The 57,671-nt window shown below is 72.7% G+C and carries 48 protein-coding genes and 1 pseudogene (2 of these 49 only partly in view); 17 read left to right on the top strand and 32 right to left on the bottom strand.

Going from position 1 to position 57,671, the window contains the following annotated elements:
• From AC060K_RS02250 to galK, 3 genes are all read left to right on the top strand, one after another.
• On the top strand, window positions 1–1,462 hold the 3' portion of the coding sequence (locus AC060K_RS02250) for a beta-galactosidase (protein ID WP_483763822.1). Its footprint begins 611 nt before the window's first position; 1,462 of the gene's 2,073 nt are visible here — the last part of the coding sequence; its start codon lies beyond the left edge, outside the window; its stop codon occupies window positions 1,460–1,462.
• Between the two features lie 59 nt (window positions 1,463–1,521).
• Complete coding sequence (locus tag AC060K_RS02245; RefSeq protein WP_483763821.1) at window positions 1,522–3,147, top strand: glycoside hydrolase family 53 protein; 1,626 nt, start codon at window positions 1,522–1,524, stop codon at window positions 3,145–3,147.
• Window positions 3,148–3,264: 117 nt separating this feature from the next.
• Complete coding sequence (gene galK / locus AC060K_RS02240; protein WP_483763820.1) at window positions 3,265–4,482, top strand: galactokinase; 1,218 nt, start codon at window positions 3,265–3,267, stop codon at window positions 4,480–4,482.
• A 66-nt stretch (window positions 4,483–4,548) separates the two neighbouring features.
• Here the strand turns inward: galK and AC060K_RS02235 are convergent, their stop codons facing one another.
• The 11 genes from AC060K_RS02235 to AC060K_RS02185 form a co-directional block, all read right to left on the bottom strand.
• Window positions 4,549–5,739, bottom strand: a complete 1,191-nt coding sequence (locus AC060K_RS02235) for an ABC transporter permease (RefSeq protein ID WP_483763819.1) — start codon at window positions 5,737–5,739, stop codon at window positions 4,549–4,551.
• Entirely contained in the window at window positions 5,736–6,623 is an 888-nt protein-coding gene (locus AC060K_RS02230) for an ABC transporter ATP-binding protein (RefSeq protein ID WP_483763818.1), read from the bottom strand. Before AC060K_RS02230 ends, AC060K_RS02235 begins: the two co-directional genes overlap by 4 nt.
• Complete coding sequence (locus AC060K_RS02225) at window positions 6,620–7,693, bottom strand: permuted SH3 domain-containing protein (RefSeq protein WP_483763817.1); 1,074 nt, start codon at window positions 7,691–7,693, stop codon at window positions 6,620–6,622. Before AC060K_RS02225 ends, AC060K_RS02230 begins: the two co-directional genes overlap by 4 nt.
• Before the next feature lie 250 nt (window positions 7,694–7,943).
• A complete protein-coding gene (locus AC060K_RS02220; RefSeq protein WP_483763816.1) occupies window positions 7,944–8,753 on the bottom strand; it encodes an exodeoxyribonuclease III in 810 nt (269 codons plus the stop codon).
• 54 nt (window positions 8,754–8,807) lie between these two features.
• Window positions 8,808–9,302 carry a VOC family protein gene (locus AC060K_RS02215; protein ID WP_483763815.1) on the bottom strand — a complete coding sequence of 165 codons (495 nt, stop codon included), beginning with the start codon at window positions 9,300–9,302 and terminating at the stop codon, window positions 8,808–8,810.
• Between the two features lie 174 nt (window positions 9,303–9,476).
• Window positions 9,477–10,214 (bottom strand): DUF3800 domain-containing protein, encoded by a 738-nt coding sequence (locus AC060K_RS02210; protein WP_483763814.1) that lies wholly within the window; start codon window positions 10,212–10,214, stop codon window positions 9,477–9,479.
• A gap of 261 nt (window positions 10,215–10,475) precedes the next feature.
• The gene (locus tag AC060K_RS02205) at window positions 10,476–12,266 is read right to left on the bottom strand and encodes a glycoside hydrolase family 35 protein (protein WP_483763813.1); all 1,791 of its coding nucleotides are present in this window, start codon (window positions 12,264–12,266) and stop codon (window positions 10,476–10,478) included.
• 54 nt (window positions 12,267–12,320) lie between these two features.
• Window positions 12,321–13,316: a hydroxyacid dehydrogenase gene (locus AC060K_RS02200; protein ID WP_483763812.1), complete on the bottom strand. Its 996-nt coding sequence runs from the start codon at window positions 13,314–13,316 to the stop codon at window positions 12,321–12,323.
• Complete coding sequence (locus AC060K_RS02195) at window positions 13,313–14,272, bottom strand: carbohydrate ABC transporter permease (RefSeq protein WP_483763811.1); 960 nt, start codon at window positions 14,270–14,272, stop codon at window positions 13,313–13,315. Before AC060K_RS02195 ends, AC060K_RS02200 begins: the two co-directional genes overlap by 4 nt.
• The gene (locus AC060K_RS02190) at window positions 14,269–15,201 is read right to left on the bottom strand and encodes a carbohydrate ABC transporter permease (protein WP_483763810.1); all 933 of its coding nucleotides are present in this window, start codon (window positions 15,199–15,201) and stop codon (window positions 14,269–14,271) included. The genes AC060K_RS02195 and AC060K_RS02190 overlap by 4 nt, the downstream gene beginning before the upstream one ends.
• Window positions 15,202–15,285: 84 nt before the next feature.
• The gene (locus AC060K_RS02185; RefSeq protein WP_483763809.1) at window positions 15,286–16,602 is read right to left on the bottom strand and encodes an ABC transporter substrate-binding protein; all 1,317 of its coding nucleotides are present in this window, start codon (window positions 16,600–16,602) and stop codon (window positions 15,286–15,288) included.
• Window positions 16,603–16,891: 289 nt separating this feature from the next.
• On the opposite strand from AC060K_RS02185, the gene AC060K_RS02180 reads away from it, so the two are divergent.
• The gene (locus tag AC060K_RS02180) at window positions 16,892–17,962 is read left to right on the top strand and encodes a LacI family DNA-binding transcriptional regulator (protein WP_483763808.1); all 1,071 of its coding nucleotides are present in this window, start codon (window positions 16,892–16,894) and stop codon (window positions 17,960–17,962) included.
• Between the two features lie 46 nt (window positions 17,963–18,008).
• Here the strand turns inward: AC060K_RS02180 and AC060K_RS02175 are convergent, their stop codons facing one another.
• On the bottom strand, window positions 18,009–19,643 hold the full coding sequence (locus AC060K_RS02175; protein ID WP_483763807.1) for a PP2C family protein-serine/threonine phosphatase: 1,635 nt from the start codon (window positions 19,641–19,643) through the stop codon (window positions 18,009–18,011).
• Between the two features lie 76 nt (window positions 19,644–19,719).
• Complete coding sequence (leuS, locus tag AC060K_RS02170; RefSeq protein WP_483763806.1) at window positions 19,720–22,677, bottom strand: leucine--tRNA ligase; 2,958 nt, start codon at window positions 22,675–22,677, stop codon at window positions 19,720–19,722.
• A gap of 138 nt (window positions 22,678–22,815) precedes the next feature.
• Between leuS and AC060K_RS02165 the strand changes: the two genes are divergently transcribed.
• Complete coding sequence (locus tag AC060K_RS02165; RefSeq protein ID WP_483763805.1) at window positions 22,816–24,147, top strand: alkaline phosphatase family protein; 1,332 nt, start codon at window positions 22,816–22,818, stop codon at window positions 24,145–24,147.
• Between the two features lie 109 nt (window positions 24,148–24,256).
• Here the strand turns inward: AC060K_RS02165 and AC060K_RS02160 are convergent, their stop codons facing one another.
• From AC060K_RS02160 to ku, 5 genes are all read right to left on the bottom strand, one after another.
• A complete protein-coding gene (locus AC060K_RS02160) occupies window positions 24,257–24,919 on the bottom strand; it encodes a vitamin K epoxide reductase family protein (protein ID WP_483763804.1) in 663 nt (220 codons plus the stop codon).
• Between the two features lie 129 nt (window positions 24,920–25,048).
• Window positions 25,049–26,260 carry an MFS transporter gene (locus tag AC060K_RS02155; RefSeq protein ID WP_483763803.1) on the bottom strand — a complete coding sequence of 404 codons (1,212 nt, stop codon included), beginning with the start codon at window positions 26,258–26,260 and terminating at the stop codon, window positions 25,049–25,051.
• 79 nt (window positions 26,261–26,339) lie between these two features.
• Entirely contained in the window at window positions 26,340–27,059 is a 720-nt protein-coding gene (locus AC060K_RS02150) for a metal-dependent transcriptional regulator (protein WP_483763802.1), read from the bottom strand.
• 10 nt (window positions 27,060–27,069) lie between these two features.
• On the bottom strand, window positions 27,070–28,851 hold the full coding sequence (locus tag AC060K_RS02145) for a metallophosphoesterase family protein (protein WP_483763801.1): 1,782 nt from the start codon (window positions 28,849–28,851) through the stop codon (window positions 27,070–27,072).
• A gap of 88 nt (window positions 28,852–28,939) precedes the next feature.
• Window positions 28,940–29,752, bottom strand: a complete 813-nt coding sequence (gene ku, locus AC060K_RS02140) for a non-homologous end joining protein Ku (protein WP_483763800.1) — start codon at window positions 29,750–29,752, stop codon at window positions 28,940–28,942.
• A gap of 74 nt (window positions 29,753–29,826) precedes the next feature.
• Here ku and AC060K_RS02135 point away from each other — a divergent pair, with 74 nt between their 5' ends.
• Window positions 29,827–30,048: an SCO4848 family membrane protein gene (locus AC060K_RS02135; protein WP_483763799.1), complete on the top strand. Its 222-nt coding sequence runs from the start codon at window positions 29,827–29,829 to the stop codon at window positions 30,046–30,048.
• A 24-nt stretch (window positions 30,049–30,072) separates the two neighbouring features.
• On the opposite strand, the gene AC060K_RS02130 is transcribed toward AC060K_RS02135, so the two are convergent.
• Window positions 30,073–30,369, bottom strand: a complete 297-nt coding sequence (locus AC060K_RS02130; RefSeq protein ID WP_483764044.1) for a glutaredoxin family protein — start codon at window positions 30,367–30,369, stop codon at window positions 30,073–30,075.
• Between the two features lie 178 nt (window positions 30,370–30,547).
• Here AC060K_RS02130 and AC060K_RS02125 point away from each other — a divergent pair, with 178 nt between their 5' ends.
• From AC060K_RS02125 to AC060K_RS02115, 3 genes are all read left to right on the top strand, one after another.
• On the top strand, window positions 30,548–33,109 hold the full coding sequence (locus AC060K_RS02125) for an ATP-dependent DNA ligase (RefSeq protein ID WP_483763798.1): 2,562 nt from the start codon (window positions 30,548–30,550) through the stop codon (window positions 33,107–33,109).
• A gap of 67 nt (window positions 33,110–33,176) precedes the next feature.
• Window positions 33,177–33,602 carry a VOC family protein gene (locus AC060K_RS02120; RefSeq protein WP_483763797.1) on the top strand — a complete coding sequence of 142 codons (426 nt, stop codon included), beginning with the start codon at window positions 33,177–33,179 and terminating at the stop codon, window positions 33,600–33,602.
• A gap of 27 nt (window positions 33,603–33,629) precedes the next feature.
• Window positions 33,630–34,781, top strand: coding sequence for an aminopeptidase P family protein (locus tag AC060K_RS02115; protein ID WP_483763796.1), 1,152 nt, complete (start codon window positions 33,630–33,632; stop codon window positions 34,779–34,781).
• 102 nt (window positions 34,782–34,883) lie between these two features.
• On the opposite strand, the gene AC060K_RS02110 is transcribed toward AC060K_RS02115, so the two are convergent.
• The 9 genes from AC060K_RS02110 to AC060K_RS02070 form a co-directional block, all read right to left on the bottom strand.
• Window positions 34,884–35,867 carry a hypothetical protein gene (locus AC060K_RS02110; protein WP_483763795.1) on the bottom strand — a complete coding sequence of 328 codons (984 nt, stop codon included), beginning with the start codon at window positions 35,865–35,867 and terminating at the stop codon, window positions 34,884–34,886.
• 328 nt (window positions 35,868–36,195) lie between these two features.
• Entirely contained in the window at window positions 36,196–37,221 is a 1,026-nt protein-coding gene (locus AC060K_RS02105) for a siderophore-interacting protein (protein WP_483763794.1), read from the bottom strand.
• Between the two features lie 99 nt (window positions 37,222–37,320).
• Window positions 37,321–38,325 (bottom strand): LacI family DNA-binding transcriptional regulator, encoded by a 1,005-nt coding sequence (locus tag AC060K_RS02100; protein WP_483763793.1) that lies wholly within the window; start codon window positions 38,323–38,325, stop codon window positions 37,321–37,323.
• A gap of 61 nt (window positions 38,326–38,386) precedes the next feature.
• Window positions 38,387–38,932 (bottom strand): DUF624 domain-containing protein, encoded by a 546-nt coding sequence (locus AC060K_RS02095; protein ID WP_483763792.1) that lies wholly within the window; start codon window positions 38,930–38,932, stop codon window positions 38,387–38,389.
• A gap of 154 nt (window positions 38,933–39,086) precedes the next feature.
• Window positions 39,087–40,046, bottom strand: a complete 960-nt coding sequence (locus tag AC060K_RS02090) for a carbohydrate ABC transporter permease (RefSeq protein ID WP_483763791.1) — start codon at window positions 40,044–40,046, stop codon at window positions 39,087–39,089.
• A 9-nt stretch (window positions 40,047–40,055) separates the two neighbouring features.
• Window positions 40,056–41,108, bottom strand: coding sequence for an ABC transporter permease (locus AC060K_RS02085; protein WP_483763790.1), 1,053 nt, complete (start codon window positions 41,106–41,108; stop codon window positions 40,056–40,058).
• Between the two features lie 94 nt (window positions 41,109–41,202).
• The gene (locus AC060K_RS02080) at window positions 41,203–42,864 is read right to left on the bottom strand and encodes an extracellular solute-binding protein (protein ID WP_483763789.1); all 1,662 of its coding nucleotides are present in this window, start codon (window positions 42,862–42,864) and stop codon (window positions 41,203–41,205) included.
• Between the two features lie 225 nt (window positions 42,865–43,089).
• On the bottom strand, window positions 43,090–43,614 hold the full coding sequence (locus AC060K_RS02075) for a GNAT family N-acetyltransferase (protein ID WP_483763788.1): 525 nt from the start codon (window positions 43,612–43,614) through the stop codon (window positions 43,090–43,092).
• Window positions 43,611–44,033, bottom strand: a complete 423-nt coding sequence (locus tag AC060K_RS02070) for a VOC family protein (RefSeq protein ID WP_483763787.1) — start codon at window positions 44,031–44,033, stop codon at window positions 43,611–43,613. Before AC060K_RS02070 ends, AC060K_RS02075 begins: the two co-directional genes overlap by 4 nt.
• 115 nt (window positions 44,034–44,148) lie before the next feature.
• Here AC060K_RS02070 and AC060K_RS02065 point away from each other — a divergent pair, with 115 nt between their 5' ends.
• Entirely contained in the window at window positions 44,149–46,809 is a 2,661-nt protein-coding gene (locus AC060K_RS02065; RefSeq protein ID WP_483763786.1) for a tetratricopeptide repeat protein, read from the top strand.
• On the opposite strand, the pseudogene AC060K_RS02060 reads toward AC060K_RS02065, so the two are convergent.
• Window positions 46,772–48,156 (bottom strand): annotated as a pseudogene (locus AC060K_RS02060) (MFS transporter). The gene AC060K_RS02065 and the pseudogene AC060K_RS02060 sit on opposite strands and share 38 nt — an antisense overlap.
• Window positions 48,157–48,202: 46 nt before the next feature.
• Between AC060K_RS02060 and AC060K_RS02055 the strand changes: the two are divergent.
• Window positions 48,203–48,823, top strand: coding sequence for an N-acetyltransferase family protein (locus AC060K_RS02055; RefSeq protein WP_483763785.1), 621 nt, complete (start codon window positions 48,203–48,205; stop codon window positions 48,821–48,823).
• A gap of 149 nt (window positions 48,824–48,972) precedes the next feature.
• On the opposite strand, the gene AC060K_RS02050 is transcribed toward AC060K_RS02055, so the two are convergent.
• On the bottom strand, window positions 48,973–50,205 hold the full coding sequence (locus AC060K_RS02050; protein ID WP_483763784.1) for a GNAT family N-acetyltransferase: 1,233 nt from the start codon (window positions 50,203–50,205) through the stop codon (window positions 48,973–48,975).
• A gap of 79 nt (window positions 50,206–50,284) precedes the next feature.
• Between AC060K_RS02050 and AC060K_RS02045 the strand changes: the two genes are divergently transcribed.
• The 4 genes from AC060K_RS02045 (at window position 50,285) to mqo (ending at window position 53,928) form a co-directional block, all read left to right on the top strand.
• Entirely contained in the window at window positions 50,285–50,851 is a 567-nt protein-coding gene (locus AC060K_RS02045; RefSeq protein WP_483763783.1) for a TetR/AcrR family transcriptional regulator, read from the top strand.
• A 30-nt stretch (window positions 50,852–50,881) separates the two neighbouring features.
• Window positions 50,882–51,562, top strand: a complete 681-nt coding sequence (locus AC060K_RS02040) for a pyridoxine/pyridoxamine 5'-phosphate oxidase (protein WP_483763782.1) — start codon at window positions 50,882–50,884, stop codon at window positions 51,560–51,562.
• Window positions 51,559–52,344, top strand: coding sequence for a maleylpyruvate isomerase family mycothiol-dependent enzyme (locus tag AC060K_RS02035; RefSeq protein ID WP_483763781.1), 786 nt, complete (start codon window positions 51,559–51,561; stop codon window positions 52,342–52,344). The genes AC060K_RS02040 and AC060K_RS02035 overlap by 4 nt, the downstream gene beginning before the upstream one ends.
• A 168-nt stretch (window positions 52,345–52,512) precedes the next feature.
• Window positions 52,513–53,928, top strand: a complete 1,416-nt coding sequence (gene mqo / locus AC060K_RS02030; protein ID WP_483764043.1) for a malate dehydrogenase (quinone) — start codon at window positions 52,513–52,515, stop codon at window positions 53,926–53,928.
• Between the two features lie 100 nt (window positions 53,929–54,028).
• Here mqo and AC060K_RS02025 read toward each other — a convergent pair whose 3' ends face one another.
• Both AC060K_RS02025 and AC060K_RS02020 read right to left on the bottom strand, forming a co-directional pair.
• A complete protein-coding gene (locus tag AC060K_RS02025; RefSeq protein WP_483764042.1) occupies window positions 54,029–54,739 on the bottom strand; it encodes a cupin domain-containing protein in 711 nt (236 codons plus the stop codon).
• Between the two features lie 70 nt (window positions 54,740–54,809).
• Window positions 54,810–55,448: a DUF6891 domain-containing protein gene (locus tag AC060K_RS02020; RefSeq protein WP_483763780.1), complete on the bottom strand. Its 639-nt coding sequence runs from the start codon at window positions 55,446–55,448 to the stop codon at window positions 54,810–54,812.
• Between the two features lie 127 nt (window positions 55,449–55,575).
• Between AC060K_RS02020 and AC060K_RS02015 the strand changes: the two genes are divergently transcribed.
• Window positions 55,576–56,607, top strand: a complete 1,032-nt coding sequence (locus AC060K_RS02015; protein WP_483763779.1) for an LLM class flavin-dependent oxidoreductase — start codon at window positions 55,576–55,578, stop codon at window positions 56,605–56,607.
• Between the two features lie 103 nt (window positions 56,608–56,710).
• A protein-coding gene (locus AC060K_RS02010; protein WP_483763778.1) for a LacI family DNA-binding transcriptional regulator crosses the window boundary here: on the top strand, window positions 56,711–57,671 show its 5' portion. It continues 155 nt past the right edge of the window; 961 of the gene's 1,116 nt are visible here — the first part of the coding sequence; the start codon lies at window positions 56,711–56,713; its stop codon lies off the right edge, out of view.

The raw sequence follows: 57,671 nt of genomic DNA, 5'->3' as shown, positions 1-57,671 counted from the left end.
ATGGGGCACCGCGTTCTGGGGGCAGGTCTACCGCGACTGGGAGCACGTCCAGGTCCCCGCCGCGACGCCCACCACCGCCAACCCCGCACAGCGCCTCGACTTCGCGCGCTTCACGGACGCCATGCTCCTGGAGTGCTTCACGGCCGAGCGGGACGCCATCCGTGCCCACTCCGGCGTCCCGGTGACCACCAACTTCATGGCGGCTGCGTGCCCCGCCACGGACCTCTTCCGCTGGGCCCGCGAGGTCGACGTGGTCTCGAACGACCACTACCTCACCGCCGCCGACCCCCGGAACCACGTGGGCCTGGCCCTCGCCGCCGACCTCACGCGCTCCGTGGCGGGCGGCAAGCCCTGGATGCTCCTCGAGCACTCCACGTCGGCGGTGAACTGGCAGCCCCGCAACGTGGCCAAGCGGCCCGGGGAGATGGCCCGGAACGCCCTGAGCCACCTGGCCCGCGGCGCCGACGCGATCATGTTCTTCCAGTGGCGCGCCTCCCGCTCCGGCGCGGAGAAGTTCCACTCGGCGATGCTCCCGCACGCCGGGACCAGGTCCCGCGTGTGGCGCGAGGTGGTCCGGCTCGGCGCCGACCTGGGCCGGCTGTCGGAGCTCCGCGGCTCACGGGTGCGCGCCGACGTCGCGATCCTCTGGGACCAGGAGTCGTTCTGGGCGCAGGACCTGGAGTGGCGCCCCAGCGAGGACGCGTCGCACCGCGAGCGCGTGGACGCCTTCTACGACCGGCTCTGGCGCGACGGCCTCACCGTGGACTTCGCCCAGCCGGGCCAGGACCTGTCCGGCTACCGGCTGGTGGTCGCCCCGGCGTCGTACCTGCTCCGGGCCGACGACGCCGCGAACCTCACCGCGTACGTCGCCGCCGGCGGCACCCTGCTCGTGTCGTACTTCAGCGGCATCGTCGACGAGCACGACGCCGTCCACGCGGGCGGCTTCCTCGCGCCGCTGCGCGAGGCGCTCGGCCTCACCGTCGAGGAGTTCCTCCCGCTGCGCGCGGGCGAGGAGGTGGGCCTGGCCTACGGCGCCGAGGGCACGGAGCTCACAGGCACCGTGTGGGCCGACGACGTCGCGCTCGTCGGCGCGCAGGTCGTCGCCTCGTACGTGGGCGGGCCCAAGCCGGGCGGTGCCGCGATCACACGCCACCGGCACGGCGCCGGCACCGGCTGGTACGTGTCGACCCGGCTCGGCGTCGACGCCCTGGCCCTTCTCCTGGGCGACGTCTACGCGGACGCGGGCCTGGCGCCGTCGGGCCTCGACGAGGACCTGGAGGTGGTGCGCCGCCACGGCGAGGCCGCCGACTACCTGGTGGCGGTCAACCACTCCGCCACGGACCTGAAGCTCCCGGAGCAGGTGGTGTCCGCGCAGGCCACGGACCTGCTCACGGGTGAGCCGGTGACCGGTGCCACGCCGGTCCCGGCCGGGGGTGCCCGCGTCCTGCGGCTGCCCCGCTGAACCGCTCGCCGGCGGCCGCACCACCGCGGCCGCCGGCGGCACCACGTCAAGGAGGACGTATGAAGCACGGAGCACGTCTCGCTGCCGCGGCCCTCGCCGCCGCGGCCCTGGCGGTGTCGGCCGCCGTCCCCGCCCACGCCAAGCCGAAGGTGACCGCCGCGCCGGCGTCGTTCGCCAACCCGGGCTTCGAGTCCGGCCTCACCGGGTGGGACGTCCGGTCCACCACCGGCGACAAGGCCGCCGCGAAGGTCGAGGCCGGGGGCGCCGTCCCGTGGGCCCCCTCGGGCGCGGGCAACCACCTCACGCACTGGGCGGACCACGCGTACCAGGTCACCACGTCGGACGGCGTGTCCGGCCTGAGCACCGGCTGGTGGACCGCCAGCGCCTGGGTGAAGTCGGGCGCGGGTCTCACCAGCACGCGCCTCACCCTCACGGGCTGCGGCGGCGGCCGGGACGGGTCCGTCGTCGTGCCGTCGACGGAGCAGGACGACGCGTGGCTCAAGGTCTCCGTGTCGGCGTACGTGGCCGACGGGTCGTGCACCGTCGGGATCGCGACGGCGGGCGCGGCGGGCGCCTGGGTGAACGTCGACGACCTGACGCTCGAGCCGGGCCGCGCCCAGCGCGACGTCCGGGGCGGGGACCTGTCGGGCGTCGCGAAGAACGAGGACTTCGGGGCCAGGTACGCCGCCGCGAACGGCGCGTCCGGCGACCCCATGGAGATCCTGGCCGACGCGGGCATGAACCTGGGCCGGCTGAAGGTCTGGGTGAACCCTGCCGACGGCTACAACGAGGTGACGCACGTGGTCGAGTCGGCCAAGCGCATCGAGGCGGCCGGGATGGACGTCATGATCGACTTCCACTACTCCGACCGCTGGACCGACCCGGGCGCCCAGGGCGTCCCGGCCGCGTGGGCGGGCTCGACGGTGCCGCAGCTCGCGCAGCACGTGCACGACCACACCGCCCAGGTGATGCGCGCGCTCGTGGCCGCGGGCGTGAGCGTCGAGTACGTGCAGGTGGGCAACGAGATCAACCCGGGCATGCTCTGGCCGTACGGGCAGACGTGGGACGTCACGCCGGGCGACGGCGTCGAGGGCGCCCAGTGGGACAGCCTGGCGCTGTTCCTGGAGGCCGGGCACGACGCCGTCAAGGAGGTCTCCCCGGGGACGCGGACGATCCTTCACCTGACGAACATCAACAACGGGATCGGCTCGCTGACCTGGTGGTTCGACGAGGTGACCAAGCGGGGCGTGCCGTTCGACCTGATCGGCCTGAGCTACTACGGCTACTGGCACGGCTCGCTCGCCGACCTGCAGGAGGCGGTGGCGACCCTGTCGTCGCGGTACTCGCGTGACGTCATGGTGGTCGAGACGGCGTACCCGTTCACGCTCACGGACGACACCCCCGCGTGGGAGAACGTGATCGACCTGCCGTCCGAGCTGGTGCCGGGGTACCCGGCCACGCCCGCCGGGCAGGCGGCGGCGTTCCGCGCCGTGCAGGACGTCGTGGCCTCCGCGCCGGGTGGCCGCGGCCTCGGCGCCGTCTACTGGGAGCCCGCGTGGACCTCGGTGGCGGGCAACGGCTGGGACCCGGCCGACCCGTCGTCGGGCAACGCGTGGGAGAACCAGGCCATGTTCGACTTCTCCGGACGCCTGCTGGCATCGGCAGCGGCCACGCTGGCGCCGTAACCGCTCCACCTCACCCCGCCGAGGCAGTACCTCCGTCCGACGGAGGCACTGCCTCGGCGGGCTGGTGCGGCGATGAGCCATGATTGTGCGCAGTCCACAGTGAAGGAGCTATTCGTCATGACCACGCCGCAGTGGGTCGAGTCCTGGGCGCCCGAGGACGGCGCGGCCCGCGTGCACGCCCTGTTCGCCGCCGCCTTCGAGCCGGGCGCCGCGCCGGGGGTGTGGTCCGCCCCGGGCCGCGTCAACCTCATCGGGGAGCACACCGACTACAACGCGGGCCTCTGCCTGCCCACCGCTCTCCCCCACCGCACGTACGTGGCGCTGCGCCCGCGCGAGGACGACCTGGTACGGCTCACGTCCGCGCAGGCGGAGGGCGTCTGGGAGACCCGGCTGTCCGACGTCGGCCCGGGCACCACGAGCGGCTGGGGCGCCTACGTCGCCGGGGTCGCGTGGGCGCTGGCCGAGGCGGGGTACAAGGTCTCGGGCTTCGACGCCGCCGTCGACTCGTGCGTGCCGTTCGGCGCGGGCCTGTCGTCGTCGGCCGCCCTGGAGGCGGCGTTCGCCGTCGCGCTGGACGACGTCCACGGCCTCGGGCTCGGCGCGAGCGACGCGGGCCGAGCCGTGCTGGTCGACGTCTGCCGCCGGGCCGAGAACGAGATCGCCGGGGCCCCCACGGGCGGCCTGGACCAGTCGGCGTCGCTGCGCTGCGGCGAGGGACACGCCCTCCTGCTCGACTTCCGGCCGGGTCTGACCGCCGCCGAGTCGGCGCAGCCGGTGCCCTTCGACCTGGCGTCCGCCGGGCTCACCCTGCTCGTGGTCGACACGCGCGCCGAGCACTCCCACGCCACGGGCGAGTACGGCACGCGGCGGGCGTCGTGCGAGGAGGCCGCCGACCGGCTCGGCGTGGCCTCGCTGCGCGACGTCGTGGACCTCGAGCAGGCCCTCGCCGCGCTCGAGCCGCACGACGCCGACGGCGTCCTGCGCAAGCGCGTGCACCACGTCGTGACGGAGATCGAGCGGACGGCCGAGTTCGCGGACCTGGTCCGCGAGGGCGGCGCCGAGCGGGTGGGCCCGCTCATGGTCGCGTCCCACGAGTCGCTCCGCGACGACTACGAGGTCTCGTGCCGCGAGCTCGACCTGGTCGTGTCGGCCGCGCTGGACGCGGGGGCGCTCGGCGCCCGGATGACGGGCGGCGGGTTCGGCGGCTCGGCCATCGCGCTGGTCCGGCTGCCCGACGTCGGACGGGTCGCCCAGGCGGTCGCCGACGCGTTCGCAGAGGCGGGCCTGCGGGCGCCGGTGTTCCTCGACGCGCCGCCGTCGGCCCCCGCAGGCTGAGACCCCCTGCGCCGAGGCAGTGCCTCCGTCGGACGAAGGCACTGCCTCGGCGAGTCCCCGCGTGGCTCAGTAGCGGATCGCGTCGATCACCTTGACGCGGACCGCGTAGATCGCGGGGATCAGGCCCGCGAGCGCACCCACGCCGACGGCGCAGGCCATCCCGACCAGGGCGGCGCTGAACGGGAAGCCGGGCTTGTCCTGCAGGCGCGTCCCGAACGCCGCCTCGATCGGGATGTTCTTGACCACCGCGACGGCGATCACCACGCCGACGAGGCCGGCGACGACCGTCGCGACGACCGACTCCATCAGGACGCCGAAGAACACCCGCCCGCCCGTGGCCCCGAACGATCGCCGGATGCCGATCTCCCGGATCCGGTACCGCACCGTCACGAGCGAGATGTTGAGCAGGCCGAGACCGCCCAGGACCAGGGCGAAGCCGCCCACCCCCAGCACGACCCACTGCAGCGCCTGGTCCAGGGCGAACGGGTCCTCGTACGGCGGCTGGACCTCACCCTGGATCCCGGCGGCGTTCAGGTCGCGGGTGATCACCGTGGCGAAGTCCTTGCTGAGCTCGGGCGGGACCCAGAACTTGTGCTGCTCGGCGCGGGCCTGGTCCGGCAGCCACCGGGCGACGTGGTCGAACAGGACGAACGCCCGCGGGCCCTCCTCGGGGAATCGCGTGGGCAGCTTCCCGACGACGATCGCCGTCACCGGCGACGCGTCACCCTCGAGCAGGACCGAGGGCCGGTCCGCGACCGCCGCGCCCGGCGTGTACGTGTCGAGGAAGGCCTGGTTCACCACGAGGACGGGCGCCAGACGCTCGACGTCCTGCTCGGTGAACCAGCGGCCCTCCTCGACGTCGAGCCGCATGATGGTGCCGTAGTCCGGGTCGACCGACGTCCACTCGGACCCCATGGGGGTGGACGCTCCGCCCGCGACGTCCACGCTGATCCAGGACTCGGTCGTGTGGTAGGAGATGTCGTACCGCTCGGCGACCTTGTCCACCGCCGCGTCGACCTCCTGCGCGTCCTGCGGCACGGGACCTGACCCGTAGGTGTACGCGACGATGGTCCCGTCGCGACCCGACTCACGCTCCGTCTGCTCCGCCATGGCCTGGCCCAGCATCGTCACCGCGGCTGTGACGGCAGTGATGGCCGTGACGGCCGCCGCGACGCCGATCAGGGCGAGGAGCACGCGCACCTTGTGGATGCGCAGCTCGTCCCACGCCTCGATGATCGCGCCCACGAACCCGGTCATGCGGTCGCCTCCAGCTCCGGGACGGGTAGCGCCGCCGCCTCCGCCTGCTCGACCACCGCTTCCGGCGCGTCGAGGTGGATGGGGACCAGGACGCCGTCGGCCAGCCGGAACTGCCGGTCCGCGCGGGCGGCGATCGCCAGGTCGTGGGTGATGGTCACGAGGGCCGAGCCCGTCTCCGTGGCCGCACCGTCGAGGAGGTCCATGATGGCGCGGCCCGTGTCCACGTCGAGCGCACCCGTGGGCTCGTCGGCGAGGATGACGCGGGGGCTGCGCACCAGCGCCCGGGCGATCGCCACGCGCTGCTGCTCGCCACCGGAGAGCTTCTCGGGCATGGTCTCCAGGCGGTCGCCGAGGCCCACGCGGGCCAGCATGTCGGCAGCGAGGCGCTTTCTGCTCCAGAACTGCTTGCCCCGCGCGTACATCAGCGGGGCGGCGACGTTCTCCAGAGCCGTCCGTCCGCTCAGCAGGTTGAACTGCTGGAAGACGAACCCGAAGTTGTCGCCGCGAGCGCGGGCCCGGGCCCGGCTGCGCAGGGCGCCGACGGGCGTGCCCTCCAGGAGGTAGTCGCCCGAGGTGGGCGAGTCCAGCAGCCCGAGGATGTTGAGCATGGTCGACTTGCCCGTACCCGACCGGCCCACGATCGCCACGTGCTCCCCCGGCCCCACGGTCAGCGTGACGCCCCGCAGGATCTTGAGCACGTTGCCGTTCGGGAGGAGGACGTGCCGGGTCACGTCGCGCAGGTCGACGAGCGGCGCGGGGTCCGGGGCGGGCGCCAGGTCCGGCTGGCGGTCCGGGCCGGGGCCCGCGTCCGTCTCCGGTGCTGCGCCCGGCCCGAAGGCGACGGCGGGGGTCTCGGCGGTGTCCGAGATGGCGGCGTCCGTCATCCGAAGCACGCCTCCTCGAAGGCCTGCGCGGTCTCCATGTCACCGGAGTTCAGGGCGTTCTCGTAGGCGGTGGTGTCCTCGCAGTCGGGACCGTCCTCGGTCTTGTCCGCGAGCGGGGTGAACTCCAGGATCTTGTCGCCCTCGGCGAGGCCCTCGGTCACCTGGATCTGGGTGCCGTCGGTGAGGCCCAGCTTGATCTCGCGCTCCTCGGGCTCGGCACCCTCCTCGGCGACGACCCAGACCTTGCCCGTCTGCGACGAGCCCAGGACGGCGCTCACCGGCACGACGACGGCACCCTCCGCGTTGCCGTTGACGATCTCGATCTCGGCCCCGAGGCCGGGGAAGGCGGTCACGCCGGCCGGGATCGCGCAGCGGACGCTGCCGGTGGTGGTCGCCGCCGGGTCGGCGGCGGCCTCCGGCCCGGTGCCCGCACCGGTCGCGGCGGCACCGATCGTCAGGCCCGTGCAGGTGAACGGCGCGGGGCCGCCCTTGAGGGTCACCTGCGCCTCGCCGGCCGCGCCGACCAGGCGGTACTGCTGGTCCGCCGTCAGCGTGCCCGACACGGACAGGCTGCCGGGCGTCACCGTGCCGATCGTGACGCCGACGGTGACCTCCTGGTCCTTGAGGACCGTGACGTCGAGCGTGCCGCCGATGGGAGCCTTGATCGTGGTCACGGTGACCTTGGGCTTGCGCTCGGTCACCGTCTCCTCGCCCGTCGTGGGGTCGGTCTTGATCAGCGGCTCCTGCGGCTCTTCGAGGCGGATCTTGAGCACCTCGGCGTCGGCGCCGACGGCGCCGTCCGCAGCGATGATCTCCGAGACCTTGCCGACGGCCGTGGCCTTGATCTCGACGGGCGCGTCGGCCACGACGGAGGCCGGGACGACGACGGAGTTGGTCACCGTCGCGGTGGACACCTCGATGACGGAGTCGGTGATCTCCCCGGTGGGCTGGAGAGCGTCCGGCGTGTCGAGCTCGGCACCGGTGAAGGCGATCTTCACCAGGGCGGCGGCGATGACCGCCCAGACGACCAGCCGAAGGATGGGAAAGACGTACTGCCGGGTGATACCCAAGACGGGCTCCTCGCGTCGGCGCGGAATGCGGCGGTTTGTGGGGGCAGCTGCGATCCGGAGGACCTGCACTGCAATGGCACGGACAGTAGCGGACTTCTCGGTCTTATCGCCCGCACTCTCTCGCTTACGCTCCGCACGGTACTACACAGTGCGCACTACCGGGAAGCCTGTGCCCCGCGTGGCGCTGTGGGTATGGCTGTGGCGGGAATCCATGACCGAATTCCCGCCACAGCCATACCCACAGCCTCGCCTACAGGTCGTAGGTGGCGACCACCGGGGCGTGGTCGCTCCAGCGCGCCTCGTACGTCTCCGCACGGTCCACCTCGACCTTGCGGGCTGCGGCTGCTGCGGCCGCGTTCGCGAGCTGGTAGTCGATGCGCCAGCCGGAGTCGTTCTCGTAGGCCTTGCCGCGCCACGACCACCATGTGTAGGGACCGGGCCCCTCACCGCCGTGCTCCCGGCCCAGGTCGGTCCAGCCCGCGGCGAACCAGCGATCGAGGTAGGCACGCTCCTCCGGGAGGAAGCCCGCTGCCTTGAGGTTGCCCTTCCAGTTCGCGATGTCCACGTTCTTGTGGGCGATGTTCACGTCACCGGCGACGACGACCGGGTGGTCCAGGGCGGCCAGCTCGGCGAGGCGCTCGGTGACCTTGTCCAGGTAGGCGTACTTCGCGGTCATCGTCGCCTCCTGCCCCGGGCTCGTGGAGCCCGAGTGGATGTAGGTCGACACCACCGTGACCAGCCCGCCGCCAGGCAGCTCGACGTCGGCCTCCACCCAGCGGCCCGTGTCGACCGGGGGCTCCGGCTCGCCCTTGCCGAGGCCCACGCGCACCGCCCGCACCGGGTGCTTCGACGCGACGAGCACCCCCGCGCGACCCTTGATGTCGCACGACTGGTGCGCCACGTGCCAGCCCGCGAGCAGGTCGTTCACCACGTCGTCGGGCGCGCGCACCTCCTGGAGCAGGAGCACGTCCGGAGAGCGGGTGGCGATCCAGGCGTCCATCCCGCGGCGGAACGCGGCGCGGATCCCGTTGACGTTGGCGGTGGCGATCTGCAGGGGCACGCCGGAAGCCTACGCGGCGCGGGCGCCCGCGCCGGGTCACCACACTGTGACGTCTCAGACGGTGACGTCGTCGCCCTTGTAGGCCGCCTCCAGGGTGGGGATGTCGATCTTCTGCATCTGCAGCATCGCGTTGGTCGCGCGCAGGTTGGCGTCGGTGGAGTAGTCACCGCACAGCTCCTCGAGCCGCTTCGGGATGACCTGCCAGGAGACGCCGAACTTGTCCTTGCACCACCCGCACTCACTGGGTGCACCGCCGTCGGCGATGAGCAGGTCCCAGTAGCGGTCCACCTCCTCCTGGGAGTCGACCAGCAGGTAGAACGAGAACGCCTCGTCCAGGTTGAAGACCGGCCCGGCGTTCAGCCCGGTCACCGGCTGGCCCGCCACGGTGAACTCGACGATGAACGGCGTGCCGGGCTCCACGTCCGGGAGACCCTCCGGGGCCTTGATGACCTTGTCCACCGACGAGCCGGGGATGTTCGCGGCGTAGAACTCCGCCGCCTCGACCGCCTTGTTGTTGCCGAACCACAGGTGGGTCCTCAGGCTGACCATGACTGCCTCCTCGCATCGTGAACCCTCCCGACGAGGATCCCTCAGGAGCGCAGACCGGGCGCGGGAGGAAAACTCATCGACGGCTCCACCACATGTCACGCCCGATGGACCCTGATCGCTCCCTGCCCTAGACTCGGAACAACGCGATAGGGAGAAGATCCTGAGCGTCTCGCCTCAGCCCCTCACCTCGGTGGGGGGCTGCTGTGCTTCTCGGGGCCTCCAGATGCGCTCCCGGTGAAGCAGCGGCGCGACCGTCGCCCACAGCTGCTCGTTTGCGCGCTCCGCACGCTTGTCACCTTCCACAACGTCCGAGACTCGCTGATGGATGAAGGCGACGAGGTCCGCAGCCTGGACCGGGCGACTCATCTCCGACGGCACAAAGTAGAGCGTGTCGAGGATCCGCCGCGGGCTACCTCGATAACCCCAGACGTTTCCATGGCGCGTCCCACGCAAAGCCTGCTGCGCTGTCAGAGCCGAGTGATGCTCGTCGGCGACAACCATCAGTTCCTGGCCCCGACGATCGGCGTAGCGATCCATCTTTTCGAGCAGGTGCAACAGGGTGGCTACATGCTCGTTGCGCTCGTCCGCATATCGCCGTCTGAAGGACCGTCGGTCGAGCCCTTCCACGAAGAATGCCTCCGCGTGCTCCGCGACGACCTCAAGAGCCTGGCGGTAGATCGAGACGCGCGCACGAGTCATCAACCTCAACGGTGCCCAAGCCTCAGTCCCCTGAAAGAGGTCGTGCCCATGCAACTCACCTTCGGGAGCGAGCCCGTCGTACGCCGCGGACGCACGTTCCATGACGGAATTCAGACCTTCCAGCACGGGCCTGACGCTGAATTGATCCACGAGAAGCCCGAGGGTCCGGTAGTGCAAGCGATTCGAGGACTCATCGACATAGGCAAGGAGCACCGAATAAGGCTAGAGCACTCACTCCGGTCCGGCCCGCCCAGCGCAGCAGAGCACCGATGCAATCGATCGCCGCCGTCAGCGTGATCGGCAGTTTGGTGGGGGGGGGGGGGGGGGGGGGGCCGGCCCCCCCCCCCACCCCCCAGCACCCACCCCCCGGGGGGGCCCCGGGGGGGCGCCCCCCCCCCCGGGGGGGGGGGGGCGGGGGGGGGGCCCCCCCCCCCCCGCGGCCCCCCCCCGACGTCAGGCGGCAGAGAGGTCCGCTCAGGCCGGGGTGAACCCGGACCCGCGGACGAGGCGCGCGAAGGCGCTCGGCGGCGTGTCGGTGCGCGGGTCGAGGGACACGACGGTGACCGTGTTCGTCCCCACCTCCACGACCGGCCACGGCACGTACAGGCTGTGCTGCGGCCCGACGGCGTCGAACCGGCCCAGGCAGAAGCCGTTGACGAACGCGACCCCCCGGCCGACGCCGGCGACGGCCAAGCGCGTGTCGGCCTGCTCGCGCGCGACGAACGTCCCGGTGAGCGTCAGCGGCGCCACCGCGGCGAGCGCCTGGTCGGCCGGCCCCGGCGGGCCGACCGGGTGCAGCTCGTCGAGCCGGACGACCCGGCTCGTCCAGCCGTGCACCACCTGGCGTTCGTGCATCACCTGGCCGGTGATGCCCTTGGGCTCGCCCACGAGAGGCCCGTAGTTGACGCGCCCCAGCGTCTCAACGACGACGTCGACGCGCAGTCCTTCGTGGGGCACCGCCGGCAGCGGCACCTCCACGACCGGCCCCGCACCCCCGCCGACCAGGCGGCCCGCGGCGTAGACGGACGCGCGATCGTGGACCCCGGTGAGGCGCAGCGGGAGCGGCGCCCGCGGGCCGCGCACCACGGCCGTGTGGACCAGCACCCCCTGGTCGAGCCCGAGGTCCTCGGCCGTCGGCACGGCGGAGGTCCGCACCGCGGGCGCCGCGGCGAACGCCGACCCGGCGACGGGCACGAGCGGGAACGCCTGCTCCTCGAGCTCCGGCCGGCGCAGGGGCACGTCGGGCACCTCGGACTCGTCGCCGACCGAACGGCGGAAGCCGAGCAGGACGTCGCGGAAGCGCCAGAACGTCTCGGTGGGGTCCCCGCGCTCGTCGACCGGCGCGTCGTAGTCGTAGCTGGTGATGGTGGGCTGGTACTCGCCGTCGTGCACCGGGCCGCCGCGGTTCGCGCCCGCCCACGGGCCGAAGCTGGTGCCGCCCTGCGCCATGTAGAGGTTCACCGAGCCGCCGTGGTCGAGGATCTCGCGCAGCGCCTTCTCGGCGTCCTGCGGCTCGCGCTCAGTGTGGTCCTCGCCCCAGTGGTCGAACCAGCCGTCCCAGAACTCCATGCAGATGCGCGGCTGGTCGGGCCGGAACTTGTCGAGCGCGGCGAACGCGCGGCCCGCCCGGCTGCCGAAGTTGACGGTGGCGAGCACCCCCGGGAGCGTGCCGCCCGCGAGCATCCAGTCCTCGTCGCCGTCCGACGTGAACAGCGGGACGTCGATCCCGCGCGCCACCAGACCCGCCCGCAGGTGCTCCAGGTACGCCGCGTCGGACCCGTAGGACCCGTACTCGTTCTCCACCTGGACCATCGCGACGGGCCCGCCCCGCGTGTGCTGCAGGGCGGCGATCCGCGGGATGAGCTCGTCGAACCAGCGGTCCACAGCCGCCAGGTACGTCTCGTCGACGCACCGGATGCGCGTCCCCGTGCGGGCGGTCAGCCAGGCGGGGAGCCCGCCGTTCTCCCACTCGGCGCAGATGAACGGCCCGGGCCGCACGATGACGTCGAGCCCCTCGCGGTCCGCCAGGGAGATGAAACGCTCCAGGTCGGCGAAGCCCGTGAAGTCGTAGTGCCCCTCGTCCCGCTCGTGCAGGTTCCACGGCACGTACGTCTCGACCGTGTTGAGCCCCATCGCGTGCAGCATGCGCAGCTGCCGGGACCACTGGTCGGGGTGCACGCGGAAGTAGTGCAGGGCCCCCGAGAGGATGCGGTGCGAGCGGCCGTCGCGCAGGAGCTGCGCGCCGGACACGGTCAGGCTGGTCATGCTGGTCTCCCTCTCGGCGGGGCTGGACGTCGGACGGGCACGCGGCGGGACGGGTCAGGCGATGTGGGCGAGGCTCGACTCGGGCACGTCGTCGGCGAACTCCACGCCGCGCACGTAGCGCTCCGCCTCGCGGAGGGCGGCGTCACCGAGGCGCAGGAGCTCGTTGCCCTGCGAGCCCGCGATGTGCGGGGTGAGGACCAGGTTGGGCGCCGTGAACAGCGGCGAGCCCGCGTCGAGCGGGTCCGGGTCGGTCACGTCGATGACGGCGTAGAGCCGGCGGGCCCGGAGCTCGGCCACGAGGGCGTCCTGGTCCACGAGGCTGCCGCGCGCGGTGTTGATGAGCGTGGCGCCGTCGCGCATCCGGGCGAGCGCCGCCGCGTCGATCATGTGGTGCGTCTCGGCGTTCGCCGGGGCGTGCACGCTCACCACGTCGCTCCGTCGCAGGAGCTCGTCGAGCCCGACCCGGGTGGCCCCCGGCACGTCGTCGGGCGCCACCGGGTCGTAGAGAAGCACCTCGACGTCGAACGGCGCGAGCAGCTCGATCACCCGGCGCCCGATGCGCGAGGCGCCGATGATGCCCGCGACGAGCCCGTTGTTGCCCCACCTCTGGTACCGGGCCGACGGCGGCCGGTAGTCCTGCGTGGCACGGTACTCGTCCGAGATCGCGAAGATGCGCTTGCCGGCCAGGAGGATCGACGCGAGCGTGTACTCGGCGACGGGGAGCGCGTTCGCCCCGGCTGCCGTACTGATCCGGACGCCCCGGGCGTACGCCTCGGCCGTCATGACGCCCTTGGTGGAACCGGCCGTGTAGACGACGGCGCGCAGCTTGGGCATCCGGTCGAGCAGGGCGGCGTCGAGGAGCGGCGCCCCCCAGCCGGCGACGAGGAGCTCGATCTCGTCGACGGGCCCGGGAAAGCGGCCCTCGCTGTCCAGGACGCCGGGCAGCAGGTCCACGATCTCGCCGATGCGCTCGGCGGCGTCGGAGCCGAACAGGCGCGCGGGGAGGTCCGGCAGCATGGCGAGGGCGGCGACAGGTCGGCGGGCGGTCACTTGAGCGCCCCCGCCCCGATGCCTGCCTTCCAGTAGCGCTGCAGGGTGAGGAAGAGCGCCACCACCGGCAGCATCGCCAGGAGCGAGCCCACGATGACGAGCGGCGCGTAGGTCGGGTCCGCGAGCTCCTGCTGGTTCCACGTGTAGATGCCGAGCGCCACGGGGAACAGCGACCGGTCCGTGAGCATGACCAGCGGCAGGAAGAAGTTGTTCCAGATGGCGCTGAACGCCATGAGGAACAACGTCACCGCGGCCGGGGTCAGCACAGGCAGCGCGACGCTGAAGAAGGCCCGGAAGTCGCCCGCACCGTCGATGCGCGCCGCCTCGATGAGCTCGCGCGGCACGTAGGACGCGATGAAGATGCGGGCCAGGTACACCCCGAACGGGCTCGCGACCTGCGGCAGGAAGACGCCCCAGAAGGTGTTGACGAGCCCCGTGCTCGACGCGAGCAGGTACAGCGGCATGGTGGTCACGGCCGCCGGGACCAGGACACCGATCAGCACGAAGGCGAACGCCTTCTCCTTGCCGCGGAAGTCGTACATCTCGAAGGCGAACGCCGCCAGCAGCGAGACCAGCACCGACAGCGCCGCGCCGACCCCGGCGTACGCCACCGTGTTGAGCATCCAGCGGCCGAAGATCCCGCCGTCCTCCGCGAACACGCGGGACAGGTTCTCGACGAGGTTGAGGTCGGCCAGCGTGAAGCCGTGCGTGCCGACCAGGTCGGCCGTGTCCTTGGTCGACGCGATGACCAGCCAGGTGAGCGGCAGCAGCGTGTAGAGCGCGAACGCGGCCAGGACCAGGTTGACGACGATGCGGGACGCCCAGGCGGGACGCCGGCCGGAGGCCGCGCGTGCGGAGCCGCGGACGCGGCCGGGGATGCCGCCGCGGGGCGGCTGCACGGCACCGGCGCCCGTGGGTGCGACGGGCACCGGGGGGACGGAGGTCGCGGTGGTCATGACGAGGCCTTTCGTCCGACGCGGGTCACGAGCCAGGACAGCGCGCCGATGACGACGGCGAACAGCACGGCCGACGCCGCGGCGTAGCCCATGTCCTGCTCCACGAAGGCGGTCTGGTAGATGAACATGTTGGGCGTCCAGGTGGAGCTGATGGCGGGCGCGCGCGACGCCAGCAGGAGCGGCTCGGCGAAGAGCTGCATGGCCCCGACCACCGTGAAGAGCACGGCGACGGTGACGGCGCCGAGGATCATCCGGGTCTTGATCTGCAGAGCGGTGCGGATCGGGCCCGCGCCGTCGATCGACGCCGCCTCGAGGACCTCTCCGGGGATCGCCTGCAGCGCCGCGTAGAAGAGGATGACGTTGTAGCCCAGGTGCAGCCAGGTCGCGAGGTTGCCCAGCGCGAAGAGGGCGGAGAGCCGGGACGTGAGGTCCCACGTGCCGCCGGCGGTCTCGAACGCCTCGATCAGCGGGCTGACGCCGGGCGTGTACAGGTACAGCCAGATGATCGCGGCGATCAGCGCCGGGACGATGTGCGGCACGAACAGGGCCAGCCGGAAGAACGGCCGCGCCTTCGCGGCGGCGGAGTCCAGCAGCAGCGCCAGGACGAGCGCGATCGCGATCATCACCGGGATGTACACCAGGCAGTAGAGCAGGACGTTGACGAAGCCGGTGAGGAACTGGCTGTCGCCCAGGGCCTGCGTGAAGTTGTCGAGGCCGACGAACACCTGCTCGGTGCCGCCGAAGCCGAGGCCGCCGGTCGTCTGCTCCGAGTACAGGCTCAGGCCGAGCGAGTACAGCAGCGGCAGGATCGTGAAGATCCCGTACAGCACGAAGAACGGGGCCAGGAACAGCAGCACCATGCGGGGGAAGCGGGCCCGGCGGGCCGTCGCCGGCCGTGTCGCCGTCGCTGTCGCTGTCGTGACGCTCATCGTTCCTCCTTTCGGGGCTGGGGGCACCAGCGGTCGGCCGGTGCCCCCAGCTCGTCGCGTCGTCGCGGTCGGTTGCGGCTCAGGTCACTTGACCGAGATGCCGCGGTTCTTCATGTCGGCGATCGTGGCCTCCTGGGCCGGGCCGAAGATGTCGGTCAGCTTGACCTCGCCCGCCTTCACCTTCGCGCTGCCGTCGGCGAGCGAGGTCAGGGTGGTCGACGTCGCAGGGCCCCACAGCCAGCCGGTCGGGATCGCCTCGACGCCCTCCTCGGCCACGGCGTAGATGTCCTGGCCACCGAAGAACGCGGTGTCGAAGGCCTCCGACGCCGCCTTGCGGGCCTCGTCGTTCGCCGGGAACACGGTGGACGCGCCGCCCGCGATGCGAGCCTCGATGCCCTCGGGGCTGGTGGTCATCCACTCGATGAACTGGAGCGCCGCCTCCTGCTTCTCGCTGTTGGCGCTGATGCCGAACGTGGAACCGCCGTACATGGCTGACGCCGGGCCGTCCGGGCCGGGCAGCGGCGCGACCTTCCACGTGCCGGCCTGGTCCGGGTAGGTCTGGGTGAGACCCGCGCCGTACCAGGAGCCGCTGATCACGGAGAGCAGCTGGCCGGCGGCCTGCTTCTGCTGCAGCACCTCGGCGTCGTCGGTCCAGACCAGGCCGCGGTCGACGAGGTCCTGCTGGAGCTCGGCGCTCGCCTGGGTCTCCGGGCTGTCGATGTCGATCTTCCACGACTCGCCGTCGACGGCGGCCCACGTGGCGCTGTGCTGCCACGCCAGGGCGGCGTAGGCGGCCGGGTCGCCGAGGGTCGAGGCGCCGATGCGCACGTTGGGGTCGGCGGCGGCCACCTTCTCGGCCGCGGCGACGTACTCGTCCCAGGTGGTCGGCACCTCGATGCCGTACTGCTGGAACAGGTCCTCGCGGTAGAAGAGCTGGTACACGCCCAGGTCGAGCGGGACGGACCAGGTGGTGCCGCCGAACTGGACGAGCGACTTCACGGACTCCGGGAAGCTCGAGTCCACCAGGTCGCCGGCGACGTCGCTGATGTCCTGGAGCACGCCCTGGGTCGCCATGTCGGCCACGCGGGGGTACTCCACCGTCACGACGTCGGGCGCCGTGCCGGTCGTGACCTGGTTGGTCAGCTGCGGGTAGTTGTCGGCGCCGCTGGCGACCTCCTGGAAGGTCACCTTCACGTCGTCCTGGGACGCGTTGAACGCGTCGACGACCTGGGCGGAGTTGCGCAGCCACGAGGAGAACGTGATCTCCACGGGCCCGGTGGGCTCCTCGGTCTCGGTCTGCGTGTCGGCCGGGGCGTTCGACGCGCAGGCGGCAGTGGCTGCGAGAGCCGTGACCGTCAGGGCGGCGAGCGCGGTACGCGACGTCTTGCGCCAGTACTTCATCGGACTGCTCCTCCGTCGAGGGGGTGGGTGATTGACCTCACCTCGCGCTATCGATCGGAGCGGGTCAAGGCGAGTTTCGAAAAAAGGTTCAAGAAAGCCTCCACTCGACAGAAACGATCACTTCCGCCCTCGTGGCGATCGCCGTTCGACGTCCTTGCGGGCTCCTTGCCGCGGCCCGCTCCGGCAAGGAGCGGCTGAAACAGCGTCCTTGGGGTTTCCCTGTGATCGAATCGACGCTAGATTGATCGATCGAAGGCCTGATCGATCACTTCGGCAGAGAGGCACAACGATGGCCCGCAGCGTGCAGGAACGTCGGCGCGAGATCCTCCAGCTGCTCGCCGAAGCGTCGCCCCGTCGGCTCTCGGACCTGTCCCACCTGCTCAGCGTCTCGCCGGTGACGCTCCGGCGCGACGTGGAGGACCTCGCGGCCCAGGGCCGGCTGCGACGCACCCACGGCGAGGTGGCCGCGCTCACCGACGAGGACCGGGCGGGCCGCGGGCTGCCGATCACGGTGGGCATCGTGGTCCCCCACGCGGAGTACTACTTCGGCGCGGTGATCCATGGCGCCCGCGCGGCCGCGGCCAACGCCTCGGCCGGCGCACGGCTCACCCTCGGCGTCTCGGCCTACGACCTGCCGATCGAGCGCCGCCTGGTGGCCGGGCTCATCGAGCGCGGCGTCGACGGGCTCCTCATCGCGCCCACCCCCGACTTCGAGACCGGAGAGCTGAGCGACCCCGTGCAGGCGTGGCTCGCGTCCATCCCCGTGCCGGTCGTGCTCGTCGAGCGTCCCGTGGCGCCCGGCGGCCGGGCCTCGATGCTCGACGGCGTGGGCTCGGCCCACAGCGTCGGCTCGGCGGGCGCGGTCCGTCACCTCTCCGACCTGGGGCACCAGCGGCTCGCGTTCGTGGCGATCTCGGGCCCCAACACCGCGCACGTGCGTGACGGGTACCGCCGCGGTGTCGCGGGGTGCGGCGTGACGTCGCTCGGCGAGCTCTACGAGGACCTCGCCGACCCCGCCTCGCTCGACGGCGAGATCAAGCGGCTGGTCGACGAGGGCGTCACCGCCCTCGTGGTGCACAACGACCAGCTGGCCCTCCGGCTGCTCGGCCGGTTCGACAGTCTCGGCCTGCGCGTCCCCGAGGACCTCTCGCTCGTCTGCTACGACGACATCAGCGCCGAGCTCGCCCAGCCCGCGCTCACCGCCGTGGCGCCCCAGAAGGCCGCCGTCGGCCGCCGGGCGTTCCAGCTCCTCGCCGAGCGGATCGCGCAGCGCGCCGCCGGCGAGGGCCGGACGGGCGCCGAGCGCGTCCAGCTCGTGCCGCTCCTCCACGAGCGCAGCTCCACCCGCGCGCTCCGCTGACCGCGGACGAGGTGACCGTCTCGGCGAGCCATCCCCGCCGAGACAGTCACGTCGTCGCCGTCGCTCCCCCGCCCGCCCGGTGCCGGTACACCACGACGGCTACGTCGTCGCGAGCCGTGCCCGGCACGAGGGCCTCCACGAGGTCGTCGGCGGGCGTGCCCGACGCCGGCCCGCCGAACAGCTCGCGCGCCGTCTGCTCGAGCCGGTCCAGGCTCACCCGCAAGGACTCGCCCCGCCGCTCGACCAGCCCGTCGGTGCAGAGGACGAGCGTGTCGCCGGGCCGCAGGCGCGTCAGCGTCTCCCGCCGGGGCTGGTTCCCCACAGCGAGCGGCGCCCCCCGTGCGCCGTCGAGCCACGCGGTCCCCCGCCGTCCGACGACGAGCCCGGGCGGGTGCCCTGCGATGGCGTAGGTCAGGGTCCCGGTGCGCTCATCGAGCACGCCGCAGAAGACCGTCGCGAACTCGGCCCCGGGCAGCGACGCCACGAACCGGTCGAGAGCGGTCAGGGTGGCCGCAGGCCCGTGCTCCTCCAGCAGGAGAGCCCTGGCCGCGCTCCGCAGCGGCCCCATGCGGGCGGCCGCCTCCAGCCCGTGGCCGCTGCAGTCGCCCACGATGATCCCGCGCAGGCCCTCACCGAGCCGCACCACGTCGTACCAGTCGCCGCCCACCGCGAGGTTGCCGTCGGCGGGCCGGTAGGCGGTGTACCAGCCCGCGGGCGGCGTCACGGGTGTCATGGCGAGCTGCAGCGTGTCGGACACGGTCCGCAGCTGGTCCACCTCGCGCAGGTGCTCCACGGTCACCTCGATCGCCCGGGCCACCACCGACGCGAGGAGGACGAGGAACGACCGGTAGGCCTCGTCGAAGGGCCGCATCGGGCTGGGAGCCAGGACCAGCACGCCGTGGATGCGGCCGGACGCCGCGACGAGCGGCGCCAGCACGACGTCGTCCGCCAGCACGAGCGGCTCGCCGCCCGCCAGCGCGGCCTCCAGGTCCTCGGGCGGCGCAAAGACGTCCGGGCGGCCGCGGTGGCTCGTGGCGAGGAGGCTCAGCCCGGACGGCGTGTCGAGGTAGAGGTCCGCGCGGAGCAGGTCGCGGCTCGCGCCCAGGACCTCGACGGTGCGGAGACCGATCGCCTCCAGGTCGTGGATGGCGTCCTGCAGCGCGGCCGACAGGTCGCCCAGGGTGGTGAGCCGACGGCGGTCCACCACGTGGGCCGTCGTCTCCGTCGCGATGTCCAGGACGCCGCGCACCACGCCGTGCTCGTCCTTGAGGGCGCTGTACGAGAAGGTGAACGACGTCTCCTCGAGATAGCCCGACCGGCGCATGTAGAGCACCATGTCCTCGATCCACGTCGGGGTGCCCGTCGTGAGCACCTCGTCGAAGAGCGGGGAGATCTGGTCCCAGATCTCCGCCCAGACCGTCGCCGCGGGGGCGCCCATGGCTGCCGGGTGCTTCTCGGTCCCGAGCATGGCCCGGTACCCGTCGTTGTAGATCATCGTGAGCTCCGGGCCCCACCCGACGAACACGGGGAACCGGGTGCTGAAGCACAGCTCGACCGCGACGCGCAGCGTCGAGGGCCAGCCGGACGGCGGGCCGAGCGGCGTGGCGGCCCAGTCGACCGCGCGAGCGGACGCCCCCGACTCGCTTCCCTCGGTCGCGAGGGCGAACCAGTCAGCATCCATGATCGGACGCTACACAGAACATCCCCGGCTCACACTCGGCGCACCGGGGATGTTCAGGATCGTCTCAGCGACGGGGTCAGGCCGGGACGATGTTGACCAGCTTGGGCGCGCGCACGATCACCGTGCGGACGCCGCGCCCGTCCATCGCCTTGACCACGTTGGGCTCGGCCAGGGCCGCCTCGCGCAGGTCGTCCTCCGAGATGTCGGGGGCCACCTCCAGGCGCGCCCGCACCTTGCCCTGCACCTGGACCACGCAGGTCACGGTGTCCTGGACCAGGTACGCCGGGTCGGCGACCGGGAACGGCTCGCGGGCGAGCGAGTGCTCGTGACCGAGCCGCGACCACAGCTCCTCCGCGATGTGCGGGGCGATCGGGGCGGTCATGAGCACGAGCGGCTCGACCGCCTCGCGCGGCACGCGGTCCAGGCCCGTGAGGTGGTTGTTCAGGGTGATGAGCTTGGCGATCGCGGTGTTGGGCCGCATGTTCTCCATCTCGGCCCGCACGTCCGCGATGGCGCGGTGCAGCACGCGGAGCGTGCCGGTCTCGGCCGGCTCCTCGCTGACCGTGAGCTCGCCCGTCTCCTCCGAGACGACGTTGCGCCACAGCCGCTGCAGGAACCGCTGCGAGCCGACGACGGCCCGCGTCTCCCAGGGCCGCGACAGGTCCAGGGGGCCCATCGACATCTCGTAGACCCGGAACGTGTCCGCGCCGTACGACTCGTACATCTCGTCCGGCGTGACGACGTTCTTGAGGGACTTGCCCATCTTGCCGTACTCGCGGCTGACGGGCCGGCCCTGCCAGGTCCAGCCGGCCTGCTCGTCGCCCTCCACCTCGGCGGCGGGCACGTACTGGCCGCGCTCGTCGGTGAAGGCGTAAGCCTGCACGTAGCCCTGGTTGAACAGCTTGCCGAACGGCTCGATGCTCGACACCGCGCCCAGGTCGTAGAGCACCTTGTGCCAGAAGCGCGCGTACAGCAGGTGCAGCACGGCGTGCTCCACGCCGCCCACGTACAGGTCGACGCCGCCCGCCGGGCCGCTCGTCGCGTTGTGGTGCGCGCCGAGCCAGTACTTCTCCAGGGCCGGGTCCACCACGTGCTCGGTGTCCGTGGGGTCGAGGTAGCGCAGGTAGTACCAGCAGGAGCCGGCCCAGTTGGGCATCGTGTTGGTGTCGCGGCGGTACTCGCGCGGCCCGTCGCCCAGGTCGAGGGTGACCTTGACCCAGTCCTCGTTGCGGCCCAGCGGCGCCTCCGGCTCGGAGGTCACGTCGTCCGGGTCGAACGTGCGCGGGGCGTAGTCCGGCACGTCCGGCAGGTCGACGGGGAGCAGCTCGTCGGGGATCGCGAGGGGACGGTCCTCGGAGTCCCAGACGATCGGGAACGGCTCGCCCCAGTAGCGCTGCCGGCTGAACAGCCAGTCGCGCAGGCGGTACGTCGTCGTGCCCTCGCCGATGCCCTTGGCCTCGAGCCACTCGACGATCGCCGCCTTGGCCTCGGGGACGGTCAGGCCGTCGAGGGAGAGGTCCGGGCCGCTCGACCCCACGACCTTGCCGTCGCCCGTGTACGCGCCCGTGAAGTCCTCGGCGAACCCGCCCTCGGGCTCGACGGTATAGATCACCGGCAGGTCGTACGCCTCGGCGAACGCGAAGTCGCGCTCGTCGCCGCCGGGCACCGCCATGATGGCGCCGGTGCCGTAGCCCATGAGCACGTAGTCGGCCGTGAAGACGGGGATCTGCAGGCCGGACACCGGGTTCACCGCCAGGTGGCCCGTGAACACGCCGGTCTTCTTCCCGGCGTCGGCCTGGCGCTCGACGGCGGTCTTGCCCGCCGCCTCGCGACGGTACGCGGCCACGGCCTCGACCGGCGTCGCGTAGCCACCGGTCCAGGAGCTCCGGGTGCCGTCCGGCCAGGCCGAGGGCACCTCGTCGAGCAGCGGGTGCTCGGGCGAGACCACCATGAACGTGGCGCCGAACAGCGTGTCCGGGCGCGTGGTGAAGACCTCCACCTGCCCCGCCGCGCCGGCGGGGTCGTACTCGGCGGTGCCGACCACGTCGAAGCGGACCTTGGCGCCCATGGACCGGCCGATCCAGTTGCGCTGCATCGCCTTGACCTTCTCGGGCCAGTCGATGAGCTCCAGGTCGTCGGTGAGACGGTCGGCGTACGCCGTGATGCGCATCTTCCACTGGCGCAGGCTGCGCTGGAACACCGGGAAGTTGCCCCGCTCGGAGCGGCCGTCGGCCGTGACCTCCTCGTTCGCGAGCACCGTGCCGAGGCCCGGGGCCCAGTTCACCGGGGACGAGTCCACGTAGGCGAGGCGCTGCGCGTCCACGACGTCACGCTGCTCCTCGCGGGACAGGGCCGCCCAGACGGCACCGCCCGCGTTGTCGCCGTCGTGCCCCGGGACCGGGCGGGTGCCGGCGGCCAGCTCGGCCTCCAGCTCGGCGATGCGCCGGGCCCGGCCCGTGCCGCCGTCGGGCCGCGGGGCGTCCGCGTCGTACCAGGAGTCGAAGATCTGCAGGAAGATCCACTGCGTCCAGCGGACGTAGTCGGAATCGATCGTGGCGAACGTGCGGCGCGGGTCGTGCGCCAGACCCAGCCGGCGCAGCTGGCGCCGCATGTTGGCGATGTTCGCCTCGGTGGTGTCGCGCGGGTGCTGCCCCGTCTGCACGGCGTACTGCTCGGCGGGCAGGCCGAAGGCGTCGTAGCCGAGCGCGTGCAGCACGTTGTCGCCGCACATGCGGCGGAAGCGGCCCGTCACGTCCGTGGCGATGTAGCCGAGCGGGTGACCCACGTGGAGGCCCGCCCCCGACGGGTACGGGAACATGTCCATGATGAAGAACGGGTCGCCCGACGGGCCCTCCCCGTCCGGTCCCGCGAGCGGCCCCGTGGGGTTCGCGGCGTGGAAGGTACCGAGCTCCTCCCAGCGGTCCTGCCAGCGCAGCTCGATCTCCTGAGCGAGGGCCGGGGTGTAGCGGAAACGGGGCTCGTCCGAGGTGGACGGTGCAGCGGTGGAGCGTTCTGCGGCGTCGGGCGTGGTCACCCACGGGAGTCTACCGATCCGCTCCCCCGCCCCGCTCACCGGTCCCGGGCCCGAGCACGCCGGCCCTCGGGGCAGCGTTCACCCTCGGTTCGCCGCGCCCTCACCCGGGGGCCACCTCCTCCCGGTCGAATCGAGCGCATGACGCCGACACCTCCCCGATCGACCCGTCACCTCCGCGCCCGCACCGCCGTGGCGGCCGTCCTCGCCGCCTGCACGGCCCTCGCCCTGGGGACCGCCCCCGCGGCGGCGACCGCGACGCCCGCCACGGACGGCCGCGGCGGGCGCGCCCCCGCCGACCACGTGATCCTGTTCGCGCTCGACGGGTTCGACGTCGAGTACCTCGACGACGCGCCCATGCCGAACCTGCAGCGGCTGATCCGCCGGGGCAGCGTCACCACGTCCACCGGGGTGATGACGTCGATCACGAACCCGTCGTGGTCGTCCGTCGCCACGGGCGCGTGGCCCGAGCGCCACCGCAACACCGCGTACTGGTTCGACCCGGTGACGAACACCGCCCGCGGCCAGCAGCGCGACCTCGCCGTGCCGACGATCGCCCAGGCCGTCCGCGCCCAGGGCGGCACGGTCTTCTCCGCCCAGTGGTTCATCCTGCAGAACTACGGCGTGTCCTACGGCGACCCCGAGGGCCTCTACACGCAGCCCGGCGGCGAGTGCTCGCGACGGGTGGACGACGCCGTCGCCGTGATCGGCGGCGAGCCCGTGCTGTCCGCGGGACGCGAGGTCACCATGGCCGGGGTGCCGGAGCTCCTGGCGGTGTACTGCGACACGCTCGACGCGATCGGGCACGACGGCGGTGACGCCGACCCCCGCATCCCCGCCGCCCTGACCATGATCGACCAGCAGCTCGGCCGCATCATCGAGGCCACCCAGGACGCGGGCACGTACGGCCGCACCGCCTTCGTCATCACCGGCGACCACGGCATGACCACGTTCGACAAGGGCTTCGCGGCCGAGGCCCTCGCGGCGGTCGCGGAGGCGGGCTACCAGGCGGAGGTGCTCACGTCGGGCCGCTCGCCCGCGGCCGGGACGGACGTCACGGTCGTGGTGGGCGGAGTGGCCGACCTGCGCCTCGTCGGCGAGGCCGCCGGCGACCCGGAGGCGGAGTCCCGCATCCGGGCCGCGCTCGAGGCGCTCCCGCAGGTGCGTGCCGTCTACGACAAGGACGACCAGCGCGCGATGCGCATGAGCCCGAACCACGGCGACCTGATCGTGGAGCCGGAGCCCGGCTGGTCCTTCGGCGCGACGCCGGCCGACGCCGCCGGCCGGCACGGCGCCACGACGGAGCTGCACGTGCCGCTCGTCCTGGCCGGCGCGGGCGTGCGCCCCGGCGTCGGCCCGCGCGACCCGCGGCACGTCGACCTGGCCCCCACCATCGCGGCCCTGCTCGGCATGACGCCGCCGTCGGGGGCGCAGGGCCGGGTGCTCACGGAGGCGGTCCGCACCCGGGGATGAGGCGCGGTCCGCTTCGAGAACGTCATCAGGTATCGCTACCGGCTCGGTAGCGATACCTGATGACGTTCTCGAAGCGGACCCCGGCCGGCGGACCCGGCGGGGAGCCGGCTCAGGCGAACGAGGCGATGAGGTGGTCGCCCACCGACACCATGAGCCACGCGACGGCCACCACGTAGCCGATCACGAGGATGATCACGCGGTTGCCCACCACGAGCTGGCGCACGGTCCCGCCCGCAGGGAGGTACCCGGCCTGGACCCCGCGCACCACCTGGAACCACAGGAGCGGCCACATGATGGTCCACACGACCATGCAGGCGGGGCAGAGCGCCACCAGCGAGTAGAAGCTCGTGTACATGAGGAAGAAGATGAGCGCCTGACCGAGCACGGTGCCCGCGAGGAGCGACAGCCAGTACCAGCGCGGCAGGCGCGCGCCGACGAGCAGCACCACGCCGGTGGTCATGACCACCGGGAACGCGAGCAGGCCCAGGTACGGGTTGGGGAAGCCCAGGAGGGCGCCCTGCCACGACTCCATGGCCGCCCCGCACTGGACGAACAGGTTGATCGAGCACGACGGCTGGTGCTCCGGCTCCACCAGCACCAGGTACTTCTCGATGGCGAGCCACATCGACGCGCCGAACCCGACGAAGCCGAGCACGAGCAGCAGGATCCCGAAGGTCCGGTCGCCCAGAGGCCGGGGTCCGACGGCGTAGCCCGCCTCGTCGAGGTCGGTCGCCTCGGTCTCCGGCCCGTCGGTGGTGGTGCTGTCGGTCACGTGGCGCTCCAGGGTTCGGCCGGTTCCGGCAGGGACAGTTGGCACAGGGCGGCGGCCCAGCCGGCACCCAGGTGCGGCAACCGTACCGCCGCATCCTGGGGCCATGCTGACAGGCAGGTCACCGATCCGTCACGCCCCGGGTGCCGCGGGGTGCACCACCCGCTGCCGCGCGAACGCCAGCAGGAGGGCGAGCCCCAGCACGGTGACGACCGCCCCCGCCCAGGCGGGGGCGAGGTAGCCCCACCCGCCGGCGATCACCGCGCCGCCGAGGAACGCCCCCGCCCCGTTCGCCACGTTGAGCCCGGCGTGGCACAGCGCGGCGCCCAGCGACGGCGCGCCCGGTGACAGGTCCATGAGCCGGGTCTGGAACGCCAGCCCGAGCATCTGCGACGTGACGCCCAGCAGGAACAGCGACACGAGCGCCGGCACCACCAGGTGGCCTGTCAGCCCGAAGGCGACCAGGGACGCCGTCGTGCTCACGAACCCGATGACCACGGCGCGCATGACGCCCAGGTCGGCCAGGCGCCCGCCGAGCTGCGTGCCCACGGTCATGCCCACGCCGAACAGCGCGAGCACCCAGGGCACGTGGCCCTCCTCCAGCCCGGTCACCCTGGTCATGGTGGGCGCCACGTACGAGTAGACGGCGAACAGCCCGCCGAAACCGACCGAGCCTGCCACGAACGCCGCCCAGAGCGGAAGGTTGCGCAGGCTCCCCAGCTCCGAGCGCACCGAGTTCCCCGTACCGCCCGCGGTGCTGGGGACCAGCCACCAGAGCCCCGCGACCGTCAGGAGGCCGAGCAGCCCGATCACCACGTACGACATGCGCCAGCCCGCCTGCTGCCCCACGAACGTGGCGAGCGGGACACCCACGACGTTGGCGATCGTGAGCCCCGTCATCATCGTGGCGACCGCCTGGCCCCGCAGGGCCGGGCCCACGACGGCGGCGCCCACCGCCGCGCCCACCCCGAAGAACGCGCCGTGCGGCAGCCCCGCGAAGAACCGGCCGACCACGAGCCACTCGATGCTGGGGGCTGCCGCCGAGAGCACGTTGGCGACCGTGTAGGCGGCCATCAGGAGAACCAGGAGGCGCTTGCGCGACATCCGCGCCGCGGCGACGGTGAGCAGCGGCGCTCCCACGACCACGCCGAGGGCGTAGGCGGTGATGGTGTGCCCCACCTCGGGGTCGGTGGCCCCGAGGTCGGCGCCCACCTGGGGCAGCAGGCCCATGGCCGCGAACTCGGTGGTGCCGATGGTGAAGCCGCCCACCGCCAGCGCCAGGAGGGCCGGTGCGGCGGAGCGGAGCGTGGGCCCGGCGGCGGGACCGCCGGTGAGGGTGGCCATGACGTCTCCCGGTGGGTCGAATCGATCTGAGGGACCGCGTCGACAGCACCGGCGACGAGAGGTGGGTTACCGCACGACCTTACCCCGGCACCCCGACCCAGACGCGCGAGGCCGCGAGGAGCCCGAGGTCGGCGGAGTGCTCGGCGGGGGTGCCGCCGTCGGGCCGTGCCGCAGGCCGCGTCCAGCGGACGGCGACGGTGCCCGCGTACTCGCGGCGGGCGACGACCTCGACCTCCACGTCCAGGTCGAAGCCGATCTGGCCCAGGTAGCGCAGCGCCTCCGGGTCGGCGTCGCTGATGCGCACCACGGGGCCGGCCGCCCCGGCCGTGAGGCTCGACAGGGGCACCGCGTGCGGGCGCACGACGGTCCCGTCGGCGCCGGGGATGGGGTCGCCGTGCGGATCGCGCGACGGGTGGCCGAGCCGCGCGTCGATCCGGTCGACGAGCAGGTCGGAGACCGCGTGCTCCAGCACCTCGGCCTCGTCGTGGACCTCGTCCCAGCCGTAGCCGAGCTCGACCACGAGGTACGTCTCGAGGAGGCGGTGCCGCCGCACCATCGCGAGGGCCAGCCCGCGGCCCGTCTCCGTCAGCTCGATGCCGCCGTACGGCTGGTGCTCGAGCAGGCCCTGCGTGCTCAGGCGCCGCACCGTCTCGGAGACGGTCGACGCTCCCACGCCCATCCGGTCGGCGAGGTGCTTGGTGGTGACCTTCTCGTCCGACCACTCCTGGGCGGACCACACCGCCTTGAGGTAGTCCTGCGCAACGGCGGTCAGCTCGGCCGGGTTGGGAGGTTCTTCCACGGACACGAGCCTACGTGTCGTCCGGCGACGGGCTCGCCGCGGGCGACGGGCTGACGGTCGGCGCCGGGTCGGGGACCTCGCCCGGCAGAGGCACGGGGTCGGGCACGGGCTGGCGGTCCGACACGGTCGCGGTGGCGTCGGGCGCGATCGTGACGACCTGCCAGTCGACGAACCGGCGCGTGGCCGGGTCGAACCGCAGCACCGTCAGCTCCGCCGTGCCGCGCAGCGGCCCCACGGTGGGCTGGCCGGACGCCGCGCCGGCGGTGCTCGCGCTCACGTAGCGCAGCCCGTAGCCCACCGGCTCCGGCCCGGTGCGGCGGTGCGTGTGCCCCGACACCTGGAACGGCACGCAGCCCGACTCCAGCGACGGCTGGCCCACCGCGGGCGTGTGGATCAGGAGCAGGTCCACCCTGTCCTCGCCCGTGTAGGACCCGTCCATCCCGGCCTCGCCGGCCACCTCGCAGGCCGTCTCGGCGAGGCGCTCCCCCGCCGACGCGGGCGTGTCGGCGCGCGCCACCGTGGTTCCCGCGCCCACGCGCGTCTCGAGCGGGTCCCGGTCACCGAGGATCCGGACCCCGGCGACCTCGACCACGTCGCCGTCGAGGACGATCTGGCCGTGGCTACGTTCCTGCCGGGACGTGATCTGCGAGTCGTGGTTGCCGTCGGAGACCACCATCGGCACGCCGTCAGGCAGCGCCGAGGCGAAGGAGTCGACGCACACCGACTCGACCCCGGTGCCGTTCATGGTGGTGTCGCCCGCGTTGAGCACGGCGGCGGCCTGGGACCGGCGGGCCGCCTCCCGGATGAGGGGCGTCATCCCCGTGTTGCAGTGCAGGTCGCTCACCACGAGGAACGGGACCAGCTCCTCCTCCGGCGACGGGCTGGGGCTGGACCCCGCCTCGCCCGCCGGCGAGGCCTCGCCCCCCGCCTCGCCCGCCGGCCCCGCCTCGCCCGTCGGTGACGTGGCCACCAGAGGTGCGGGGGACGACGTCGGGCCGCCGAACGGCAGGGCAGCCGCGCCCTCCTGGCTCTCGTCCCACGCGTCCCAGGCGGCGACGAGGTTGGCGTGCGCGTCGAGGTAGAACTCCTCGTTCTGCTCGTAGACGCCCACGAGCTGACCGCCGTAGGTGTCGATGACGCCCGCCAGGCGGCCGGTGATCCGGGCACCCTCCAGCGCCGTGCCGGCGAACACCGGCGACGCCGGCCGGCCCGTCTCGTCGGGGCGGGCAGGGCCGCTCGCCGTGGACGAGCCCCACACCAGCGCGGCCACCAGGACCCCCGCGGTGATCTGCCACGTGCGCGGGGCCAGCACCCCGGCGAGCTCCGCCCGGCGAGCCGCTCCGAGGAGGAGCCACAGGGCACCCGACGCGGCCGTCACGAGCACCAGCCCCAGCGCCGTGTTCCGGACGGCGTCCCAGACGAGAGCCCGGGCGACGCTCCCGACCGTCTGCGCGGGCGACGAGAAGAACTGGAGATACGAGTCCAGGTCACCGGCGAGCGCGTCGAGGGTGGCTGCCTGGTCCACCGCCGTCAGGTCGGCCGGGATCTCCTTGACCGTGACGCGGACGCCCAGGTTCAGCGGCAGCGGGGAGTCGATCTGCAGGGTCCCGAGGGGTCCGAGGTCGGCGACCACCGCGTCGTCGGCCGTCACCTCGTAGACCGCCTCGTGCGGGCCCAGGCTGAGCTCCGCCCGGGCTGTGGCCAGGCCGTGGACGGCGCAGGCGAGGACGACCACGACGATCGCGAGCGTCCAGCGGACCCAACGGGGCGGCGTGCGGTGTGCTCGGCTCATCAGTTGACCACCCTTGCCGAGCGGGCGCCGAGACACAAGCCGGGAACGTCCCAGGTGAGGGGCGCCCGCGTGCGGCCGGGTGCGGCCGTCAGCCCGTGCGCCGCGACTTCTTCGACTTCTTGGCGCTCTCGACGCTCCGCCGCAGGGCCTCCATGAGGTCGACCACCTGCGCGCCGCCCTCCTCCTCGGCCTGCTCGCCGAACGTCTCGGCCGTGCTGATCGCCTCGCCCTTCTCGATCTTGGCCTCGATGAGCTGCTTGAGCTGCACCTGGTACTCGTCCTCGAACTGCTCGGGCGTGAAGTCCGCCTCGAAGCTCGTGACCAGCTGCTGAGACATCGCGAGCTCCTTGTCGCTCACCTTCGCCGGCTCGTCGAGAGAGGGAAAGGCCGCCTCGCGGACCTCGTCCGCCCAGAGCAGCGTCTGGAGCACCAGCACGTCGTCGCGGACGCGGAGCGCGGCCAGACGGGTGCGCTGCCGCAGCGCGAACTTCACGACGGCCGTGCGCTCCGTCTCCTCCAGGGTGCGGCGCAGCAGCACGTACGCCTTGGTGCTCTTGGAGTCCGGCTCGAGGTAGTACGTGCGGTCGAGCATGATCGGGTCGATCTGGTCGGTCGGCACGAACTCGACCACCTCGATCTCCCGGTCCCGTTCCGCCGGCAGCTGGGACAGGTCCTCCTTGGTGAGCACGACCGTGTGCTCCCCGTCGTCGTACGCGCGGTCGATGTGCTCGTAGGCGACCTCCTCGCCGTCGAGCTCGCACACGCGCCGGTACCGGATGCGCCCGCCGTCCTTGTCGTGCACCTGGTGCAGCGGCACGTCATGGTCCTCGGTGGCGCTGTACAGCTTCACCGGGACGTTGACGAGACCGAAGGTGACGGCGCCCTTCCAGATGGCCCTCATACCTCTATGGTGCGCCCGCCGCGGGAGACGCGCCATTTTCCGTCGGCCGCCGGTGGCGCGACATACTGGTGAGCGTGAACCTCCCCGTGGGCTGGTCCGTCCTCCTGCTCGTCGCGGCCGCCTGGAACCTGCTGATCTGGCCCCGCTTCTGGCAGCGCATCGCCGCCGACCCGCGCTCCCGCGACGAAGCCGGCCGCGCCACGCGGTTCCTCACGGTGCACGCCGTGCTGATCGGGGTGTCGGTGGCGCTCGCCGTGGCACTCGGCGTCCTGGGCGTGCTGTCGCTCCTGCCCTAGCTTTTCCTCGCCGCGGGGGGCGGGTCAGAGGCCGGCCGCGTCCAGCTTGGAGCAGAGCTCCGCGTTGGTGGGCTCCACCAGGTGCGCGCCGTCCGGGAACACCAGCACGGGGATGTTGGTGCGGCCGCTGATCGCCTGCGCCTCGTCGGCCCGGTGGGGCTCGGCCTCGAGGTCCACGTAGAGGTAGTCGACCCGGCGGACGTCCAGCACGGCCTTGGAGCGGCGGCAGTCACGGCACCACTTCGCGCCGTACATCACGAGCCGCTCGGGCCGGTCCGCCAGGGCGGGGCCGGCCAGGTCACGCGGGGCGAAGGCGTCCATGATCGCGATGTCGTCCGAATTCACCCGCTGGACACTAGCCGAGCACAACCCTTGCGAGGGTAAAGACACGGCAACGATTTCGTGAATCTGCGTCGTGACCTTGCCCACTGCCCGGCGACGGCGACGGCGCCGTCGCCCGCGCCGGGCGAGGTCCGGCCCCGCGGGCCAGTATGGCCACATGGCTGCGTCCGAGACCCGCACCGTCGACGTGGACGGCCGGCGCCTGCGGCTGAGCAACCTCGACAAGGTGCTCTACCCGGCGTCGGGCACCACCAAGGGCGAGGTGCTCCACTACCTCGCCCAGATCGCGCCCGTGCTCATCGCGCACGCCGCCAACCGTCCGGCCACCCGCAAGCGCTGGCCGGACGGCGTCGAGGGCCAGATGTTCTTCCAGAAGAACCTCGACGCCTCCACCCCGGACTGGGTCAAGCGCCGGGCGATCCAGCACCGGTCGGGCACCAACGAGTACGCGCTCGTCAACGACCTGGCCACCCTCACCTGGCTCGGCCAGACGGCCACCCTCGAGATCCACGTTCCGCAGTGGCAGTTCGGGCGCACCGGCGTGGCGCACAACCCGGACCGCCTGGTCCTGGACCTGGACCCCGGCCCCGGCGCGGGCCTGCCGGAGTGCGCGCAGGTGGCGCGCTGGGCACGCGACGTCCTCGTCGGCATGGGCCTCGACCCGCTCCCCGTGACGAGCGGGTCCAAGGGCATCCACCTGTACGCGGCGCTCGACGGCAAGCAGGACTCCGACGCCGTCTCCGCGGTGGCCAAGGAGCTCGCCCGCTACCTGGAGGCCGAGCACCCCGACCTCGTGGTCAGCGACATGAAGAAGTCGCTGCGCGAGGGGAAGGTGCTCGTGGACTGGTCGCAGAACAACAGCGCCAAGACCACCATCGCGCCCTACTCCCTGCGGGGCCGCGAGCACCCCACGGTGGCGGCGCCCCGCTCCTGGGACGAGCTCGACGACCCGGGCCTGCGCCACCTCGAGTACCCCGAGGTGCTGGAGCGGGTCGAGCGGGACGGCGACCTGCTCGCCGGCCTCACGGCCGGGCACCTCGCCCAGCTCGAGCCGACGCCGGAGCGCATGGCCACGTTCGACCGGCTCGCCGTGTACCGCTCCAAGCGCGACGCCTCCCGCACGCCCGAGCCCGTGCCCGACGCCGCCGCGGAGCCCGCCGCGCACGGCCGCGCGCCCACCTTCGTGATCCAGGAGCACCACGCCCGCCGCCTGCACTGGGACTTCCGTCTGGAGCACGACGGCGTCCTGGTGAGCTGGGCGCTCCCCAAGGGCGAGCCCACCGACCCGGGGAAGAACCACCTCGCGGTGCAGACCGAGGACCACCCCCTCGAGTACGGGTCGTTCGAGGGCTCCATCCCGCAGGGCGAGTACGGCGCAGGCGAGGTGACGATCTGGGACGCCGGCACCTACGACCTGGAGAAGTGGCGTGACGACGAGGTGATCGCGACGCTGCACAGCCCCGAGCGCGGCTCTCGGCGGCTCGCCCTGATCCGCACCGGCGGCCGCGGGGGCGACGACGAGAACTCCTGGCTCATCCACCGCACCAAGGACCAGCCCCGCGGAGCCGCCGGCCCGGCCGGCCTGGCGTCGTCGGCCACGCCCGAGGCGGGCGCGCCCGAGGCGGCCACGCCCGAGGCGGCCACGCCCGGGGCGGGGACGGACCAGGGCGACGCGGCCACCGGGGGCGCGCCACCGTCGGGCAGCCTCCTCGCGAAGGCGCGCGACCTGCGGCCCATGCTCGCGACCGCGCCCTCCGGCGGGGACCTGCCGCGCGGGGGCGACGACTGGGCCTTCGAGATGAAGTGGGACGGCTTCCGCACCTTGGCCGTGGTGGAGGGTGGCGAGGTGCGGCTGATCAGCCGCTCCGGGCAGGACCTCACCGTCACGTTCCCGGAGCTCGCCGCGCTCGCCGCGATGGTGGACGGCGACGCGGTGCTGGACGGCGAGATCGTGGCGCTCGACAAGGACGGACGGCCCGTCTTCGGGCGGCTGCAGCAGCGCGCCAACCTCCGCCGCCCGGGCGACGTGGAGCGCGCCCGGCGCCGCGTGGCGGTGGACCTCATGCTGTTCGACGTGCTGGAGGCGGGCGGGCGGTCGCTCGTGGGCGAGCCGTACGACGCCCGGCGTGCGGAGCTCGAACGTCTCGTCGACGCCCGCCCGCCCGTGCACCTGCCGCCCGCGTTCGACGGCGACCTGGACGCCGCGCTCGCCACGTCGCGCGAGCTGCGGCTGGAGGGCGTCGTCGCCAAGCGCCGCCGGTCCACCTACGCACCCGGGCGGCGGTCGCGCGAGTGGCTCAAGCTCAAGCACGAGCAGACGCAGGAGGTCGTGGTGGTGGGCTGGCGGCCCCTGCGGTCCGCGGGCGGGCGCACCGACGACCGCCGGGCGGGCGGGCTGCTCCTCGCCGTCCCCACCGCCCCCGAGACCCCCGGCGACGACGCCACGGTGCTGCGGTTCGTGGGACGCGTCGGGACGGGCTTCACCGACAAGGACCGGCGGGAGGTGGTCTCGCGGCTGGCGGCCATCGAGCGCAAGACACCCCCGGTGGACGACGTCCCGCGCGTGGACGCCGTCGACGCCCGCTGGGTGACGCCCCGGCTGGTGGGCGAGGTCGCCTACACCGAGTGGACCGACGGCGGCGCCGGCCGGCTGCGGCACCCCGTGTGGCGGGGCTGGCGGCCCGACAAGTCGGCCGACGAGGTGGCCGTCGAGACCTGACCGATGATTTCCGCCCGCCCCGTCCGTCGGACGGGGTACGACAACACACCTCCCGAAGGAGAGAGCGATGCCGATCTACGTCAACCTTCCCGTCGCCGACCTGGACGCGTCCAAGGCGTTCTACGAGGGCCTCGGGTTCTCGATCAACCCGCAGTTCACCGACGAGAACGCGGCTGCCGTGGTGATCGAGGAGGGCGTCACCGTGATGCTGCTCCGCAAGGACTTCTTCACCACGTTCACCAAGCGCCCCGTGGCGACCGACGGCATCGAGGTCATCACCTCGATCGAGGTCGACAGCCGGGAGAAGGCCGACGAGCTCGCCGAGAAGGCGTTCGCCACCGGCGGGTCCGAGACCATGGAGGCCCAGGACATGGGCTGGATGTACTCGCGGGCGTTCGCCGACCCCGACGGGCACCACTGGGAGCTCATGTACGCGGACGAGAAGGCGATGGCCGAGGCGTTCGCGGCCGAGGGGACGGCGGCGGGGTCCTGAGGCGGGGGCTCGTGGCACGCTGACCGTATGACCCCTTTCTCCCCCGCGGAGCACGCCGACCGCCGGGCCCGCGCCGCCGCGCAGGCCGCCCGGGCCGGGCTGGACGGCGTCCTCGTCGCACCCGGTCCCGACCTGCTGTACTTCCTCGGCTACACGCCGTCCGCCGTCACGGAGCGGCTCACCCTGCTGGTCATCCCGGCGGACGGCGATCCCGTGGCGGTGGTGCCGCGGCTCGAGGCGCACGACCTGGCCCTCGGGACCGGTGGCGTTCTCGACGCGGTGGAGTGGACGGACGGCGAGGACGAGTACGCGGCGGCCGGACGGCTGCTACGGCGAGGTGGGCGCTACGCCGTCACCGATGCCACCTGGGCGATGCACGTGCTGGGGCTGCAGCGCGCCCTCCCGGGAACGTCGTACGAGGCGTTCACGCGGGCGCTGCCCATGCTGCGCGCGGTCAAGACGCCCGAGGAGGTGGGGCGGCTGGCCGCGGCGGGGGCTGCGGCGGACGCGGCGTTCCTGGCGGTGTGCGGGCTGCCCTTCGCCGGCCGCCGGGAGCGCGACGTCGCCACCGACCTCGGCCGCCTGCTGCGCGAGCACGGCCACGAGCAGGTGGACTTCACGCTCGTGTGCGCCGGCGAGAACGGCGCCGACCCCCACCACGACGCCGGGGACCACGTCATCGCCGACGGCGACATGGTGGTGCTCGACTTCGGCGGCCTGCGCGACGGGTACGGCTCCGACACGACGCGGACGGTGCACGTGGGGCCGCCGTCGGCCCAGGAGCAGGAGGTGCACGACGTCGTCCGCGCCGCCCAGGAGGCCGGCGTCCGCGCGGTGATGCCGGGCGCCACCTGCCAGGACGTGGACCGGGCGGCGCGGGCCGTCGTGGACGACGCGGGCTACGGCGAGCACTTCATCCACCGCACCGGCCACGGGATCGGGCTCACCACCCACGAGCCGCCCTACCTCGTGGAGGGCGAGGAGCAGCCGATCGAGGCGGGGATGTGCTTCTCCGTGGAGCCCGGCGTCTACCTGCCCGGCCGGTTCGGCGTGCGGATCGAGGACATCGTGGTGGCGTTCCCGGGCGCGCTCGGCGAGGCGGTCCCGGGCGTCGACCCGGTCCGCGACGCCGCCGTCCGCCTCAACCGCACCCCGCACGAGGTCCAGCTGGTGGGCTGACCCGCGCGCACGGCGGGCCCGGCGGGACCGTCGCTGTCACCCCAGCCGTGATCGGCAATTCGGTGCGTGTTCGGCAGTTCGAACTGCCGAACACGCACCGAACTACCGATCACCTGCGGCCCACGTGGGTAACGGCCGCTCCGTGGAGGGGTGCGGTAGCAGCCGGACGGGCCGCATCGCCGCCCGGACGGCCTCCGGGAACCGGCGTGCGATGCGCTCGACCACCTGCTCCGGGCGGTCTGCGGAGGTCACCCGGACAACTCCCCAGCCCTCCTCGCGGATGTGGTCCTCGCGTCGCTTCTCGTCGAACAGGGCGCGTTCCGGGTCGTACCCGGGCTGGAGCGCGCCGGCCCGGTACTTGACCCGGCCGTCGAACTCCGCCAGCAGCCGGAGCTCCTCCCAGCCGAGGTCCCCGCGGTACGTCCCGGAGGGAGTCCGGATCGGCAGCTGGGTCGCAGGGCGCGGAAGACCTGCCTGCAGCACGGTGTACCGCGTGCTGCTCTCCCACGCCGACTCGGCTCCCTGGTCGCCGAGCTGCAGCACCAGCCGGGCTCGGTTGCGGCCTCGCGGGTCACGGCGCGCCTCGACACAGGCCAGCGCAGCGTCCCTGTCCAGTCCGAGGGCGAGCGCGTGGTCCACGATGACGAGGGCACGCAGCGGGTGCACGGTCGCGCAGCAGTCGGCGACGGTGCGTTCGAGGGACGTGGTGAGGATCCCGCCGACCAGTACGCGTTCGTCGTCACTCAGGTCAGCACGGTGCCGGGCGATGTCCCGAGCCGCGGCAGATGACGCGTTGTAGCCCTGGATCACGTGCACCTTGGCCGGGAGCCGCCAGAGGCGCAGCCCGTGGAGTAGGGCCGCCGACTCGTGGCTCACGCACGCCTGGCCCAGTTGCAGGCTCACCGCGGCGACGCGCGCGAGAGCCTGTTCGTGAGCCGCGGCGTACCGGTTCGCTGCATCAGGTGGGGATGCGGGCCGGTAGGCGCCACGCCGCAATCGCTCGACCTGTCCGGAAAGCGTCGCTCGGCGGAGCGCGAGGCGGTCATGCTCACGCGCGATGAGGATCTCGGACGGGATGTGGACCATGCGGCCAGCGTGAAGGAGCCCGCCGGAGGGCGCAGCGGGTCCGGACACAGGCTGTGTACGACGCCCGGGATCCGCGGCATGTGGTCGGGCTCCGGCGCCGATGAAACTCCAGACGTGATCGTTAGTTCGGTGGGGGGGGGGGCGGGGGGGCGGGCCCGCCCCCCCCCCCCCGCCGCGGGCGCGGCCCCCCCCGAGCGCGGGCCCATCAACCCCCTGAGTGTATGGTTTGTGGGGGGGGTGGCCGGCCTTCCCACCGCCCCAACCCCCACCGAACTGCCGATCGCGCGGACCAGCCGGAGCGCTGCCCGTCGAACGCCGGGCAGGGCGCCTACTGCGCCGCGTGACCGTGGCGCCAGTAGCCCACGAAGTCCACGTGCCCCTTGGGCACACCGCGCTCGTTGACCAGGTGCCTGCGCGCGCCCGTGGCCAGCGAGGACTCACCGATCGCGTACGCGTAGACGGTCCCGTCGAGCAGCTCGGCGGCGCGCAGCGCCTCGAGCGCCGCCGCCCCCGGAACGGCATGGTGCCCGACGGCGTCCTCGGTCGCCTCCGCGACGAGGGTCGCCCCCACCGGAACAGCCCCCGCCGGGGCAGACCCCGCCGGAGCAGTCCCCGCCGGGGCAGACCCCGCCGGAGCAGTCCCCCCGCCACGCACCGCACCGGGCACAGCACCGGCGCCCACACCGACCCCCGCACCGGGGGCGGACAGGAGAGCCGCCCGGCCGCCGTCGGGCACGGTGTCGCGGACGACCCATCGCACCTCGACGCCGGCCGGCGCACGGAACTCCTGCCGGTCCGCGTCGGTGCCGACCTCGACGATGGCGAGGCCGCGAGCGCCGGCAGGCAGCGACTCGCAGATGCCGGCTACGGCGGGCAGGCCCGACTCGTCGGCGACGAGGAGCGTCCAGTCGTGGTCGTGGCGCGGGTTGTAGCCCACGCCCTGGTCGAGGATCCCGACCTGGTCGCCCACGGAGCAGCCCGTGGCGAAGCCGCAGCCGGGGCCGACGGTGCCGTCGTCGGCGGTGTGGACCACGAAGTCGACGTCGATCTCGTTGACCTCGGGGCGCGCCGCGCGGATCGTGTACGACCGGACCCAGGGCCGCTTGGGCTTGGGCGTCGCGAGGTACTGCGCATACCAGCCCAGGTTCGAGGTGCGCGTGGGCAGGCGCAGCATGTCCTGCCCGGGACGCCCGAGGAACAGTCGGAACCACTGGTCGAACCCCTGGAGGGTGAGCGCGGCGATGCCTTCACCCCCGAGCGTCACGCGGGCCATGCCCGGCGTGACCAGCGTGGTGCTGACGACCTCGGCGACCATGACGTGCGGGTCGACGGCCTTGCGTCCCTTATAGCCCATGGGAGGAAGGTTAGGCGAACCTAACCGCCTTTGACCAGCGGCGTCCGGGAACGGCGTCGAGGTGTGGTGCCTGGGTGGGTCGCGCGCCGGCGCGCACGGTCATCGTCGGGGACGCGTGGAGCCGCGGACGACGAGTCGGACCGGCACGTCGCGGTGCTCCGCGGGCGCGTCGCCGTCGGCGATCCTGCGGTGCAGCAGCCCGACGGCGATCCGTGCGAGCTCCGGGTGGTTCGGGTCCACCGACGTGATGCCCGGCGGCACGAACCGCGACACGTCGAGGTTGTCGAAGCCGACGAGCTGGACGTCGTCGGGTACCCGCAGACCGCTGTCCGCGAGTGCCGCCACCGCACCCAGGGCGATGACGTCGGTCGCGGCGAAGACGCCGTCGAACGACAGGCCCGACGCGATCACGGCGAGCAGCGCCTCGCGCGCGGACTGCGACGAGTACGGCTCTATCGGCACCACGTAGCGCTCGTCGACCGGCAGGCCGGCGGCGAGGTGCGCCTGCTCCCAGCCGACGCGGCGGTCCGAGGCCATCTTGTGCTCGGACTCGAGCGTGCAGCCCAGCGCCACGATGCGGCGCGAGCCGCCCTCGATCATGTGCGCCGTCGCGAGGCGCGCGCCCTCCTCGTTGGCGAGGCGGGCGTGGTCGAAGCGGTCGGGCACGTCACGCTCACCGAGGAGCACGATCGGCTTGGTGGTGCGCACCCGTTCGAGCCGCTTGCGGTCCAGACCGGCGACCGACAGCAGGACGCCGTCGTACATCTGCATCCGCGCGACGCTGAGCGTCTCCATCTCGAAATCCGGGCTCGCGCCGGTCCGTTCCAGGACGAGGTGGCGGCCCTCCGCCTCGACGAGCGGCGCGATCTCGTCGGCCAGCTCGCCGAAGTAGTCGTGGAAGCTCGGCACGATCAGCGCGATCGTCTCGGTCCGGCCGGCCCGCAGGTGCCGGGCGGTCAGGTTCACCTCGTAGCCCAGCTCCTCGACCGCGGCCAGCACGCGGGCCCGCGTGGACGCCCCGACGGGCCGTCGCTCGTTGAGGACGTTCGACACGGTCATGCTCGAGACGCCAGCGGCGCGCGCGACCTCGGACATCGTCACCATCGGCATGCTCCTGCCCATTCCGCCGGTCCGCTCACGGCGACTGTGTCGCCCGGCACGGGCGTCAGACCTCGGCCGCTTCCGGCTCCGGTTGCACGAATCCCCGGGCGACGAAGAACCGCTCGAGGAGGTAGCACCACCATAGGAGGATCAGGCCAGGTACCACGAACACCGCGGGCATGAAGTTCCACACGGCGACGCCCCCGAGGAGCAGCGCGATCCCGAGCAGGAACGTCAGGCTGGGCGTCGTCAGCCCCAGGATGAACCCGTTACGCACCTGGCGCCTGGTGGGGTTGGTGAAGCGAGCGGTCAGGGGGAGGCACCAGAAGAGCAGGAGCACGAGGAACAGGCCGGCGACGACGAGCGGTATCAGGACCTCGGCCAGCCCGAGGGTGGGCAGGTAGGAGAACGTGAGGATGCCGATGGCCGCGACCGGGACGGCCAGCAGGCCCACGAGGGTCGCCTGCCTCCAGCTCTGCCGCCAGGCTTTCGCAGCGACGGCCAGGAGGCCCGCGTCCTTGCCCAGGACGTACCGGCGGCAGACCTCGTAGGCGACCGCGGTCCCCGCTCCCGCCGTCACGACCAGGGTGAGGCTCACGAGCCAGAACATGCTGATCACGATGACGGAGCCGAGCGCGTCCAGGGTGCGCCACAGTCGCGAGGCGGGGTTGAACCGGAAGATGGTCGGAACCTTTCAGCGGGCACAGAGGTGCGGCCTGAGGGCGCGGAGCCGGCATCCCGTGATGTACGGGATGCCGACGCCGTCAGCCCTTCACGGAGCCGATCATGAGACCGGACACGAAGTGCTTCTGCAGGAACGGGTAGACGAACAGGATCGGGACGGCCGCCACGACGGTGATCGCCGACCGCAGCGCGATGGGGGTGGTGACCTGCCCGCCCTGTGCCACGGAGGCCGCGCTGCCCGCGACGCCGCCGTTCGCGCCGGCGTTCATCGAGCTGGCCAGCAGCTTCTGCAGCTCGTACTGCAGGGTGGACAGCCACTGCTCACCGGAGTTGTACAGCAGGGTGTCCAGCCAGGAGTTCCAGCTGCCCACGGCCACGAACAGACCCACCACGGCCAGCGTGGGCTTGCACAGCGGCATCACGATCTGCCACCACGTGCGGAACTCGCCCGCGCCGTCGATCCGTGCCGACTCGATGATCTCGTCGGGGATCGACTTCATGTACGTGCGCAGGATGATCAGGTTGAACGCGCTGATGATCACCGGCACCCAGTAGGCGTGGAAGGTGTTCAGCATGCCCAGGTCCCTGATGAGCAGGTAGTTGGGGATGAGCCCGGCGTCGAAGTACATCGTCAGCACGAAGATCAGGGTGATCGGGCGGCGGAAGATGAACTCGTTGCGGCTGAGCGCGTAGGCGAGCATCGAGGTGAACAGCAGGTTGGTCGCCACCACCACGACCGTCTTCAGGACGCTCATGAAGAACGCCTGATAGATCGTGTGCATGCCGAGCACGACCTCGTAGTTCTTCAGCGAGAACGCCCGGGGCCAGATGCCGATCCCGCCGCGGACGGCGTCCATGCCGTCGTTCAGCGAGATGGCGAGCGTGTTGAGCAGCGGGTAGATCATGAGCGCCGCGAGGAGCAGCAGGAAGGTCGTGTTGAGCGTCGTGAAGATGATCCGCTCGGCCGGCCACCGCCGGCGGAACGACCGGCGTCGTCGTGCCGGCGGCGCCAGGGGCTTCGCGGCAAGGGTGCTTGACATGAAGTCCTCCTAGACCAGGGTCTCTTGGTTGAGGCGCTTGGCCGCCAGGTTCGCCGAGCCCACCAGGATGATGGCGACGACGGTCTTGAAGATGCCCGCGACGACGGCGAGGCTGTAGTTGCCGAGCTCGTAGCCGTACCGCAGCACGAAGACGTCGATGGTCTCGGCCGTCTCGGAGACCAGGCCGTTGCCGAGGAAGTACGGCAGCTCGAAGTTGGTGGACAGGATCCAGCCGCTGTTGATGATGAGCAGCACGACGATCGTGGGCATGATCCCGGGGAGCGTGATGCTGAACATCTTGCGATAGCGGCCGGCTCCGTCGACCTCGGCGGCCTCGTACAGGGTGGGGTCGATGGCGGTGATCGCGGCCAGGTAGAGGATCGTGTTCCAGCCCAGCTCCTTCCACAGGTTCGTCCCGGCGACGATCCCCCAGAAGTAGTTCGGCTCGGTGAGGAACAGGATCGGCTCGTCGACGAGGTTCAGGCTCAGCAGGGCCTGGTTGATGAACCCGCCGGACGACGGCAGCGACAGCGCCACCGACGCCAGGCTCGCCACGATCACCCAGCTGAGGAAGTGGGGCATGTAGGTGATGTTCTGCATGACCCGCTTGAACGGCAGGCTCTTGACCTCGTTCAGCAGCAGCGCCAGGACGATGGCCCCGAGGGTCCCGACGACCAGCGTCAGGACCGACTGCCCGATCGTGTTGACCACGACCCGGGCGAACCGTTCCCCGTTGACACCGGTGAAGAGGTCCACGAAGTTCTCGAGGCCGACCCACTCCTGCTCCCAGATGCCGCCGCGGCCCGGCTTGTAGTCCTGGAAGGCGATCGCCCAGCCGTAGACCGGGACGTACTTGAACAGGATCTGGTACAGCAGCAGCGGGACGGCCATCGCGAGCAGGACTCGCTGCGCCCAGATCCTGTCCCAGGTGATCTTGCGCCGGGGTTCGTTCGCTGCTTTCTTCCGCGCCTTGCGCTTCGCGGAGCGGGAGCCGTTCGCGGGCTCCGGGTCCGGGTCGAGCCCGGTGGCGGCCACAAGCGTTGTGACCGGGGCGTCCGTCATCTGTCCAACCTCGTTGTCAGGAGCAGTGGGTGGTGATCGAGAACGCGTCGTGGTGGGGGCACGCCCCCAGCACGACGCGTTCTCGGACTGACTGTTACCAGTTGGCCAGACGGTCCTTGATGCCGGCGTTGATCGCCTCCTCGTACACCGCGACGTCGACCTTGTCGATGGCGTCGAGGTAGGCCTTCCAGTTCGCCTCGAACTCGGACGGCTCACCCGCGATGATCTTCGGCAGGTGCTGCACGTTCGCGTCGGTCAGCTGCTGGTTGACCTCGTTGGCGTCGTCGGAGAGCGTGATGTTCCACGCCGGGTAGTACGCGGGGTTCTCCGGCGGCTCGTTCACGAACTCGCGCCAGGTCTTCTTGCCGTACTTCTCCATGAAGCCCTTGTCGTAGTCGGTCAGCGTCGCGAAGAACTCCGCCGGCTGGTCGTCGGGACCGTAGGCGTTGCCGTCGGAGAACTGGCCCTGGTGCTTGGGCAGCATCTCGAGCAGCGCCTCGAGGCGGTTGGAGGCACGCCAGGTGGTGTCGCGGGCGTTCGCCCGCTGCTCGTCCGTACGGAAGAAGACGCCGTCGTCGCCGACCTGGTAGTCCTCGCCCTCGATGCCCCAGGAGAGCACCTTCTGCCACGGCTCGCTGAGCATCAGGTCGAGGAACTTCAGCGCCTTCTCCGGCTGCTCGCTGGAGGTGGAGACGCCGAACCCCTGGTTGGTGTTCATGACGTCCCGGTCGGCGTACCAGGGCTTCACGCCCTCGTACGTCGGCATGAGGGGCACGTAGGTGTACTCGTCCATGCCGGCGCTCTGCAGCGACTGGGTGGCGGTCTGGAAGTTCCAGCCCTGGTCGTGCATGCCGAGCACAGTGCCGGTCGCCAGCTTCGCGGTGTACTGGTCGAACGTCAGGGTGAAGGACTCACGGTCGACGAGACCCTTGTCGTACTGCTCGTTGAGGACCTTGTAGAAGTCCTTCGCGATGTCCTTGTCGGCGTAGATCTCCGCGGTGTTGTTCTCGTCGACGATGACGCCACCGTTGTTCGGGGAACCTGCCAGGAGCGCCGGCGGGTTGGTCATGCCCCACTCGCGGCCCTCGGACGCCAGCAGCTCGAAGCCGACGGTCGGAGCGCCGTTCGTCTCGGGGTTCTTGGCCTGGAAGTTCTCGATGAGCTCGAAGTAGCGCTCGAGGGTCATGTTCTCGAGCTCCGGGTAGCCGGCGTCCGCGAGCACGCGCTTCTGGATCCAGAAGGCAGGGCCGTAGTACGTGCCGCCCGTGATGTCGCCGTAGAAGCGGTTGTAGTTCGGGATGATGTACAGGCCCGGGTCCACCTCCGTGCCCGAGTAGCTCATCTTCTTGATGTCCTCCTCCACGTGCGTGGCGAGGTTGGGGTAGTCCCCCGTGGCCAGCATGTCGTCGAGGGGCAGGAGAGCGCCGCCCTCCAGGAGGCGCATCTCCAGGTCGCTGGTGCCGACAAGGTCGGGGAACTCGCCGCCCGCGAGCATGACGCCGATCTTCTGGTCGACGTTGTCCGGGGTGACGATCTCGTACTTCAGGGTGACACCGAGCTGCTCCTCGATCAGCTTGGTGATCTTGTTGTCGGGAGCAGGCGCCTGCGCGGCAGCCGTGATCCAGACGGAGAGCTCCGTCGGGTTGCTGGGGGTCAGCGTTCCCGACTGGTCGGCGAGATCACCCTCGGGGATGACGACCTCACCCGGAGGGACCTCCTCGTCCCCAGGGGTGCATCCACCAAGTCCCACTGACACCACGGCAGCCAAGACAAGAGCTGACAACTTCGGTCGCGCGAAACGCATCAAGGTTCCTCCCTTGCGGACAGCTCCTGTCGTCCATGACCGGAACCGTGCACACGGACGCGAGCGGTGCGTCGCATCCTTATCCCGTGCGGGATTTAGCGATAAACTAGGGGGGCCCTGGCGCGCCGTCAACTATCGCGAGTCTCACGATGATCACGACCCCAGCCCGCAGCAGCGTCACCCGTACACCGGCGGATAGACGATGGTGCCGCGCAGGGTCGGGTCCGCCGGGTCGTACGCCTGGAGCAGCCGCACCTGGGCAGCCTCGGGCGGCGCCCACTCGGGCAGGTGGATCAGCAGGCCGTGGTCGCGCGCGGTCTCGAACCCGAACCGCCCGTAGTAGGCGGGGCTCCCCTCGAGCACCACGAACGGCTCGCCCGCCGCGTCGGCGCCTGCGAGCGCCTCCCGCACCAGGGCCGCACCGATGCCCTGCCGCTGCCGCGCGGGCAGCACGCCGAGCGGGGTCAGCATGGCGGCGGTCCGCTCGCCGCTCTCTCCGACCACGGAGCAGCCGGTGATCATGACGAAGCCGGCCACGACGTCGTCGGACACCGCGACGAGCGACGTGGCCGGGCGGTAGACCCATGACTCACGGATGCGCTCGACGCCGTCGGCCACGCGGGACTCGCCGAAGGCGGCCACGAGCAGGTCGCGCACGGCGGGGAAGTCCGCGGGCGTCTCGGCCCGGATCTCCAGGCTCACGCGTCGCTGCCCTGCTCCGCCGCGTACGCCGCACGCTCGGCGGGCGACTTGAGGAGGCAGAACTCGTTGCCCTCGGGGTCGGCGAGGACGACCCAGCCGCTTCCCGGGCCGTAGATCCCGCGGCGGTCGGCCACCACGGTCGCGCCGTGCGCCACGAGGGTGGCGAGCTCGGACTCCTGCGGCAGGTCGCGCGGGCGGAGGTCGAGGTGCAGGCGGTTCTTGACGCTCTTGGGCTCGGGCACCTCGATGAAGAGGACGTCGGGCCCGTCGCCGGAGGGGTCCACGATCATGCACTCCTCGTGACCTGGCTCGTTGGGGTCGCCGGGCACGTCGGCGTAGCCGAGGACCGGCTTCCACCACTCGGAGAGCGCGTAGGCGTCACGGCAGTCGACCGTGACGTGGGAGATGAAGGCAACCATGGCCCGACCGTCCCACGCCGCGTCGGCGGGCGCCCAGGCATTTTCGAAACATCCGTACCGATAGATCGGCCCAGGCTATGGCCCTGCGGGTGGTGAGACGGGACACTAGGTCCCCGTGAGCCGAGGACAACCGAGCGCACAGCCGGACGACGACACCCGCGCCACCGTCGCGGTGGCTCCGGGACCCCTCGGCCTCCTCGACCCCGTCGCCCGGGTGGTGCCGTTCGGCGGCCGGGACGCCGAGCTGGCCGACCTCCTGGCCTGGTCCCGCGACCGCGCCCCCGCGCAGGTGCGGCTCCTCACGGGCCAGGGCGGGGTGGGCAAGACGCGGCTCGCCGTCGAGCTGACCGCACGGCTCGTCCGGGCCCGGTGGCGGTGCCTGTGGGTAGGCCCGGACGACTCCCCCGAGTCGGTGGCGGACGTCTGCCGCCCGTCGAGGTTCCACAGCGGCCCCGTCCTCGTCGTCGTCGACGAGGCGGCGATCCGTCCCGGCGTCGCCGCCCTCCTGGACGCCACCGGGGTGGCCGCGCGCAACCGGCTGCGCGTCCTGCTGCTGGCCCGCACAGGCCGCACATGGTGGCAGCGGCTCCACTGGCTGAGCGACCTCTGGTCCGAGCACCCCGTGGTGACCAGCCACACGCACCTGAACGCGGCGACGACGATGCCCCCCGCCGAGACGGTCGCCACGGCCGTCGAGGCGTTCGGACGGTACCTCGGGGTCGCGGTGCCCGCACCGGCCGTGGCAGCGACGACCGGGCCGGTCCGGCAGCTCGAGCTGCACGCAGCGGCGCTCGTGTCCGTGCTGCGGGCTCGCGACGGCACGCCCTCGGCCCGGGTGGAGCCGGCGAGCGGCCTCGCCGACCTGCTCGACCTGGAGCGGGCACGCTGGGCCGCGGCCGCCCCGCCGGCCACGAGCCTGGCCGACCTGGACGACGCCGTCGCGTCCGCCTGGCTGATGGGACAGCGTCTCGGACCTCACCCGGCGGGCAACGCGGCCGCCGTGCCCGGCCGCCTCGCGGAGCTGCACGTCGCACGGCGGCTGAGCGCGTCGCCGGCGCTGCGGGAGGCGGGCACCCGCGGCCTGAACCCCGCGGCGGCGTTCCAGGTGGCCGCCTTCGCCTGCCGGCTGGACATCGACAGCCCGGGGGTCGCCGAGGCGGCGACGCTGCCCACCCAGCTCCTGCGCCGCGTGGTGACCGGGTTGCCGGACGACCCCGAGCTGCTCGGCACGATCCGCACCCTGCTCCCGTGGCAGCCCGGCCCTGGGCTGGCGCCCATCGTGGCCGAGCTGGCGAGACGGCAGGCCGCCGCGCTGCCTGCGTCGCGCCTGGCGCAGCGGGCGGAGGCCCTCGAGAGCCTGGGGCGAGCCCTGCACACCGCGCACCCCCGCGAGGCGCTCGGGCCCAGCCTGGAGGCGGTGCACCTGCAGCGGGAGCTGTTCAGCCGGGCGCCCGGGCGCCACCGGGAAGGCCTGGCGTCGGCGCTGGCGCACGTCGGGGTGGTCCAGCGCACCACCGGCTCGCCCGACGACGCGCTCGCCGCCGAGCTCGAGGCCCTCGCCCTCTGTCGGGCGGCGCCACGGGAGGACGCCGTGTGGACCGAGCCCGTGCTGGCGAACGCCCTGCGCGCGACGTCGGTCTCGTACCTGTACCTGGGTCACGTCGAGCAGGCCGAGAAGTACCAGCGTGAGGCCGTGAAGGTGCTGCGGCGGCTCGCGCACCGCGACCCTGTGGGGTTCGAGGCCGAGCTGGGCGGGGTGCTCGCCAACCAGATGATGCTGGTCGAGAGCGGGCGGCCCGAGGAGGCGCTGACCGCGACGCGGGAGGCGGTGCGGATCCTCCGGCGGCTCTCGCGACAGCGGCCCGACCTGCACGAGAGCTCGCTGGCGCGGGCGCTCTCCAACGTGAGCCACGTGTGCACGGCGCTCGGGAACCTGGACGAGGCGGTCCGCACCGCGGAGGAGGCCCTGGCGATCCGCCGCCGGCTCGCCGAGGACGACCCCCAGTTCCGGTGGGAGCTCGCCTGGTCCCTGTCCGGCCTGGCGGCCGTGCGGTCGGAGCAGGGCAGGCTCTGGGACGCCGCCGAGCTGGGGCGCGAGGCGCTGGCGATCCGGCGAGGGCTCGCTGCCGACTCCCCCGTGCGGTACGAGGAGATGCTCGCGACGGCCCTGTCGAACCTCGGGGTCACGTACTCGCGCCTCGGGATGTTCGACGACGCCCTCGCCCTCGAGCGGGAGGCTGTGGGCCTGCGCCGCACGCTCGCCGCGACGACGCCGGACCGGTACACGCAGCAGCTGGCCCGCTCCCTGTCGAACCTCGGCGTGCGGTACTCCGACCTGGGCCGGCTGGAGGCCGCAGTGGCCCCGACGCGCGAGGCGGTCGCGACGCTGCGGCCGCTCGTCGACCAGGACCGCACGCGGTTCCTCCCCGACCTCGCGCACGCCCTCGCCAACCTGGGCGCCACGTTCACGGACCTCGGGCGCCCGGAGGACGCCGTCGGCCCGGTGGACGAGGCCGTCTCGCTGTACCGCGACCTCGCCGCACGCCACCCCGACCGGTACCGGCCCGACCTGGCCCGGTCGCTCGCCACCCTCGCGAGCGTGCTGAGCAGCCTGGGGCAGCGCGCCGAGGCGCTCGACCAGGTGGCCGAGTCGGTGGCGATCCGCCAGGAGCTGGCCGCCGCCGACGGCGAGCGGTTCCAGGAGGACCTCGACCGGTCCGAGGCGCTCCTCGACGAGATCAGGCGGGCCGCGGGTTCCGGATCCCCACCCAGCTGATCAGGCCGCCGAGCACGAGCAGCCCGCCCGTGACGACCAGACCGCGGTGGAACGAGCCGACGTCGAGCGCACCGCCGAGGATCACGCCGGCGAAGGCGACCACGACGAGCCCGGCCACGCGCGCGACGGCGTTGTTGACGGCCGACGCGATGCCCGCGTCGTCGGCGGGGACGGCGCCGAGGATCGCCGAGGTGAGCGGAGCCACGGTCACCGCGAGGCCGAGGCCGAACAGCAGGAGCCCGGGCAGCACCTGCGTGGGGTACCAGGCGGTCTCGTCGGTGGTGAGGAGGAGCAGGTAGCCCACCCCCGCGAGGATGGGCCCGGCGGTCATGAAGAGCCGCGGGCCGTGGTGGCCGGCGAGCGTGCCGAACCGGGTGGACAGCGCGAGCATGGCGAAGGTCGTGGGCAGCTGGGCGAGCCCGGCCCACGTCGCGCTGTAGCCGGCGACCTGCTGCAGGAACAGCGTCACCACGAACCCGCCCAGGCCGAGGGCGCCGTACACGGCCGCCGTGGCCAGGTTGCCCCAGGCGAAGTTGCGGGAGGAGAACAGGCGCAGCGGCAGCATGGGGTCCTCGGCGCGGCGCTCCCACGCGAAGAACACCACGAGCAGGACGACGCCCGCGGCGAGCGGACCCCACACCGCGGCGGCGCCCCAGCCGAGACGGCCGCCCTCGATCAGGGCGTACACGGTCGCGGCCAGACCGAGCGCGACCAGGGTGGCGCCCCGGACGTCGATGCGGCGGCGGGCGTCGCCGGAGGACTCCGGGACCCCGCGCACCAGCCACAGCGTCAGCGCCACCACGGGCAGGTGATCCAGAAGACCCAGCGCCACGAGAGCGTGTCGACGAACAGCCCGCCGACGAGCGGGCCCACGATCATCGCCGTGCCGGTCCAGGCGGTCCAGCGGCCGATGGCACGGCCCTGCGCCGCCCCGCTGTACGCCGAGATGATGAGGGCAAGCGAGCTCGGCACCAGCAGCGCACCGGCCACGCCCTGCAGGGCCCGCGCCACGACGAGCACGGGTCCCGTGGGCGCAACGGCGCAGAGCACGGACGCCGCGGCGAACCCCGCCAGGCCGACCACGAGCACCCGGCGCCGCCCGTGGACGTCGGAGAACGAGCCCGCCACGAGGATGAGCGCGCCGAGCGTGACGAGGTACGCGTCCACGACCCACTGCTGGAGCGCCAGGCCGCCTGCGCCGGGGCCGCCCAGCTCCGCCGCGATGGCGGGCAGGGCCACGTTGACGACCGTGCCGTCGAGGAACGACACGAACGACGCCAGGATCGCGACCACGAGCACGCGGCGCTGGAGAGGGGTTGCTGGTTCCGGTGCCGCTGAGGTTGTCACCCGGTCACGCTATGCCCCGTCACACCGTTCGGGCAGGATGCCGCACATGGACCTGACACACGCTCCCCGCGAGGATGCGGACGGACCCCGTCCGGGGGCGGCGATCTCGCTGACCATCCGGGACGCCACGGTCGACGACGCCGGTGCGTGCGCCGCCATCTACGCGCCGTTCGTCCGCGACACGTGGGTGAGCTTCGAGGCCGAGCCGCCGGACGCCGACGAGATGGCGCACCGCATCCAGACGTACCAGCAGCGGCACGCCTGGCTCGTCGCTGAGCTCGACGGGCGGGTCGTGGGCTACGCCTACGCCACCCCGTACGCCGCCCGGGCGGCGTACCGCTGGTCGGTGGAGACGAGCGTGTACCTCGCGCCCGACGCGCGGGGGCGGGGCGCGGGGCGCCGGCTGTACGAGGCCCTCTTCGCCCGGCTGCGCCGCCGCGGCTACCGGCGCATCGTCACCGGCGTGGCCCTGCCCAACGAGGCGAGCGAGCGCCTCCACGAGTCGCTCGGCTTCCGCCGCGTGGGCACCTTCGAGCGGATCGGTTGGAAGCTGGGCGGCTGGCGCGACGTCGCCCGCTTCCAGCTCGACCTCGTCGAGGAGGACACCGCGGCCGACGGCGTCCCGGCGGGCCCGGGCGGGCCGGCCGCCCCGGCGGAGCCCTCCTGAGCGGCTGTTGCGCCGGCGGCTCGGCGCCCGCGTCGCCGGTCTGTCGGAGGCGCGCACATTGGTTCGGCAGTTCGTCGTCGGTTCGGCGCCGGGCGCGCACATCACTTCGGCAGTTTGTCGTCGGTTCGGCGCCGGGCGCGCGGGACAGGTCAGAAGTAGTCGCGGACGTGTACCTGCCGTCCGCCGAAAAGGGCTGACCACGTCGCGTCGTCGTCCGCCGGGCCGGTGAGCTCGCCCGCGAGGCGCAGGTTCGCGGCCGACTGAGCGCCCGCGTACAGCTGCGCCAGGCCGCGCGCGGAGAACACGGGGCGGCCGTGTCCGCCGCCAGCGCCCTCGTTGCCCGGCGCGACCCCGCCCCCCGGTGACGGGTCGGGAGAGGCGACCGTGACGCCGTCGGCCACCTCGAGCACGTAGGCGCCGTCCAGGCTCGCACCCCGGACCGCGAACGGCAGCCGCGCCGTGAGCGGCGCGAGCCGCAGGCCACTGAGCGCGCCTGCCACGTCGAGCACGCTCAGCATGTAGGGGCGGGTGCGGACGACCGTCGTGGTGAGGTCGGGCAGCACGTGCCAGGCGGGGTCCAGGCCCGACGTCGCCACGCGCACCCTCCCCACCACGGACGACGACGCCCCGAGGAACCGCCAGAGCGCTCGGGCGGCACCACCGGTGAGGGCGACGAGGTCGTCGGCCTGGATGACGGCGCTGCGGGGGTCGTAGCCCTGCCCGCGGTCCCAGGTGGTGAACCCGGTGATCACGCCGTCCTCCACGGCGACCGTCACGCCCGTGTAGTCCTCCAGCCACCCCTGGTCGGTGCTGAAGGGGGCTTCCGCCCGGGCGAGCGGCCCGTTCTGCGCCGACGCCCACCGGGCGTGCACCTCGGCGAGGACCGGGAGGTCCGACGGCGTGGCGCGACGCAGCTCGACGCCGGGCGCCGCCGCGACCCGCTGGAGGGCCGGCGACGCGATCTCGACCGCGTCGAACGAGCCCACGATCTCGTAGCCCCAGCTGCGGTAGATCCCCGGCGCCGTGGGGAACAGGGTCGAGACCGCCTCGCCGAGACCGCGTGCCTCTGCCAGCGCGGCGTCCATCAGCGGCCGCAGCAGTCCCTCGCCGCGGCGCTCGGGCGCGACGGCGACGCCTGCCACCCCGGCGGTCGGCACCTGGTCGCCGTGGAACCAGGAGGTCATGCCGAAGACGGTCAGCCGCGCGACGAGCACGTCGCCGTCGAACGCGCCCCAGGACCGGCCCGGCGAGGCCGCCCACTCCTCCTCGGGGGGCAGCGGGGCGGGGCCCGACGAGCCGTACGCCTCCGCGCCGAGGGTCCGGGACTGGTCGAGGTCGGCATACAGGAGTCGACGGACCTGGAGGTCTGCGCTGAGGCTCATCCCGCGACGGTACCCCGGTGGGGAGAACTGCTCGGGATCATTTCTTGCGACCATACCTGGAGGTAGGTATGGTGGCGGCATGGTCGACTCCCGGTCGCGGCTCGTCGAGGCCGCTCAGCAGCTGTTCGCACAACAGGGCGTGGGCGCGACGAGCCCGCGGGAGGTGCTCACGGCGAGCGGTGTGGGTCAGGGGAGCCTCTATCACCACTTCCCCACCAAGCACGACCTCGCCTTCGCCGCGGTCACCGCCACCGCCGCCCAGGTCCTCGAGGGCGCACGTGCTCAGCTGCGCGCCGACGGGCCGGCGCTGGACCGCGTGATCGCGTACCTGGAGCGGCCGCGGGAGGCTCTCGCCGGCTGCCGGGTGGGCCGCCTCACCGCCGACGAGGCGGTCATGACGGACGACGAGCTGCGCGGCGAGGTCGCCACCTACTTCACGGGCCTGCTCGACGACGTCGCGGCGGTCCTCCGCGAGACCGGCCTGCCGGCGGAGGCCGCCGCCGACCGTGCGCACGCGGCCGTCGCCGTCATCCAGGGCGGGTACGTCCTGTCCCGCGCCACCCAGGATCCCGAGGCGATGCGTTCCGCCATCCGGGGCTTCGTCGCGCTGCTCGGGGCCGGCCTCCCCGACCCCGCCCAGCCCTGACCCCGTCACCCACTCCCCCAAGGAGAACCGATGCACCCGGGTACCGCACCACCGTCGAGCACCACGTTCCGCGAACGCGTCCGCGCGCTGCCCACCTTCGGCAAGGGTCTTCCGGCGCTCGATCCAGAGGACACGCCGCCCACGCCGCACGACCTGTTCGTCCGTTGGTTCGACCAGGCCGTCGACGCCGGGCTGCAAGCGCCCCACGCGATGACGCTCTCCACGGCGGACGCCGCCGGGCGCGTGCATGCCCGGACGGTCGTGCTCAAGGACGTGTCCGCGGACGGCTGGTGGTTCGCCGGGCACGCCACGAGCCGCAAGGGCCGTGACCTCGCCGAGAACCCGAACGCCGCCCTCACCTTCCTCTGGCGCGAGCTCGGCCGTCAGGTCCGCGTGACGGGCCCGGCGGTGCCGGCAGCTCCGGAGGAGAGCGCGGCCGACTTCCTCGCCCGGCCGGACCCGTCGCGCGCGGCGGGGCTCGTGAACCGGCAGGGCGAGCCGCTCGCGTCGCAGGCCGAGTACGCCGCCGCGTTCGCGAGCGCGCTCGACGCCGTCCGGGCCGACCCTGGAACGGTCGCGCCCACGTGGACCGCCTACACGCTCACGCCCACCGAGGTGGAGTTCTGGCAGGCGAGCGACGACAAGGGGCAGACCCGGCTGCTGTACCGCACGGACGGGAACAACTGGGAGAAGGGACTCCTCTGGCCATGAGCACCGACCCGAGCACCATCCACCCCGAGGTCACGCAGCACATCCTCACCGACACGGCGGCCGCGCTCGACGCGCTGATCGAGGCTGTGCGCGCACTGCCCGAGGGCGCCGAGCGCGAGCCGTCGGCCCTGCCCGGCTGGACCCGGGGTCACGTCCTGGGCCATGTGGCGGGGAACGGCCGCGCGCACGCCCGCCAGGCGGAGCACGCCGCCCGTGGCGAGACCGTCGCGTACTACGACGGAGGCATGGCGGGCCGCGACGCCGAGATCGAGGCGGACTCGACGCTGACACCGGCCCAGCATGTCGCGGCGCTGGAGGCCGTGCGGGAGCGGCACGCCGTCGGCTGGCCCGTCCCCGGCGCGCCGCTGTGGTCGGCGCCGGTGGCCTACCGGGACGGCGTGCTGCACGACTGTCTGTTCGCGTGGTGGCGTGAGGTCCGGATCCATTCGGTCGACGCCCAGGTCGGGATCGGCGTCGACTCGTGGGACGACGAGCTGTGCGCCCACCTGCTCACCTGGCTCGCCCCGCGGCTTCCGGAGGGCGTGACGGTGGCGCCGGACCCTGCGTTGGGGCCCGCTGGCGACGCTGCGGGGACGGAAGCACCGGAGACCGGCGGCGCCGCGGAAACGGGAGCGTCGCAGGCTGCGGCGGGCGAGACCGTCGTCGCGGGCGACCTCCGGGACGTGGTCGCGTGGCTGGCCGGGCGGGAGCCCGAGCGCACCCCGCGGGCCACCCGCGACGGTGCGGAAGTGCCCCTCCCGGAGCTGCTCCCCTGGCCGTGACCGGCCCGCTGCCGCCGAATCCACCGTGAGGGACGTCACGCGCCTGGACCCTGTGACCTGAGTCACGGACTTCGTTCAGTATTTCACAAGCGTCGTAGTCTATGGCCCGTGACTTCCTACTCACGGACCGGAGACGAGGTCGACGTCGCGCTCGTCGGCGGCGGCATCATGAGTGCCACGCTGGGCGCGCTCCTCAGCCTCCTGGAGCCGACCTGGACCATCCGGATCTACGAGCGCCTGGACGACGTCGCCCTCGAGTCGTCGAACCCGTGGAACAACGCGGGCACCGGCCACGCGGCGCTGTGCGAGCTGAACTACACGCCCGAGCGCGCGGACGGTTCGATCGACATCAGCAAGGCGGTCAAGATCAACGAGCAGTTCCAGGTCTCGCGCGAGTTCTGGAACCACCTGCTGACGGCCGGCCTCATGGAGGGCACCGAGTTCATCAACGTCACGCCGCACATGACGTTCGTGCGCGGCGAGGAGAACGTGGACTACCTCCGCCGTCGCTTCGAGACGCTGCGCGAGCACCCCCTGTTCAACGACCTGGAGTTCACCACCGACCCGGCCGTGATCCGGGAGTGGGCACCCCTCCTGGTCGAGGCCCGCGACCCGGGCGAGCCCGTCGCGGCGACGCGCGCCGCCGGCGGCACCGACGTCGACTTCGGCGCGCTCACCCGCAAGCTCGTCGGCCTGACGGTCCAGCAGGGCGCCGAGCTGCACGTCGAGCACGAGGTCAAGGGGCTCAAGAAGCTCCGCGACGGCCGCTGGCGCCTCACGCTCCGCGACCGTTCGTGGAACGCCCCGACTCGCAGCAAGACCGTCACGGCCCGCTTCGTGTTCGTCGGCGCGGGTGGCGGCGCGCTGCCGCTCCTGCAGGCGTCGGGCATCAAGGAGATCCGGGGCTACGGCGGCTTCCCCATCAGCGGCGAGTTCCTGCGCACCGAGGTCCCGGAGGTCGTCGCCCAGCACCACGCGAAGGTCTACGGCAAGGCCGACGTCGGCGCCCCGCCGATGTCCGTGCCGCACCTCGACACCCGCGTGGTGGACGGCAAGAGCTACCTGATGTTCGGCCCGTACGCCGGGTTCAGCCCCAAGTACCTCAAGAAGGGCAAGTACCTGGGCCTGATCACGTCGCTCCGCGCCCACAACGTCTTCTCGATGCTCGGCGCCGGCGTGAAGAACCTCGACCTCACGCAGTACCTCGTGGGCCAGGTCGTCGCGCAGCCGGAGACCAAGTTCCACGAGCTCCAGCGCTTCATGCCCACCGCGCAGCCGGACGACTGGGAGACCATCACCGCCGGCCAGCGCGTCCAGGTCATCAAGTGGGTCAAGGGCAAGGGCGGCGTGCTGGAGTTCGGCACCGAGGTCATCGCGTCGAAGGACGGCTCCATCGCCGGCCTGCTCGGCGCCTCGCCCGGCGCGTCGACCGCGGTGTCCGCGATGGTGGCCCTCCTCGAGCGCTGCTTCCCCGGCCGCTACGCCGACTGGGCCCCCGCGCTCGGATCGATGATGCCGAGCCTGGGCGGCATGGCCGACGACGCCGCCGCACTCACCTCGAGGGAGCAGGTCACGGCGCAGTAGCCCTCCCCCGTCCGCCGTGGGTACACGAATGGTCGCCCTCCGACACTGGAGGGCGACCATTCGTGTACCCACAGCGGGGCGGGGAGGCGGGGCAGGTGGGCTACGGCAGGTAGGGGTGGAGGTAGCCGCACATGCCCAGGGTCGTGTTCGGCCGGCCGTCGAGCGCGCGGACCGTCGCTCCCGCCAGGTGTGCGACCGACCCGGCCGCCAGCGCCTCCACGTGCGTGGCGCTGAGCGCCGCCTGCGCACCCGGCCCCGCGGCCAGCAGCTCCCGCCAGCGCGGCAGCCTCTCCGAGACGAGCGCGCCCGCCGCCTCGTGGAACCGCCGCAGCGCCTCACCATCGCCGGCCTCCACGGCAGAGCGCAGCCGCAGGTACCCGCTCACGGCGAGGTCGCGTCGCGCGCGGGCCAGGTCCTCCGACGGCGTCCCGTCCGGGTCGCGCACGTTGGCGGCAGCGGCGTACGTGGCCGGGTCCCCCACCACGTCCGGAGGAAAGGTCATGACGGCGTCCCCCGCCTCCGGCAAGCCGCTGTTCGACATGACGACCAGCACGTGCAGGTCGCCGTCGTTGATCGCACGGTGGATCGTCCCGGGCGGGAACCACACGACGCGACCCGGCTCCAGCGGGTGCACCTGGACGCCCTCGGTGGTGAGCGTCTCCAGACGGCCCGACCCGCCGAGCACCACGTAGCACTCGGTCGAGACCAGATGCAGGTGCGGGGAACCGCCAGCGAGCCCGTCTTCCGTGGGCCAGGAGTACACACGCAGGTCGCTGAGCCCGACAGCTCCGGGCAGGACGGGTGTCGTCATCGTCACCCTCCCATCCTGCCCTACGCCCGAGGATCTCGGTAAGCGTTTCCAGGCCCCGGACGCAGCCCACTCACACCGGCAGGCGCTTGCGCCACTCCCGGATCGCCACCGCGGGCCGGCGCCGGCTCGTGCCGTCCCAGTCCACGTCGAACCCGTGCCGCGCGAGGGTCTCGACGACCTCCCGGCCCGCGGCCACCTCCTTCTCGACCACCGCAACCTCGTCGAACGCCCCGAACGCCAGGTGCAGCCGCGCGCCCACGCCCGCCAGGTCGTCCGCGTCCTGCTGGTGGAAGAACGTGTAGGCCCACGGACCCGGACCCGGAGCCGCCTCGCCTCCGGACGTCTCGCCCGAGCCCGGCGCCTCCCCGCGGATCTCGGCGTGCCCGCACGTCTGGCAGCACGTGAAGTTCATCCGGGCCACCACGCCCTTGCGCTCGAGCTCCTCGAACGCCGCGGCCAGCCGCGCGAAGTCGCCTTCGTCCTCCCAGTCGGCCTGCTCGGTGAGGCGGGCCGCCCACTCCTGCTGGACCACGCGCTCCACCGTGCCCTCGGCGACGCTCAGGTCCGCCCCGCCGGCCTCGTCCATCGCGAGCTCGACGGTGCTCTCCAGCACGTCCTCGTAGGACCAGAAGCCCGTCCGGATCTGCGTCCGGGCGTGGTCGCGCGCGAGAGCCAGCACGTCCTCGACCGTCTGCTGCACATCGTTCATACCTGCACCCTAGGACGGGTCACCGACACTCCCGGGAGACACTCCGGAATGCCGCCAGGTGAGGCATGGTTGGACCGTCGCCAGCACGTGAGAACACCACGGATCAGCCCCACCTAGGACGGGAACCATGACGGTAGAGCTCGGTATCGACACCTTCGGCGACGTGACGTTCGACGACGCCGGGAGGCCCAAGGGACACGCCCAGGTGCTGCGCGACCTCGTCGACGAGGCCGTGCTGGCCGACCAGGCGGGCCTGGACGTGATCGGGGTGGGCGAGCACCACCGTGAGGACTTCGCGGTGTCGGCGCCCGAGGTGGTGCTCGCGGCGATCGCCGCCAGGACGGAGCGCATCCACCTCAGCTCGGCGGTCACCGTGCTCAGCAGCGACGACCCCGTGCGCGTCTACCAGCGGTTCGCGACGCTCGACGGCCTGAGCGGCGGCCGCGCCGAGGCTGTCCTCGGCCGGGGATCGTTCACGGAGTCGTTCCCGCTGTTCGGCTACGACCTCCGCGACTACGAGGACCTCTTCGAGGAGAAGCTCGCCCTCTTCGCCGCCCTCCTGCCGCAGGAGCCGGTCACGTGGGAGGGCCGGCTGCGCCCGTCGATCGACGGCATCTCCGTCTATCCCCGCGTCGAGGGCACGCTCCGCACCTGGGTGGGGGTGGGCGGCAGCCCCGAGTCGGTGGTGCGCGCCGCCCGCCACGGGCTGCCGCTCGTGGTCGCGATCATCGGCGGGGCGTCGGCGCAGTTCGGCCCCATCGTGGACCTCTACCACCGCGCCCTCGAGAAGCTCGGCAAGCCCGACCTCCCGGTCGCCGTCCACTCCCCTGGCCACGTCGCCGACACGGACGAGGAGGCCAAGGAGCAGCTCTGGCCCCACTACGAGCAGCTGATGAACCGGATCGGCCGCGAGCGCGGGTGGGGCCCCACCACGCGGTCTCAGTTCGAGGCGACGGCGTCCCGCGCCGGCGCCCTCTACGTGGGGTCACCCGAGACGGTGGCGCGCAAGATCGCCACGACGGTGAAGACCCTCGGCCTCTCCCGCTTCGGCCTCAAGTACTCCAACGGCACCCTGCCGCACTCGCAGCTCATGCGGTCGATCGAGCTCTACGGCACCCGCGTGGCGCCCATGGTCAAGGACCTCCTCGCGGAGTCCTGATCCCGCCGCCGGCGGGCCGGGCCGCGGGGGCGGGGGCGGCGCGCCGTCCCCGCCCCGCCGCATCGAACTACTTCGAGCACAGGCCAGGAGTAGCCTGCCTCACATGGTCCCGGAACCGCGACAATCCGCTCATCCGGAGACGTCTGCCGGTCGCCTGTCCGCCGCCGCCGGACGTCGCCCGCGCGCGACCGTCTACACCGTGGCCAAAGCAGCCGGCGTGTCTATCTCGACCGTCTCGCTCGCCATCAACCAGCCGCACCGGGTCGCGGACGCCACCCGCAAGCGGATCCTCGCGGTGGCCCGGTCCCTGGGCTACCGCCCCGACGGCGCCTGGCGGGCTCGCACCGGCAGCCGCCCGGTCGGGATCGCGGTGGCCGCCCCGTTCACCAGCCACACCAGCTATGCCCGGCGCATGACCGGGGTGCTGGACCGTGTCCGGGACTCCGGGATCGACGTGATGATCTACGACGTCGAGACGGCGGCCGCCGGGACCGCGCTCCTCGACGCCCTGCCCGTCCGCGCCGGCGTGGACGGCATCCTCGTGATGGGCGTGCCGCTGGCCCCTGGCGGCAGGGGCGCCCTCGCGGAGTGGGGCCCGCCCGTGGTGCTGCTCGACGCGCAGGAGGACCGGACGCCGTCGGTCCTCATGGACGACGAGCAGGGCGGCCGGCTCGTCGGCCGGCACCTCGCGGGACTGGGGCACCGCCGTGTCGCGTTCCTGCGCGACACCCCGCAGTCGCCCGACGCCGCCTCGGCGAGCGCCCTCCGCCGCGACGGCCTCGCCGAAGGGCTCGGCGGTCCGGAGAACGCGGAGGTGCTCACGCTCGACGCGACCGCGGTCGAGACCGGCAACGAGACCGGCGCCGCGACCGGCGCCGTCGGCGGAGGCACCGCCCTGCTGACGGCGGTACGCGCGGGGGTCACCGCCGTCTTCGCCGCCCACGACGAGCTCGCCGCCCGCGCCGGCAGCGAGCTGCGCGCGGCCGGGGTGCGCATCCCCGAGGACGTCTCCCTGGTGGGGTTCGACGACGGTCCGCTCGCCGCCGCCCTCGACCTCACCACCG

The sequence above is a fragment of the Antribacter sp. NEAU-D49 genome (assembly GCF_057158775.1).
This window is presented reverse-complemented; position numbering and strand designations above follow the sequence as displayed.

Coding starts and splice junctions, on each gene's coding strand:
- AC060K_RS02120 (WP_483763797.1), top strand. CDS start 33,177: ATGCCGATCTACGTCAACCTTCCCGTCGCCGACCTGGACGCGTCCAAG.
- AC060K_RS02110 (WP_483763795.1), bottom strand. CDS start 35,867: ATGGTCCACATCCCGTCCGAGATCCTCATCGCGCGTGAGCATGACCGC.
- AC060K_RS02235 (WP_483763819.1), bottom strand. CDS start 5,739: ATGACCGGGTTCGTGGGCGCGATCATCGAGGCGTGGGACGAGCTGCGC.
- AC060K_RS02055 (WP_483763785.1), top strand. CDS start 48,203: ATGGACCTGACACACGCTCCCCGCGAGGATGCGGACGGACCCCGTCCG.
- AC060K_RS02165 (WP_483763805.1), top strand. CDS start 22,816: ATGACGCCGACACCTCCCCGATCGACCCGTCACCTCCGCGCCCGCACC.
- AC060K_RS02230 (WP_483763818.1), bottom strand. CDS start 6,623: ATGACGGACGCCGCCATCTCGGACACCGCCGAGACCCCCGCCGTCGCC.
- AC060K_RS02020 (WP_483763780.1), bottom strand. CDS start 55,448: ATGAACGATGTGCAGCAGACGGTCGAGGACGTGCTGGCTCTCGCGCGC.
- AC060K_RS02180 (WP_483763808.1), top strand. CDS start 16,892: ATGGCCCGCAGCGTGCAGGAACGTCGGCGCGAGATCCTCCAGCTGCTC.
- AC060K_RS02115 (WP_483763796.1), top strand. CDS start 33,630: ATGACCCCTTTCTCCCCCGCGGAGCACGCCGACCGCCGGGCCCGCGCC.
- AC060K_RS02090 (WP_483763791.1), bottom strand. CDS start 40,046: ATGTCAAGCACCCTTGCCGCGAAGCCCCTGGCGCCGCCGGCACGACGA.
- AC060K_RS02045 (WP_483763783.1), top strand. CDS start 50,285: ATGGTCGACTCCCGGTCGCGGCTCGTCGAGGCCGCTCAGCAGCTGTTC.
- AC060K_RS02100 (WP_483763793.1), bottom strand. CDS start 38,325: ATGGTGACGATGTCCGAGGTCGCGCGCGCCGCTGGCGTCTCGAGCATG.
- AC060K_RS02195 (WP_483763811.1), bottom strand. CDS start 14,272: ATGACCACCGCGACCTCCGTCCCCCCGGTGCCCGTCGCACCCACGGGC.
- AC060K_RS02050 (WP_483763784.1), bottom strand. CDS start 50,205: ATGAGCCTCAGCGCAGACCTCCAGGTCCGTCGACTCCTGTATGCCGAC.
- AC060K_RS02215 (WP_483763815.1), bottom strand. CDS start 9,302: ATGGTCAGCCTGAGGACCCACCTGTGGTTCGGCAACAACAAGGCGGTC.
- galK (WP_483763820.1), top strand. CDS start 3,265: ATGACCACGCCGCAGTGGGTCGAGTCCTGGGCGCCCGAGGACGGCGCG.
- AC060K_RS02085 (WP_483763790.1), bottom strand. CDS start 41,108: ATGACGGACGCCCCGGTCACAACGCTTGTGGCCGCCACCGGGCTCGAC.
- AC060K_RS02245 (WP_483763821.1), top strand. CDS start 1,522: ATGAAGCACGGAGCACGTCTCGCTGCCGCGGCCCTCGCCGCCGCGGCC.
- AC060K_RS02155 (WP_483763803.1), bottom strand. CDS start 26,260: ATGGCCACCCTCACCGGCGGTCCCGCCGCCGGGCCCACGCTCCGCTCC.
- AC060K_RS02130 (WP_483764044.1), bottom strand. CDS start 30,369: ATGGACGCCTTCGCCCCGCGTGACCTGGCCGGCCCCGCCCTGGCGGAC.
- mqo (WP_483764043.1), top strand. CDS start 52,513: ATGAGTGCCACGCTGGGCGCGCTCCTCAGCCTCCTGGAGCCGACCTGG.
- AC060K_RS02040 (WP_483763782.1), top strand. CDS start 50,882: ATGCACCCGGGTACCGCACCACCGTCGAGCACCACGTTCCGCGAACGC.
- AC060K_RS02175 (WP_483763807.1), bottom strand. CDS start 19,643: ATGGATGCTGACTGGTTCGCCCTCGCGACCGAGGGAAGCGAGTCGGGG.
- AC060K_RS02190 (WP_483763810.1), bottom strand. CDS start 15,201: ATGAGCGTCACGACAGCGACAGCGACGGCGACACGGCCGGCGACGGCC.
- AC060K_RS02035 (WP_483763781.1), top strand. CDS start 51,559: ATGAGCACCGACCCGAGCACCATCCACCCCGAGGTCACGCAGCACATC.
- AC060K_RS02105 (WP_483763794.1), bottom strand. CDS start 37,221: ATGGGCTATAAGGGACGCAAGGCCGTCGACCCGCACGTCATGGTCGCC.
- AC060K_RS02095 (WP_483763792.1), bottom strand. CDS start 38,932: ATGTTCTGGCTCGTGAGCCTCACCCTGGTCGTGACGGCGGGAGCGGGG.
- AC060K_RS02205 (WP_483763813.1), bottom strand. CDS start 12,266: ATGACCAGCCTGACCGTGTCCGGCGCGCAGCTCCTGCGCGACGGCCGC.
- AC060K_RS02025 (WP_483764042.1), bottom strand. CDS start 54,739: ATGACGACACCCGTCCTGCCCGGAGCTGTCGGGCTCAGCGACCTGCGT.
- ku (WP_483763800.1), bottom strand. CDS start 29,752: ATGAGGGCCATCTGGAAGGGCGCCGTCACCTTCGGTCTCGTCAACGTC.
- AC060K_RS02125 (WP_483763798.1), top strand. CDS start 30,548: ATGGCTGCGTCCGAGACCCGCACCGTCGACGTGGACGGCCGGCGCCTG.
- AC060K_RS02015 (WP_483763779.1), top strand. CDS start 55,576: ATGACGGTAGAGCTCGGTATCGACACCTTCGGCGACGTGACGTTCGAC.
- AC060K_RS02070 (WP_483763787.1), bottom strand. CDS start 44,033: ATGGTTGCCTTCATCTCCCACGTCACGGTCGACTGCCGTGACGCCTAC.
- AC060K_RS02145 (WP_483763801.1), bottom strand. CDS start 28,851: ATGAGCCGAGCACACCGCACGCCGCCCCGTTGGGTCCGCTGGACGCTC.
- AC060K_RS02185 (WP_483763809.1), bottom strand. CDS start 16,602: ATGAAGTACTGGCGCAAGACGTCGCGTACCGCGCTCGCCGCCCTGACG.